The sequence below is a fragment of the Streptomyces sp. NPDC002476 genome (assembly GCF_042889785.1).
Taxonomy (GTDB): Bacteria; Actinomycetota; Actinomycetes; order Streptomycetales; family Streptomycetaceae; genus Streptomyces.
The window spans coordinates 1-40,710 of the sequence record NZ_JBIARH010000051.1; the positions used below are offsets into that span (position 1 = coordinate 1).

General features: G+C 72.4%; 3 protein-coding genes. All 3 read left to right on the top strand.

Annotated features, from left to right (window positions below):
* On the top strand, positions 1–13,683 hold a 13,683-nt coding region (locus ACFYXM_RS33190; RefSeq protein ID WP_389295070.1), incomplete at its 5' end, for an amino acid adenylation domain-containing protein.
* A 60-nt stretch (positions 13,684–13,743) separates the two neighbouring features.
* The gene (locus ACFYXM_RS33195; protein ID WP_389295072.1) at positions 13,744–26,559 is read left to right on the top strand and encodes an amino acid adenylation domain-containing protein; all 12,816 of its coding nucleotides are present in this window, start codon (positions 13,744–13,746) and stop codon (positions 26,557–26,559) included.
* A 208-nt stretch (positions 26,560–26,767) separates the two neighbouring features.
* Positions 26,768–40,710, top strand: a 13,943-nt coding sequence (locus ACFYXM_RS33200; RefSeq protein ID WP_389295074.1) for an amino acid adenylation domain-containing protein, incomplete at its 3' end; no start/stop codon positions are given.

Sequence of the window (40,710 nt, forward strand, 5' to 3'; positions counted from 1 at the left end):
GCGTATGTGATTTATACGTCGGGTTCGACGGGTCGTCCGAAGGGTGTGGTGGTTCCGCATGCGTCGGTGGCGGGGCTGGTGGAGTGGGCGGTGTCGTTGGGGGCTGGTCGGTTCTCGCGTGTGTTGTTCTCGACGTCGTTGAATTTTGATGTGTCGGTGTTCGAGTTGTTCGGGACGCTGGCTGCGGGTGGGACGTTGGAGGTGGTGCCGGATGTTCTGGTTCTGGCGGAGCGGGGGTCGTGGTCGGGTTCGTTGGTGTCGGCGGTGCCGTCGGCGTTCGCGGCGGTGCTGGAGCAGGACGCCCGGGTGGACGCGGGTCTGGTGGTTTTGGCGGGGGAGGCGTTTTCGTCGAGTCTGCGGGAGCGGATCGGTCGGGTGATGCCGGGTGCGGCGGTCGCGAATCTGTATGGTCCGACCGAGGCGACCGTCTATGCGACCGGCTGGTTTTCGGATCGGGACGAGGAGAGTGCCGGGTCGATGGTGCCGATCGGCAGGAATGTGGCGGGTAAGGGCACGTATGTGCTCGACGCCTTCCTTCGTCCGGTTCCGGTGGGTGTGTGGGGTGAGTTGTATCTTGCGGGTGGTCTGGCGCGGGGTTATCACGAGCGTCCGGGGCTGACGGCGGAGCGTTTTGTCGCTGATCCGTTCCGTGAGGGTGGTCGGCTGTATCGCTCGGGTGATGTGGTGCGTTGGCTTGTGGACGGGTCGCTTGAGTATGCGGGTCGTGGCGATGACCAGGTGAAGGTGCGTGGTTTCCGGATCGAGCTGGGTGAGATCGAGAGTGTTCTGGTTGCGCACGAGCAGGTGGGCCGGGCCGTTGTTGTCGCTCGTGAGGATCGGCCGGGGGTGAGGCGTCTGGCCGCGTATGTGGTGGCCGACGGTTCCGGGCTGGATATCGCCGGGGTGCGTGAGCACGTGGCAGTTGCGCTTCCCGAGTACATGGTGCCGTCGGCGTTCGTGGTGCTGGACGAGTTGCCGTTGAACGCGAACGGGAAGCTGGACCGCAAGGCTCTGCCCGCCCCGGAGTTCGCCGGGGACGAGGCCGGGTATGTCGCTCCTCGCACGGGGACGGAGCAGGTCCTGGCATCCGTCTGGGCCGAGGTTCTCGGGCTGGAGCAAGTCGGTGTCCACGACAACTTCTTCGACCTCGGCGGCGACTCGATCATCAGCCTCCAGGTCGTCTCAAGGGCCCGCCGCGCCGGTCTGTCACTCTCGTCCCGGGACGTCTTCCAGCACCCCACCATCTCCACCCTCGCCCCGCACGCCCGCCCCCTCGATGCCGATGCCACATTCCGTCCCCGGCTGACCGAGAGCGGTACGGTCATCGGCGTCGTGGCCCCGACCCCCGTACGGGAGTGGTTCTTCGAGACCCACCCCGTGGCCCCCGGCCACTTCAACATGGCTGCCGCCTTCACCCTCCCGGACGACATCGACCTCGGGGCCCTTCGCACCGCCGTCGCGGCCCTGGCGGCCCAGCACGACGCCCTGCGCTCCACGTTCGTCCAGAACGGGGAAGGCGTCTGGACCGGTCGGATCACTCCCGACATCGACCTCGACGCCGTTCTCACCTTCCATACGCTCCCCGAGGACAGCGACACCGACACCGGCGCCGAGGCAGAGGAACGCTGGCAGGCGCTCGTCCGCGACGCACAGGCCGGGCTCGACCTCGCCACCGGCCCCCTGTTGCGCGTGCTCGTCCGGACCGCGACGACCGGACCCGTGCACGTCGTCGCCGTGGCGCATCACCTGATCATGGATGGCGTTTCCTGGCGCATCCTGCTGGAGGACCTGAGCACCGCCTACGAGCAGACTTCCGCAGGCCGGGCGGTCGACCTCGGCCCGAAGGGCACCTCCGTGCGGCAGTGGGCCGACCGACTCGCCGCGTACACCGCCCGTGGCGGCTTCGATGCTCAGCTGGCGTACTGGCGCGACGCGACCGCAGCGGTCGTGTCTCGGATCCCTGTCGACCGCCCCGGCGGTGACAACACCGTGGGCTCCGAGCGCACGGTCTCGGTCTCCCTGTCCGCCGCGGAGACACGGGCCCTGCTGCTCGACGTCCCCGGGGCGTACCGCACGCGCCCCAACGACGTACTCCTCGCCGCCCTCACCCGCGCTGCCGGCCCCTGGGCGACGGGCGGAGCCGTTAGACCCGCAGAGGGCGGGGCCGCTCCCCGGTGGGCCGTGAACCTGGAGGCGCACGGCCGCGGGGAACTCTTCGACGACGTCGATCTCACCCGTACCGTCGGCTGGTTCACCGCCATCCATCCGCTCGCCCTGCCCGTTGCGTACGGCGACGACGACTGGGCCGACACCGTGAAGGCGGTCAAGGAGCTGCTGCGGGCCGTGCCCGACCAGGGCATCGGCTATGGCGCCCTGCGTCACCTCGGCGACGCCACCGGCCTGGGCGACGCTCCGGACATGGCGTTCAATTACCTCGGGCACTTCGACGAGGGGCCTTCCGGTCTGCACCGTTCCCTCGTCCTCAACCCCGGCGGCGAGCACCACCCGGGCGAACGGCGCACCCATCTGATCGAGGTGGTCGGCGCGGTCCAGGACGGCGTCCTCACCTTCATCTGGGCCTACTCCGAGAATCTTCACGACCTCACGACCGTCGAGAACCTCGCCCACCGGTACGCGGACGAGCTGCGCTCCCTGATCGCGCACTGCACCGCGCCCGAGGGCCCCTCCGGCTGCACGCCGTCGGACTTTCCCCTCGTCAGCCTCGCCCAGCACGAGGTGGACGCGATCGCCGCGCGCGTCGGCGACGCCCGCGCCATCGAGGACGTCCTCCCGCTGACCCCGCTCCAGTCGGGCATGCTCTTCCACACGCTCGACGCGGCCGGATCGCCCGAATCGCCCGCCTATCTGGAGCAGTTCACCTTCGTCATGGCGGGCGTGGGCGACATCGGGGCCGTGGCGCGCGCCTGGCGGGCCGTCGTCGACGCCTCGGACGCGTTGCGCGTCTCCGTCGTCTGGGAGGGAGTCGCCGAGCCCGTCCAGGTCGTCCATCGCGCCGGGACGCGGCCACTGCCGGTGACGTACGCAGACTGGACCGATCGCACCGCCGACGAACAGGAATCGCTGCTCGCGGACCTGCTCGCCGCGGACCGGTCCGTCCTCACCGGCCTCGACGCGCCGTTGATGCGGCTGACGCTCGTACGGGTCGAGGAGGACGCCGTCCGCGTTCTGTGGTCCTTCCACCACCTGCTCATGGACGGCTGGAGCAGCGCCGCCGTCCTCTCCGACGTGGCCGCCCTCTGTGCGGGCGAACCTCTGCCGCCCCGGGAGCCGTTCCGTGAGCACCTGCGATGGCTCGCCGCACAGGACCACGCCGCCGGGCATGCTTTCTGGACCGGCCGCCTCGCAGGCTTCGATGAGCCGACGCCGCTCCCGTACGACCGTTCGCCGCGCGGCTCCCGGCACGCACGCTCGGGGGAACGTGTCATCCTCGGCCTTCCCGACGCCACCGCGCACGCGGTCGCGGACTTCGCCCGGCGCAACCGCGTCACCGTCGGCACCGTCGTACAGGGCGCGTGGGCGCTGCTGCTCGGCCGGTACGCGGGAACGCACGACGTCCTGTTCGGCACGACCGTCTCCGGCCGTCCAGCGGAGTTGCCGGGTGCGGAGTCGACGGTCGGACTGTTCATCAACACCGTGCCCGTGCGCGTCGTCACGCCGCCGGACGAGCCGGTGGGCGGCTGGCTGCGCCGCCTCGGCGACGCCCAGGCAGCGGCCCGCCCGTACGAGTACGTCGCCCTGCACGAGATCGAAGTGCCCGGCCTGCCGTCCGGCACGCCCCTGTTCGACAGCCTCGTCGTCGTCGAGAACTACCCGGTCGACACCGCCGCCACCGCGCGCCACGGCATCACCCTTTCCGGGCTCGACGCCGCCGAGTCGACCAACTACCCGCTCACCCTGACCGCGCGCCCCACCGGGGAGTTCCTGCTCACCTTCGGCTACGACCCCGAACTCTTCGACGCCGCCACCATCCGGCTGCTCGCTGCCCGCTACGCCCACGTCCTGGAGGCCCTGGCGGACGCCGGCGACGCGGCCACCCTCGGCACCCTGCCGCTGACCGGTGCCGACGAGCTGACCCGCGTTCTGGACGGTGCCTGGACCGGCACGCTCGACGCGACCGCGGTGCCGGGGTCCTCACTGCCGGAACTCTTCGCACGACGGGTCGCCGACACTCCCGACACGGTCGCCGTGACCGGCGCGTCCGGCACGCTCACCTACCGGCAGCTCGACGAACGTGCGGACCGCCTGGCATGCGCGCTGCGGGCGCGCGGAGCCGGCCGGGGATCCCGGATCGGACTGCTGCTCGACCGCTCGGCGGACGTCGTCGTCGCCATGCTCGCCGTGCTCAGGACCGGGGCCGCCTACGTCCCGCTGCACTCCGGACACCCGGCGGACCGGATGCGCGCCATGCTCGACCGCAGCGGCGCCCTGCTGCTCCTCACCGACGGCGTCTTCCCGGCACCGGGCGGCATCCCGACCCTCGACGTCTCCGACATCCCCGGCGGCGACACCACGGCCCCGGCCGACGAGCCGCCGCATGTCGCCCCGGACGCCGATGCGTACATCATGTACACCTCCGGCTCGACCGGTGAGCCCAAGGGCGTCGCCGTCACCCACCGCGACATCGCCGCCCTCGCCGCCGACCGCCGCTGGACGCACGATGCGCAGCAGCGCGTCCTGTTCCACTCCTCACACTCCTTCGACGCCGCCACCTACGAGGTCTGGGCCCCGCTCCTCAACGGCGGCACGGTCGTCGTCGCCGAAGGCGACCTCACGGCGACCGCCGTACGCCACGCCGTCGCCGAAAACGGCGCCAGCGCCCTGTTCGTGACCACCGCCCTCTTCGGCGCCCTCGCCGACGAGGACCCGGCCTGCTTCTCCGGTCTCGGCGAGGTGTGGACGGGCGGCGAGGCCGCCTCCCGCCCGGCGATGCGACGCATGCTGGAGCACTGCCCCGACACCCGGCTCGTCCACGTCTACGGTCCCACCGAGGCCACCGCCTTCGCCGTCTGCGGCCCGCTCGACGCCGCCGACCTCGCCGACGGTGCGGCCGTACCGCTCGGCCTGCCCATGGACAACACGCTCGCCTACGTCCTCGACGCCGCGCTGCGCCCGGTCGGCACCGGCCAGCCCGGTGAGCTGTACCTCGGCGGCCCCGGGCTGGCCCGCGGCTACGACGGCCGTCCAGGTCTCACCGCCGAGCGGTTCGTCGCCGCCCCGTTCGGTCCCGCGGGTGGTCGGCTCTACCGAACCGGCGACATCGTCCGGCGACGCCACGACGGCCGCCTCGAATTCCTGGGCCGGGGCGACGGGCAGGTCAAGATCCGGGGCTTCCGCATCGAGCTCGCCGAGATCGAGGCCGCCCTCGCGCGCTGCGACGGCATCGGTCGGGTGAGCGTCCAGGCGGTCACCACCGACCGGCCGGGCGGCAGCGGCTCCAAGCGGCTGGTCGCCTACCTCGTCCCCGCGACGCAGGACGCCACGGCCGCCGGCCTCGACGTCCGCCGCGTACGGGAAGAGGCCGCGGTCCTGCTCCCCTCGTACATGGTCCCCTCCACGTACGTCGTCCTCGACGCCCTGCCCCTGAACTCCAGCGGCAAGGTCGACCGGCGCGCCCTGCCCGCCCCCGAGCACGCCACCGCCGCCATCCACGAGGCCCCGCACGCCGGGGCCGAGAAGCGGATCGCCGCAGTCTGGGCCGAACTGCTCGGCACCGAGCGAGTCGGCCGGCACGACGACTTCTTCGACCTCGGCGGCGACTCCATCACCAGCCTCAAGGCCGCCTCCCGGCTGCGCACCGCGCTGGGCGCCGACCTCTCGCCGCGCGCCCTGTTCGACCATCCCACGGTCGCCTCGCTGGCCGCCGCCTGCGCCGCCACGCCGGGCGCGACGACGGAAGCCGCGATCACCCCGGCGCCGCGCGGCGCGGGCCCGCTGCCGCTCTCCTACGCGCAGGAACGGCTCTGGTTCCTCGACGCCTTCACCCCCGGTGGCTGTGAGTACAACGTCGTCACCACCCTGCGTCTCACCGGTGTCGTCGACACCGCCGCCCTGCGCACCGCCGTCGCCGGGCTCGTCGCCCGCCACGAGGCACTGCGCACCACCTTCGACGCCGCAGACGGCCGGGGCGGCACCCAGCACGTCCACGAAACCCTCGACGTGCCCGTGCGCACGGTCCGGGCGGCGAGCGAGGACGCGCACGAACGCACCCTGAGGGCCGAGGCCGCCCAGCCGTTCGACCTGCGCACCGGACCGCTGTTCCGCGCGCTCCTCGTCGAGCGGGCAGGACGGGACGAGCCCACCCTCATGCTGACGATGCATCACATCGTCACTGACGGCTGGTCCATGGGCGTGATAACGCGCGAGCTGAGCGCCCTCTACGCAGCGGCGGTGGACGCGTCCCACGGTGACCCCGCGCTGCCCGAACCACCCCTTCAGTACCCGGACTTCGCGGTCTGGCAGCGTGCGCGACTCACCGAGGAAGCCCTCGCGCCCCACCTCGACCACTGGCGGGAGCGGCTGGACGGTCTCGAACCCCTGGAGCTGCCCACCGACCGACCCCGCCCCGCCGTGCGGACGGGGCGCGGCGCCCTGCACTCCTTCCGCGTACCACAGCGTCTCACCACGGCACTCGCCGACGCGGCACGCGCGCAGGACGCCACCCTGTCGATGGCCCTGACCGCGGTCACACAGCTGCTGCTCTCGCGCTACAGCGGCCAGGACGACATCGCCGTCGGAACGGCCGTCTCGGGGCGCGAGCGCACCGAGCTGGAACCGCTGGTCGGCTTCTTCGTCAACACGCTCGTGCTGCGCACCCGCATCGACGCCCATGCCGACTTCGGCATGCTGCTGGACGACGTACGAGAGACCACCCTGGCCGCCTTCGAGCACCAGGCGGCCCCGTTCAGCCGCCTCGTCGAGGCCCTCGCCCCGGAACGCGACCCCAGCAGGAGCCCGCTCGTGCAGGCCGCGGTCACCCTCCAGAACGCGCCGCGTGAGACGTTCGCACTGCCGGGGCTCTTGGTCGAGGAAGTCCTGCCGCCGGTCGAGACGAGCCCGTTCGACCTCAACATCGAGTTCGAACCCACCGACGGAGAGGGCCTGTTCGCCGTCGTCTCCTACAGCACGGATTTGTTCGATGCGGTGACGGTGGAGCGGATGGCGGGGCACTGGTTGGGTCTCGCGGAGGGGTTGGTGGCTGCTTCGGGTGTGGCGTTGGCGGAGGTGCCGATGCTGGGTGCGGGGGAGCGGGACCGGGTTATGGAGGCCGGTCGGGGTGCGGTGGTGGAGTTCGACGGTCGTGTGTCGGTGGTCGAGGCGTTTGCCCGCCGGGTCGCCGCGGCACCGGGTGCGGTGGCGGTGCGGTGTGGTGATGTCGCTTTGACGTATGCGGAGTTGGATGCGGCGTCGGATCGGTTGGCGCGGGTGCTGGTCGGGCGTGGTGTGTCGTGCGAGTGCAGGGTCGGGCTGTTGTTGGAGCGGTCGGTTGATGTGGTCGTGGCGATGTTGGGTGTGTTGAAGGCTGGTGGTGTGTATGTGCCGGTGCATGGTTCGTATCCGGAGGAGCGGGTGCGGCAGGTGCTGGCGCAGGCCGGTGCTGGGCTGGTGGTCACGGACCGGGGTGCGGATGAGGCCGGGGGTGTGCCGGCGGTCCCCGTCGGCGCGGTGCCGAGCCATGCGTTGGCGCTTCCTGTTCTGGTCTCGTCGGGGTCGTTGGCGTATGTGATGTTCACGTCGGGGTCGACGGGTGTGCCGAAGGGTGTGGCGGTCACGCATGGGGACATCGTTGCGTTGGCGGCGGACGGTCGTTGGGGTTCGGGTGGGCATGGGGCGGTGTTGTTCCATTCGCCGCATTCGTTCGATGCGGTGACGTATGAGGTGTGGGTGCCGTTGCTGAATGGCGGGACCGTGGTCGTGGCGGAGGCGGAGTTGAGTGCGCCGGTGGTGCGTGAGGCGGCCCGGTCCGGGGTGTCGTCGGTGTTCTTGACGAAGGCGTTGTTCGATGTGTTGGCGGGGGAGGATCCGGGGTGTTTCGCGGGTCTGCGTGAGGTGTGGACGGGTGGTGAGGCGGCGTCGGGTGTGGCGATGGCGCGGATGCTTGAGCACTGCCCGGACACGGAGCTGATCCATGTCTATGGTCCGACGGAGTCGACCGCGTTCGCGCTCTGTGGCCGACTCGGGGCCGAGGACACGAGCGGGTCCGCCGTCCCCCTGGGATCGGTCATGGACAACACTCGGGCGTATGTGCTGGATGCCGCGCTGCGGCCGGTGGGTGTGGGTGTGCCCGGCGAGTTGTATCTGGGCGGTTCGGGTCTGGCGCGTGGTTATGACGGCAGGTCCGATCTGACGTCGGAGCGGTTCGTCGCGGATCCTTTCGGTGTGGGCGGTCGGTTGTATCGCACGGGTGATGTGGTGCGGTGGCGGGCGGATGGCCGGCTGGAGTTCCTGGGCCGTGGTGACGGTCAGGTGAAGGTGCGTGGATTCCGTATCGAGTTGGCCGAGGTCGAGGCGGTGCTGTCCCGGCATGAATCGGTGGGGCGGGTGTCGGTGCAGGTCCGGGAGGACCGCCCGGGGATGAAACGCCTGGTGGCCTACGTGGTCGCGGCCTCTGGGCGCAGTGTGGACGTGGCCGTCGTGCGTGAGTACGCGGCGGTCGTACTCCCCGAGTACATGGTGCCGTCGGCGTTCGTCGTCCTGAACGCCCTGCCACTGACGGCGAACGGCAAGGTCGACCGCAGGGCACTTCCCGCTCCGGAGGCGGAGGCGGGGGAGGAGTACGTCGCCCCGCGCACCGATGCCGAGCGTATCCTCGCGGGTGTCTGGGCGGACGTGCTCGGTGTCGAACGGGTCGGCGTCCACGACAACTTCTTCAGCCTCGGCGGCGACTCCATCGCCAGCCTCCAAGTCGTCTCCCGCGCCCGTCGAGCCGGGATCACCCTGACTTCGCGGGACGTCTTCCAGCGGCAGAACGTCGCCGCCCTCGCCGCGGTCTGTTCCACGTCCTCCGCCGTCGACCCGTCCGACGCGGCGGCCGACGGGGGCCGGCCGGCGGTCTTCGGGCCGGTCGGGGCGACCCCGATCCGTGAGTGGTTCTTCGCACACCACCCGTCGGCCCCGCACCACTTCGCCATGTCGATGGCGTTCGAGTCGGCGGGCGAGGTCGACGTGCCCGCGCTACGGACCGCCGTGGCGGCGCTCGTCGCGCAGCACGACGGACTGCGTTCCACGTTCCACCGTGCACCCGGCGCCGACGCGTGGACCGCGGTCATCGCTCCCGTCGGCGACATCGTCGTGGACTCCGTCCTCACCGTCCACACCGGCGACATCGAGACCTGGCGTGTCCAGGTCGCCGCCGCGCAGGCGGGGATGGACCTCTCCTCGGGGCCGCTGTTCCGCGTCGTCGTGGGCGACCGGGGCCCGGACCGCCCCGCGCTCCTCGGGATCGTGGCCCACCACCTCCTTGTCGACGGCGTCTCCTGGCGCATCCTCCTGGAGGACCTGGGGGCGGCGTACGCCCAGGCCCGCGCCGGGGACGCGGTGCGCCTCGACGCACGGACCTCGTCCGTGCGGGAGTGGGCCGACCGGCTCGCCCGGCACATCGCGGACGGCGGGTTCGACGACCAGGTCGCCTACTGGCACGAGGCCGCCGCCCCGGACGCCGTCGCTCTTCCCGTCGACTTCCCCGACGGACGCAACACGATGGCCGTCCAGTCCACCGTGGAGGTGACCCTCGACCCGGAGACGACGGCGGCGCTGCTCCACCAGGTGCCGCCCGTCTACCGGACCAGGGTCGACGACGTCCTGCTGACCTGTCTGGCGCGTGTGCTGCGCACGTGGACGGGGCGGGAGCGGACGGCGGTGGACTACGAGGGTCACGGGCGGGAGGACCTGTTCGACGACATCGATCTGACGCGTACGGTCGGTTGGTTCACGACCATCCACCCCTTCGCGCCCTCCCTGCCCGAGGCGGGGGACGGCGACGACTTCGGGGCCGCGGTCAAGGCCGTCAAGGAACAACTGCGCGCGGTCCCCGATCGGGGCATCGGCTACGGCGCGCTGCGCCACCTCGCCCCCGACACCCCCTTCACCGACCACCCCGCACCCCGCATCAGCTTCAACTTCCACGGCCGGTTCGACGCCACGGCCGGGCCCGGCGGAGCCCCGTCCGCCGACGGTCTCCTCGGACGGGTGCTCCCGCCCGTCGGAGGCGACCACCACCCCGACGAGCGGCGCGCCCACGAACTGGACGTGATCGGTGTCGTCATGGACGAACGGCTGACGTTCACCTGGACGTACTCGACCGAGCGGCACCGCGCGGCCACCGTCGAACGTCTGGCACACGACCTCGTCGCCCAGATCAGCGGCTTCGTGCGGCACTGCGCCCGGCCCGAGGCAGGCGGGCGCTCGCCCTCCGACTTCCCGCTGGCCCGGCTGGACCAGGCCGCCGTGGACGCCGTCGTCGGGGCCGGGCGGCGGGCGCAGGACGTGGAGGACGTCTATCCCCTCACCCCGTTGCAGAGCGGCATGCTGTTCCACACACTCGCCGACCCGGCCGTCTACCTCGACCAGGTGTCGTTCGTGCTGGAGGGCGCCGGAGACCCGCAGTCCCTCGCCGAGGCATGGCAGCGGGTCGTCGACGCCACTCCCGCGCTGCGCACCCACCTCGTGTGGGAGGACGTGCCGCGGCCGCTCCAGGTCGTGCGCCGACGGGCCGCGCTCACCGTTCGCCACGAGCCGGCCGGTGCGGACCCCGTCGCCGTCGCGGCGGCCGAACTGGCCACCGGCATCGACCTCACCAGCGGGCCGCTGATGCGGATCACGCTCGTACCGGAACGGCCCGGTGTCGTCCGCGTCGTGTGGACGTTCCACCACGTCGTCCTCGACGGCTGGAGCACCTCCCGGATATTCGCGGACGTCTTCGCGCAGTACACGGCGCTGACGTGCGGCGAACGCGCCCCGGTCGCGGCCGGGCCGCCGTTCGCCGACTACGTCGCCTGGCTGGAGCGCCAGGACCCGCGGGCCGCCGAGGAGCACTGGCGGCGGGTCCTCGACGGGTTCCGCGCGCCGACACCGCTGCCGGTCGACCGGACACCGGCCCCCGGACACCGCGCACACGCCGCCGAGCGGGTACGGGCCGAACTCGCCCCCGCCGACGCGGCCGCCGTGTCGCGGATGGCGCGGGAGCACGGACTCACCCTCAACACGGTCGTCCAGGGCGCCTGGGCGCTGATGCTCGCCCGCTACGCCGGAGAGACCGACGTGTGCTTCGGTGCGACCGTGTCCGGACGACACGCCGACCTGCCGGGCATCGAATCGACCGTCGGCAACTTCCTCAACACCCTGCCGGTGCGCACCGATACCGGCGGGTCCGGCAGCGTCGTCGACTGGCTGCGCCGACTCCAGGCCGAGCAGGTGGAGGCCCACCGCTTCGAACACCTTTCGCTGCGCGGAATCCGCGAGTGCGCGACCGAACTCCCGCAAGGCAACGATCTGTTCGAGAGCATTGTCGTCTTCGAGAACTACCCGGGCAACGAGGAGGCCGCGGCCGCCCACGGGCTGCGCGTCACCGACGTCACCGCCGTCGACACCACCAGCTATCCGCTGGACCTGACCGCGTACGCCGACGCGGACCGGCTCGCCCTGCACCTCTCCTACGACCCTGCCCTGTTCGGCCGTGACCGGGTCACCCGTCTGTCCGCCCAACTCCGCGCGCTGCTGCGGGCCATGGCCGAGGGCCCGACCGTACGCCCGGCCGAACTGTCCATGCTGCCCGACGAGGAGCGCGCCCGGCTCGTCGAGCCCGGCGGCTGGAGCGGCGGGACCATCCCGTACGAGGACGGGACCTGCCTGCACGAACTGATCGCCGCGCAGGCCCGCCGAACCCCGGACGCCGACGCCGTGGTGTGCGGCGACGACATCCTGTCGTACGCCGAGCTCGACGCCCGCGCCAACCGGCTCGCGCACGAACTCGTCGCCCGCGGCGCCGGGCCCGGGGCTGTCGTCGCGATCTGCCTGGAGCGCGGCACCGAGATGGTCGTAGCCCTCCTCGCCGTCCTGAAGGCCGGCGGCGCCTACGTGCCACTCGACCCGGCCCACCCCGCCGAACGGCTCGCCTACGTGCTGGACGACAGCGACGCCCGGATGGTCCTCACCCGGTCCTCGCTCGCCCCGGCACTGCCGACGGCCGACGCGCCCGTCCTGGCGCTGGACGCCGAACCGCTGAGCCGCGCCGTGGCCCGCCACCCCGACACCGCCCCCCTCACACGGGTGCGGCCCCGGGACCTGGCGTACGTCATCTACACGTCCGGTTCCACCGGGCGGCCCAAGGGCGTCCAGATCGAGCACCGCAGCGTCAGCCACGGGGCCGCTTCGTGGGACGCCGCCTACGGGTTCACCGACGGGCGGCCGGTGCGTCAGCTCAACGTCGCCAGCATGTCGTTCGACGTGTTCGTCTCCGACCTCGTGCACGCCCTGTGCCACGGCGGCGCGCTCGTCCTCGCCCCCGCCGACGCCGTCACCGACCCGGGCCGCCTGCTCGACCTCGTGCGCTCCGCGGGCGTCACCCACCTCGACACGGTGCCGGCCCTCGCCACCGCGCTCGCCGACGAGGCCGCCCGGCGCGGCGAGGAACTGCCGCCGCTGAGGGTCCTCGCCGTCGGCGCGGACCTGTGGCGCACCGACGACTGCCGCCGCCTCCTGGACCGCGCCGACACGGCGACGACGACCGTCCTCAACACGTACGGAGTGACCGAGGCGACCGTCGAGTCGTGCCTGTACCCGGTGCACGCCGACACCCTGCCCGACACCCCGAGCGTCCCCATCGGCCGCCCCAACCCGGGCATCCGCATGTACGTCCTCGACGAGACGCTGCGGCCCGCGCCCGTCGGCGTCACCGGCGAGCTGTACCTCGGCGGGCCGAGCGTCGGTCGCGGCTACCTGGGCCGGCCCACGCTGACCGCCGAGCGGTTCGTCGCCGACCCGTACGGGGACCGGCCGGGCGACCGGCTCTACCGCACCGGTGACCGGGCCCGGCATCTGCCCGGCGGCGACATCGAGTTCGCCGGGCGCGCCGACGAACAGACGAAGATCCGCGGCTTCCGCATCGAACCCGGCGAGATCGAGGCGGCCCTGCGCAAGCACCCGGCCGTCTCCCGCGCCGTCGTCATGGCACGCCAGGACCACGGCGCCGCGCCCCAACTCGTCGCGTACACCGTCCTCCACGACGGCCACGCCTTCGGCCCGGCCGAACTGCGCGCCCACCTCAAGGCCCTGGTGCCGGCCTACATGGTCCCGGCCGCGTTCGTCGCCCTCGACGCGCTGCCGCTCAACGCCAACGGCAAGGTCGACCGGCGCGCCCTGCCGGCTCCCGACCCGGACGCGGTACGGACCGGGACCGAGTACGTCGCCCCCCGCACCCCCGGCGAGGAGACCGTCGCCGCCATCTGGCAGGAGGTGCTGGGCCTCGAACGGGTCGGCGCCGAGGACGACTTCTTCGCCCTGGGCGGCAACTCGATCCTCACCCTCCAGGTCACCGCCCGGATCCGGACCCGGTTCGGTGTGTCCCTCACCGTCCGGGCCGTCCACGACGCCCCGACCGTGGCCGCACTCGCGGACGCGGTGGAGGAACGCATCCTCCAGGAGCTCGAAGAGTCGATGCGGGGCTGAGCCGCGCCCGCCACCGACCCGCACGCACGCGCATTCACCAGCACGACCCGAGGGGGTTTCATGAACACGGCGTCCACGCCGAACTGGAAGTCCGACACGGTACCGGCGGCGGGCGCCACCGTCCTGGAGGCGGTCGCCCACTGGGCGACCCGCACCCCGGACGGCATCGCGGTCGAGCACGGCGACACCGCCCTGACCTACCGGGAGCTGAACGAGCGGGCGGGCCGGCTGGCGCACCTGCTGCGCCGGTCCGGGGCGCGGGCCGAGGACCGGGTCGCCGTCTGCCTGGACCGCTCCCCGGAACTGGTCGTCTCGCTGCTCGCCGTGCTGCGGGCCGGCGGCGTGTACGTGCCGGTCGACCCCGGCTACCCCGCCGACCGCATCGCGTACATGATCGAGGACGCCGCCCCGAGGCTGCTCGTCACCGGCGGCGGTCTCGGGGCCGAGGCCGTCGTCGCGGCGACCGAGGCCGGTTCCCGCGTGATCGACCTCGACCACGTCGGGGCCGAGCTGCGCACCGGTCCGGCCGCCGCCCTCACGGCCGGTCCCGGCGCCGCCTCCGGCGCCGCGTACATGATCTACACCTCCGGTTCCACCGGCCGCCCCAAAGGCGTCGTCGTCCCGCACGCCGGACTCCCCGGCCTCGCCGCCGCGCACACCGCCGCGCTCGACCTGCGGTCCGGCGACAAGGTCCTCCAGTTCGTCTCGCCCAGCTTCGACGTCGCCATGGCCGACATGGTGATGACCCTCACCGCCGGGGCCACCCTCGTCCTCGCCCCCGGCCGGCCGCTCGGTGACGAACTGCTCAGGCTCCTCGCCGACCGCCGCGTCACCCACGTCATGCTGCCGCCCGTCGTCCTGGGCACCCTGCCCGCCGCCGACCTGCCGGCGCTGCGCACCGTCGTCGTCGGCGGCGAGGCCTGCCCCGACGACACCGTCGCGCGCTGGGCCACCGGCGGACGCCGCGTCATCAACGCCTACGGCCCCACCGAGGCCACCGTCTGCACCACGCTCTCCGCCCCACTGCCCGGCGACCGTACCGGCCCGCACCCCATCGGCCTGCCCATCGACGGCGCCCGCGCCCACGTCCTCGACGCCCGGCTGCGCCCCGTCGCCGACGGCGAGTGGGGCGAGCTGTACCTCGGCGGCCCGCTCGCCCGCGGCTACCACCGGCGCACCGGCCTCACCGCAGGGCGGTTCGTCGCCGACCCGTACGCCGAGCGGCCCGGCGACCGGCTCTACCGCACCGGCGACATCGTGCGCCGACGGCCCGACGGCGACCTGGAGTACGGCGGACGCGCCGACGACCAGGTGAAGATCCACGGCCTGCGCATCGAACCCGGTGAGATCGAGGCCGTCCTCGCCGACCACCCGGCCGTGCGCAGCGCCGTCGTCGTCGCCCGCGAGGACCGGCCGGGCCTCAAGCGCCTCGTCGCCTACCTCGTCGGCCACGACGGCGACCGCCCGTCCATGGCGGACGTCCGCGCGCACGCCGCCGCCGAACTGCCCGAAGCGATGACCCCGTCCGCGTACGTCGTCCTCGACGCGCTGCCGCTCACCGCCAACGGCAAGCTCGACCGGCGCTCCCTGCCCGCGCCCGAGGAGGACGCCGACCGCCCCTACACCGCCCCCCGGACACCTGCCGAGACCGCCGTGTGCGCGATCTGGGCCGATGTCCTCGGCGTGACGCGGGTCGGGGCCGACGACGAATTCCTCGACCTCGGCGGCGACTCCGTGCTCGCCCTCCAGGTCGTCACCCGCATCCGCGCCGAGCTGGGCGCGGTGCTCACCTGGCGCGCGCTCTTCGACCACCCGACACCGGCCGCGCTCGCCGCGCTCGTCGAGAGCGACCCGGACGGGGCACACGGCGAACCGGACCGTATCCCCGCGCTGACCGACCGGACCGGGCCGCTGGCCCTCGCGCCCGCCCAGCAACGCCTGTGGTTCCTGCACGAGTTCGCACCCGACAGTGTCGAGTACAACACCGCCGCCGCCCTGCGGATCAGCGGGGGACTGGACCTCGACGCGCTGCGCGCCGCCGTCGGCGACCTCGTCGCACGGCACGAGACCCTCCGCACCGTCTTCGAGAACCACGACGGCCGGCCCGTCCAGGTCGTGCGGCCCGAACTCGCCGTCCCCGTGAGGACCGTGGACCTCACCACGGAAACCGACGCCGACGGGTCCCTCGACCGGGTCCTCCTCGCCGAACAGTCCGTCCCGTTCGACCTGCGCACCGGCCCGCTGCTGCGCGTGCTCGCCGTCGCGCTCCGGCCCGGCGAGCACGTCGTCCTGCTCACCCAGCACCACATCGTCACCGACGGCTGGTCCGTCGGCGTCCTCGTGCGCGACCTGGGCGCCCTGTACGCGGCCCGCCGCGACGGCACGGCCACCACCGTCCTGCCCGAACTCCCCGTCCAGTACGCCGACTACGCCGCCTGGCAGCGCGCCCGCACCGAGGGCGACGCCCTGGACGCCCAGCTCGCCCACTGGCGCACCCGCCTCGCCGACCTGCCCGCGCTCGACCTCCCCACCGACCGGCCGCGCCCCGCCGTGCGTACCGCGGCCGGAGCGCTGCACACCTTCCACGTGCCTGCCGACCTCACCGAGCGCCTGACCGCCCTCGCCCGTCAGCAGCGGGCCAGCCTCTTCATGGCGCTGACGGCCGTGACCCAGCTGCTGTTCGCCCGCCACGGCGGACGCAGCGACATCGCCCTCGGCACCGTCACCTCCGGCCGCGACCACCAGGACACCGCGGACCTCGTGGGGTTCTTCGTCAACACCCTCGTGCTGCGCGCCGACATCGACGAGACCGGCTCCTTCCGCCACCTGCTCGACCGCACCCGCGGCATGGTCCTGGACGCCTTCGCCCACCAGGATGTGCCGTTCGACCGGCTCGTCGAGGCGCTCGCGCCCGAGCGGGACCCCAGCCGCACCCCGCTCGTGCAGGCCGCGCTCGTCCTGCAGAACGCCTTCGGCGACGCCGACGGCCTCGACGACTTCGCCGGACTGCCCGCCGCTCGCGTCCCCGTGCCGCGCGCCTCCGCCCGCTTCGACCTCACCCTCGAATTCTCGGCGCACGACGGCGGACTCGATGTCGAACTCGAGTACAGCACCGACCTGTTCGACGGCGTCACGATGCGGCGCCTGGGGCGTCAATGGGTGGATCTCGCCCAGGAGCTCACCGCCCACCCCGAGCGCCCCACGGCCGCCATCGGCCACCTCACACACGACGAACGCAACCGCATCGTCGAGGAGTGGGGACGCTCCGCCGTCGGCGCCGGAACCACGTCGCTGACCCTGCCCGCCCTGTTCGCCGCCCGTACCGCCGCGGCCCCCGACGCGCCCGCCGTCGAGCACGGCGACACCACCCTCACGTACGCCGAGCTGGACGCCGCCTCCGCCCGGCTCGCCCACCTGCTGCGCACCCGGGGCGTGGGCCGCGAGACCCGCGTCGCCGTCCTCCAGCCCCGCTCGGTAGACTGGCTGGTCAGCCTCCTCGCCGTCGTCAGGGCGGGCGGCGTCTACGTCCCCGTCGACCCGGAGTGGCCCGCACAGCGCCTCGACCACGTCCTGCGGGACTGCGGCGCCCGGCTCGTGATCCGCGCCGGCCACCCGGCCGACGCGCAGCCACCGACCCCGGCCGTCCTCGGCCTGCCCGTCCTCGACCTGGACGACCCCGGGGTCCGGCGCGAGACCGCCGCCCGGTCGGCCACCACGCCCGACGTGAGCATCCCCCTGGACGCCGCCGCGTACGTGATCTACACCTCGGGCTCCACCGGCCGCCCGAAGGGCGTCGTCGTCACCCACCGCGGCATCGCCGGTTTCGCCGCCGCGGCCTCCGCACGCCTGCGCACCGACCCGACCGCCCGCGTCGTCCAGCTCGCCTCGGCCGGGTTCGACGCCTCCGTCATGGAACTCCTCATGGCTTTCGGAGGCGGCGGCACCCTGGTCGTCCCCGACGGCCACGGCCCCCTCGTCGGCGAGGCACTCCACCGCTTCTTCGCCGAGCGGCGCATCAGCCACACCCTGATCCCGCCGACCGTCCTCGGCACCATGCCGCCCGGCGGCCTCCCGGACCTGAAGGTCGTCTCCACCGGCGGCGAGGCCTGCGGCCCGGACCTCGTGGCCCGCTGGGCCCCCGGCCGGACCATGGTGAACGCGTACGGCCCGACCGAGGTGACCATCGCCGCCTCGATGAGCCGCGAACTGAACCCCGGCGCGGGTGCCCCGCCGATCGGCGAACCCGTCGCCGACGCGCGCGTCGCCGTCCTCGACCCCTGGCTCCGCCCCGTACCCGTCGGGGTCGTGGGAGAGCTGTACGTGTCCGGCCCGGGTCTCGCCCGCGGCTACCACGACCGGGCCGGTCTCACCGCGGAGCGCTTCGTCGCCGACCCGGCCGGAACGGGCGGCCGGCTCTACCGCACCGGCGACCTCGCCAGCTGGCACACCGACGGCCAACTCGCCTACCAGGGACGGGCCGACGACCAAGTCAAGCTCCGCGGTCTGCGCATCGAACTCGGCGAGATCGAGGCCGTTCTCGCCCGCCACCCGTCCGTCGCGCAGTCCGCCGCCGTGGTACGCGAGGACCGCCCAGGCCACCCGCGGATCGTCGCCTACGTGACCCCGGCCCGCCCCGGCGCCCGTCCGGACGCCGACATCCTGCGCGGGCACGCCGCCGCCGAACTCCCCGCGTACATGGTGCCGTCGGCCTTCGTCGCGCTCGACCGGATGCCGCTCAACTCCAGCGGCAAGACCGACCGCAAGGCCCTGCCCGCACCGGACACCGACGGCACGGCCGGGCACGTCACCCCGCGCACCGACACCGAACGGACGCTCTGCGAGATCTGGACCGATGTCCTCGACCTGGCGGACATCGGCGTGGAGGACAACTTCTTCGCCCTCGGCGGCGACTCCATCCTCAGCATCCAGGTCGTCACCCGCGCCCGCCAGGCCGGACTCGACCTGACCTCCCGCGACATCTTCGCCCACCAGACCGTCGCCGCCCTCGCCGCCCACGCCGACGCCGCGGACAGCCGCAGCACGCCGACCGTGCGCGCCGAACAGGGCACGCTGCGGGGCGAGTTCCCCACCACCCCCATCCGCGACTGGTTCTTCACCACGCATCCCGTGGCCCCGCACCACTTCAACATGGCGATGGAGCTGACCCCCGCGCGCGGCACCCGTCCGGACGCCCTGCGCGCCGCCGTCGCCGCGGTCCTCGACCAGCACGACGCCCTGCGGTCCGTCTTCCCCCTCGGCACGGACGGCGTCCGCCACGGCCGCATCGAGCCGACCGTCGACATCGACGCCGTCCACACCGTCCACCCGCTTCCCGAGGGGCCGGCCGGCGACACCGCGTGGGCCGACCTCACCCACCGCGCCCAGCGCGGAATCGACCTCGACCACGGACCCCTGGTACGGATCCTCGCCGCCGTACAAGGCGAAGGACCCGACCGCGAGGTCACCCGGATCCTCGTCGTCGTCCACCACCTCGTCATGGACGGCGTCTCCTGGCGCATCCTCCTCGACGACCTCGCCACCGCGCACACCCGGATCAGCGACGGACACCCCGCCGGCCTCGGCCCCAAGACCACCTCCGTACGCCAATGGGCCGACCGCCTCGCCGCACACACCCGCGACGGCGGCTTCGACGACCAGCGCCCCTACTGGGACCGCGTCCTCGACGGCGCCCACACCGGCCCACTGCCCGCGGACCTGCCCGACGGCGCCGACACCGTCGCCCACCAGCGGACCGTGACCGTCGCGCTCGACACCGACGAGACCGACGCCCTGCTGCACACCGTCCCGCCCGTCTACCGGACCAGGGTCGACGACGTCCTGCTGACCTGTCTGGCACGTGTGCTGCGCACGTGGACGGGGCGGGAGCGGACGGCGGTGGACTACGAGGGTCACGGGCGGGAGGACCTGTTCGACGACATCGATCTGACGCGTACGGTCGGCTGGTTCACCACCATCCACCCCTTCGCGCCCTCCCTGCCCGAGGCGGGGGACGGCGACGACTTCGGGGCCGCGGTCAAGGCCGTCAAGGAACAACTGCGCGCGGTCCCCGATCGGGGCATCGGCTACGGCGCGCTGCGCCACCTCGCCCCCGACACCCCCTTCACCGACCACCCCGCACCCCGCATCAGCTTCAACTACCTCGGCCGCATGGACGCCTCCACCGCCGACCACGACTGGATCCGGTCGACCACCCTGAACCCTGGCGGCGAATTCGCCCCCGACGAGGCCCGGCCCCACGAACTCGACGTCATCGGCGAAATCCGCGACGGCCGCCTCACCCTCACCTGGACGTACTCCGGCGCCCGCCACCACCGCACCACCGTCGAACGCCTCGCCCACGCACTGGCCGACGACCTGCGCGGCTACCTGAGCCACTGCGCCGACCCCGCGAACGGCGGGCGAACCCCGTCCGACCACCCCCTCGCCGGTCTCGACCAGACCGAGACCGACCGCATCGCCGGCAACGGCCGCACCGGCGTCGCCGACATCCTTCCCCTCACCTCCCTCCAGGCGGGCATGGTCTTCCACGCCCTCGCCGAACCCGGCTCACCGACCTACGTCGAACAGTTCTGCTTCCTCCTGGAGGACACCGAGGGCCGGACCATCGACACCGCCGCCCTCGTCGACGCCTGGCAGCACACCGTCGACCGGTCCGACGCCCTGCGCGCCGTCCCCGTCTGGGACGGACTGCGCCACCCCGTCCAGGTCGTCCACGACAACGTCACGCTGCCGGTCACCGTCCTCGACTGGACCGACACACCCGGCGAGGAACCGGCAGAGGCCGAGCGACGCCGCGAGGTCGCGCTGCGCGATCTGCTCGCCGCGGACCGCGCGCAGGGCATCGACCTCGCAACGGCACCGCTCATGCGGCTCGTCCTCATCCGCTGCGCTCCCCACCGGACACGGGTCGTGTGGACCTTCCACCACCTGCTCCTCGACGGCTGGAGCACCGCCGCACTGCTCGACGACGTCATCAGCCGCTACGCGACCGGCACCGCCGCCCCCAGGCCCCCCTTCCGCCGCCACCTCGCCCACCTCCACGAGCGGGCCGGGCAGCGCGCGGCGGGCCTCGACCACTGGCGCACCGCGCTCGCCGGCTTCACGGAGCCGACCGCACTGCCCCACGACCGCGCCCCGCAGGACACAACCGGGCACGGCCGCTCCACCGCGCACGTCGCCCGCACCGCGTCCGAAGCGCTCTCCGCCCAGGTCACCGCGTTCGCCCGGCGCCACCACCTGACGGTCAACGCCGTCGTCCAGGGCGCCTGGGCCCTGCTGCTCTCCCAGTACGCGGGCACCCGTGACATCGTCTTCGGGACGACCGTGTCCGGCCGGCCGGCCGACCTGCCCGGGGCGGAGGAGATCCTCGGCCTGTTCATCAACACCCAGCCGGTACGCGTCGGCATCGACCACGGCCGGTCGGTCACCGCGTGGCTCACCGCCCTCCAGGCCGCGCACGCCGAGGCCCGCCGTCACGAGCACATCGCACTCAGCGACATCCCGACCGAACTGCCCCCGGGAGCCCGGCTCTTCGAGAGCCTGCTGGTGTTCGAGAACTACCCCATCGACACCGACCGTGTGCAACGGTTCGGCCTGGCCCTGCGCGACATCCAGGTGACCGAGACCACCAACTACCCGCTCGTACTGACCGCCTACGCCGCCGGAGACCTCAGCTTCGACCTCGGATACGACCCCGGCCGCTTCGACGCGAGCACCGCGGAGCGTCTCGCCGCCCACCTGGAACACCTCCTCGACGCCCTCACCGGCTCGCACCCCGACACCCTGCTCGGAGACCTGTCGGTCCACTCCGACGACGAGCTGCGGCGCGTCCTCGACGAGTGGAGCGACGGCGGGGGCAGCGCCTCCCACGGCCGTTCGGTCGTCGCCGCCTTCGCGGAACGGGCCGCGTCCGGCCCGGGTGCGGTGGCGGTGCGATGCGGTGACGTCGCCCTGACCTACGCGGAGTTGGACACGTCCTCGGACCGGCTCGCGCGTGTGCTGGTCGAGCGGGGCGTGAGGGCCGAGACCAGGGTCGGCCTGCTGCTGGAACGGTCGGTGGACGTCGTCGTCGCGATGCTGGCCGTGCTCAAGTCCGGCGGCGTGTACGTGCCGTTGCACGCCTCGTACCCGGAGGAGCGACTGCGCCGCGTGCTGGGGCAGTGCGGCGCCCGGGTCGTCGTGACCGACACTGCGATGGCGTCGCGCGCCGCCGCGGCGGCCGTGCCCGTGGTGCGGGTGGACGAGGCGCCGCGCAACGAGAGTGTTCTGCCGGCGTCGACGGGTGACGCCTCTTTGGCGTATGTGATGTTCACGTCGGGGTCGACGGGTGTGCCGAAGGGTGTGGCGGTCACGCATGGGGACATCGTTGCGTTGGCGGCGGACGGTCGTTGGGGTTCGGGTGGGCATGGGGTGGTGTTGTTCCATTCGCCGCATTCGTTCGATGCGGCGACGTATGAGGTGTGGGTGCCGTTGCTGAACGGCGGGACCGTGGTCGTGGCGGAGGCGGAGTTGAGTGCGCCGGTGGTGCGTGAGGCGGCCCGGTCCGGGGTGTCGTCGGTGTTCTTGACGAAGGCGTTGTTCGATGTGTTGGCGGGGGAGGATCCGGGGTGTTTCGCGGGTCTGCGTGAGGTGTGGACGGGTGGTGAGGCGGCGTCGGGTGTGGCGATGGCGCGGATGCTGGAGTACTGCCCGGACACGGAGCTGATCCATGTCTACGGCCCGACGGAGTCGACCACGTTCGCGCTCTGTGGCCGGCTTGGGGCCGAGGACACGAGCGGGTCCGCCGTCCCCCTGGGATCGGTCATGGACAACACCCGGGCGTATGTGCTGGATGCCGCGCTGCGGCCGGTGGGTGTGGGTGTGCCGGGCGAGTTGTATCTGGGCGGTTCGGGTCTGGCGCGTGGTTATGACGGCAGGTCCGATCTGACGTCGGAGCGGTTCGTGGCGGACCCGTTCGGTGAGGGCGACAGGCTGTATCGCACGGGGGATGTGGTGCGGTGGCGGGCGGATGGCCGGCTGGAGTTCCTGGGCCGTGGTGACGGCCAGGTGAAGATTCGTGGTTTCCGTATCGAGGTCGCCGAGATCGAGGCGGTCCTTGCCCGGCATGCCTCGATCGGTGTGGTGTCGGTGCAGGTCCGGGAGGACCGGCCCGGCGTGAAGCGTCTGGTCGCCTATCTGGTCCCGACCGCGAGTCAGGTCCTGGACATGAACGAGATCCGGGAACACCTGGCCGATGTGCTGCCGGAGTACATGGTGCCGTCGGCGTTCGTCGTCCTGGACGAACTGCCGCTCACCGTCAACGGGAAGGTGGACCGCAGGGCGCTGCCCGCGCCGGAGGCGGGGGAGGCGTACGTCGCCCCGCGCACCGATACCGAGAGGATCCTCGCGGGTATCTGGGCGGAGGTCCTCGGTGTCGAACGCCTCGGCGTCCACGACGACTTCTTCGCGCTGGGCGGTGACTCGATCTCCAGCCTGAAGGTCGTCTCGCGTCTGCGCGGCGCCCTGGGCACGGGCATGTCACCACGCGCGCTGTTCGACCACCCGACCGTCGCGGCCCTGGCCGGACAGGTCGCCGGTGACGAGCCGGAGCAGCCGGGGATCCTCCCCGCGCCCCGGAACGGGCCGCTCCCGCTGTCCTTCGCCCAGGAACGCCTCTGGTTCCTGAGCGACTACGACCGGGACGGCGTCGAATACAACGTCGTCACCGCGCTCCGGCTCACGGGCGATCTGGACGTCATGGCGCTGCGGGCGGCCGTGGCCGGGCTCGTCGCCCGGCACGAGGCCCTGCGTACGACCTTCGACTCGGTCGACGGCCGGGGCGTCCAGACCGTCCACGCACCGGGCGACCTGGAAGTCCCGGTACGCGAGACCGGACTGGACGAGGCGTTCCACGAGGCCGTCTCGGTCCCGTTCGACCTGGTCGCGGGCCCCCTGCTCCGGGTCCTCCTCGCACGGCCCTCCGAGCGGGAGCACGTCCTCGTCCTCGCGATGCACCACATCGTGACCGACGGCTGGTCCATGGGCGTGATCACCCGCGAGCTGAGCGCGCTGTACACCGCCGCCGTACGCGGCGAGGACGCCGGCCTCCCGCAGTCCCCGGTCCAGTACCCGGACTTCGCCGTCTGGCAGCGCGAACGCCTGGACGTCGAAGGCGCGCTCGGTGACGAACTCGCCTACTGGAAGGAGAAGCTGGCGGACCTCGAACCGCTGGAGCTGCCCACCGACCGGCCGCGGCCCGCCGTGCGGGGAACGGGTGGCGCCCTGCACGCCTTCGACGTGCCGGCCGCGCTCACCGACCGGCTCACGGAGACCGGGCGCACCCGAGGTGCGAGCCTGTTCATGTCCCTGACCGCCGTCACCCAGCTGCTCCTGTCCCGGTTCGCCGGACGCCGGGACATCGCGCTCGGGACCGTCGTGTCCGGACGGGAACGGGCCGAACTGGAGAACCTCGTCGGCTTCTTCGTCAACACACTCGTCCTACGGACCACGATCGACGAGACGCGGAGCTTCGACGACCTGCTGACACGGGTGCGCGGAACCGTGCTGGACGCGTTCGCGCACCAGGACGTGCCGTTCAGCCGGCTCATCGAGGAACTGGCCCCTGAACGCGACACCTCCCGCACCCCGCTCGTCCAGGCCATGCTGGTCCTGCAGAACACCCCGCGGCCGGAGTTCGAGTTGCCGGGCGTGCGCGTGACGGAGTTCGTGCCGCCCCGTGACACGGCCCAGTTCGATCTGCACCTGGAGTTCCAGCCGGGCCGCGACGGCGGTCTGGAGGCCGTCATGGTGCACAGCGACCTGTTCGACGCGGCGACCGTGGACCGGCTCGCCCGGCACTGGCTTGCCCTGGCGGAGGCGCTGACGGCCGCGCCCGGGCTGCCGCTGCGCGCCCACGACCCCATGGACTCCGCCGAGCGGCGCCTGCTGCTCGACACCTGGAACGAGACCGGTGACCCGGGCGTCCCCGCCCTGTCCCCGCTCACGCTGTTCGAGGAGCGGGCACGGGCGGTGCCGCAGGCGCCGGCGGTCACCTTCGGGGACACCACGATCGACTACGGGGAGCTGAACGACCGGGCGGAGCGGCTGGCCGGGCGGCTCGCCGCCCAGGGCGTGGGCCCCGAGGCCCGTGTAGGACTGGTGCTGCCGCGCTCGATCGACCTGATCGTGGCCGTACTCGCGGTGCTGAAGGCGGGTGGTGCGTACGTGCCGGTGGACCCGGCGGCCCCGGCCGACCGGATCGGATACATCATGGAGGACAGCGCGGCACAGCTCGTCATCACGCATCCGGACGTACGGGACGTCCTGCCGCCCGACGCTGCGGCGGACCGGCCGCTGCTGGTGCTCGACGGCGATGCCCCCGGTGCCGGCGTCCCCGCCGCCGGCCGGGCCCGCACCGGGGGGCCGCTGTCCCCGGAGTCCGCCGCCTACGTCATCTACACCTCCGGCTCCACCGGCCGCCCCAAGGGCGTGGTCGTCACCCACGGCAACGTGGCCCGCCTTCTGGCCGCCGCCCGCGAGGACTTCTCCTTCGGCGCCGAAGACGTCTGGACGATGTTCCACTCCTACGCCTTCGACTTCACCGTCTGGGAGCTGTGGGGCGCGCTCGCGCACGGCGGCCGGCTCGTGGTGGTCGACAAGGACGTCGCCCGCTCGCCCGCGGACTTCGCCCGGCTGCTGGACCGCGAACGGGTGACGGTCCTCAACCAGACGCCCTCCGCCTTCTACCGCCTCGTCGAGGAGATCGACCGGATCGGCGGCGGACTGCGGGAACGGCTGGCGCTGGACACCGTCGTCTTCGGCGGCGAGGCGCTCGACTGGACCCGGATCGGCTCCTGGGTGGAGCGCTCCGGTGTCGACGGGCCCCGGCTGGTCAACATGTACGGCATCACCGAGACGACCGTGCACGTCACCAGCCGTCCCGCCGAGGCGGCCTTCGCCCGCGGGGGCTCCGGGAGCGTCATCGGCCGGGCCATGCCCCACCTGCGCGCCTACGTCCTGGACGACGCGCTGCGGCCCGTGCCCACCGGGGTGCGCGGCGAGCTGTACATCGCGGGCGGCGGCCTCGCCCGCGGCTACCTGGAGCGGCGCGGGCTCAGCGCGGTGCGGTTCGTCGCCGACCCGTACGGCGAGGCGCCCGGGCAGCGCATGTACCGGACCGGCGACACGGCCCGTTGGAACGCGGCCGGAATGCTGGAGTACCTGGGCCGCAGCGACGACCAGGTGAAGATCCGCGGCTTCCGCATCGAACTCGGCGAGATCGAGGCCCAGGTCGTCCGGCATCCGCTGGTCGCCCAGGGCGCAGTCGTCGTCCGCGAGGACCGGCCCGGCGACCGTCGGCTCGTGGCCTACGTCGTTCCGCGGGCCGACGGCGACCCGGCCGCGGTGGTCGCGTCGTTCGACGACCGGCCGCTGCGGGAGACCCTGGGGGCCGCTCTGCCCGACTACATGGTGCCCGCGGCCTTCGTCCCGCTCGAACGGCTCCCGCTCACGGTCAACGGCAAGCTCGACCGCAGGGCGTTGCCGGCCCCCGAATACGGCAGCCGGGCCGACCACGTCGCGCCGCGCACCCCCACGGAGGAGGCGCTCGCCGAGATCTGGTCGGAGGTGCTGGGGCTCGAACGAGTCGGTGTCGAGGACGACTTCTTCGGCCTGGGCGGAAACTCGGTTCTGAGTCTTCGCGTCGTTGCTAGGGTCCGAACCGTGTTCGACATCAACCCCTCGGCCCGTGTCATGTTCGACCATCCGACCATTGCGCTGCTCGCCCGGCAGGTCGAGGAGTTGATCATCGCGGAGATCGAGGAAGCGATGGCCGCGGAGGGAATGGACCTCGACCTCATGGACGGCGATCCGGAGTAGTCCGGCGCGGCACCGCACGACAAGGGCGTCGTCGCGCGCAGGCAAGGCGCGACGACGGACGACACACGACACGTACGACACGTGTGCGCGACCGACTGGGCGAGCGAGAAGCGAATCCGGTCGGTCGCGCACACGCGCCTTTCCCTGCCCCGCGGCCGGGATTCCGAACGACATTCGTTGATGCTTGATGTGAGTGAGGGAGCTTTCCATGGACGCCGCGTCGTCGCGTGAGGGCCGCATCGATTCGCTGCCGGAGCACGTGCGGGAGAAGCTGCGGCAGCGGCTCGCGGGACGCGCCGGCTCCGCCCGTCGCACGGGCATCGAACCTGTCGACCGTTCGCAGGACCGCCCGCTGCCGCTTTCCTTCGCGCAGCAACGGCTCTGGTTCCAGGGGGAGTACGAGCCCGAATCCACCGAGAACCACTCCGGCCTCGCCCTGCGGCTGACCGGCTCCCTCGACCCGGCCGCGCTGCGCGGAGCCGTGGACTCCCTGATCACCCGGCACGAGGCGCTGCGGACGGTGTTCGGGGCGGAGGACGGCGTCGCACGGCAGATCGTCCTCCCGGCCCGGGAAGCCGTCTCCCGCACACCCTTCCGCCACATCGACCTGACCGCCGACGCCGGGCCGGCCGACGGCTTCGAGACCGCCGACGCCGCGTCGCTCGGAGTCGAGGCCGCCGAGGTGGCGGCCCTCGGCGTGGAGGCCATCTGCGACCGGCTGTTCACCGCCGCCATGGACGAGCCCTACGACCTGCGCACCGGCCCCCTGCTGCGGGTCCTGCTGGTCCGCACGGGCGCCGACGAGCACCGGCTGCTCCTGGCGATGCACCACATCGTCACCGACGGCGCCTCCATGGAGATCGTGGTCCGCGAACTGCGCGTCTGCTACGCGGCCGTGCTGCGCGGCGAGTCCGCCGCGCTCCCGCCCCTCCCGGTCCAGTACGCCGACTACGCCGCCTGGCAGCGCGCCCGCCACGCCGACAAGTCCTTCGACCGGCACCTCGGGTACTGGCGCGACCGTCTCGCCGGCCTCGAACCGCTCGCGCTGCCCACCGACCGCCCTCGTCCGGCGGTCCGCCGCGGCATCGGCGCGGTTCACACCTTCACGCTGCCCGCCGACGTCGCCGCAGCCCTCCACGACCTCTCCCGCACCCGCTCCACCAGCCTCTTCGTCACGCTCACCGGCCTCGTGCAACTGCTGCTCGCCCGGTACAGCGGACAGGACGACATCGCGGTCGGCACGGCCGTCCCGGGACGCGAACGCGCCGAAGTCGAAAACCTCGTCGGGTTCTTCATCAACATCCTCGTCCTGCGCTCCGGAATCGACCGCGACGCCTCTTTCGCCACCTACCTCGACGGCGTCCGGGAAACCGTCCTGGAGGCGTTCGACCACCAGGACGTCCCCTTCGAGCGGCTCGTGGAGATCCTCGCACCGGAGCGCGACACCTCCCGCACCCCGCTCATCCAGTCCATGGTCGTCCTCCAGAACACCCCGGCGGAGTCCACGGAGTTCGAAGGACTCCGCGTCACCCGCGGAAACCTGGTCCGCCGCCAGGCCCCGTACGACATCAGCTGGGAATTCGAGGAGTTCGAGGACACCGACGCGCCCGAGGAGGGCGGGACCGGGCGCCCCGGCCTGCACTGCGCCGTCGAGTACGACGCCGACCTCTTCGAACCGGACACCGTCGAACGGCTCGGCCGCCACTTCGTCGCCCTCGTCCGCGCCGTCGCCGCCGCACCCGACGCCCCCCTCGCCGCGCACGACCTCCTCGACGCGGACGAACGCGCCGCCGTCACCGCCCTCGGCGCCGGCGACACCCGCCCCGAGGCCGCCCACGGTGTCATCCCCGCGCACTTCGCCGAGCAGGCCGCCCGGACCCCCGACGCCCCCGCGCTCACCAGCGGCGGTCACACGCTCGCCTACCGCGAACTCGACGAGCGCGCCAACCGACTGGCCCACCACCTGATCGCCTCCGGGGTACGCCCCGAGGAGCCCGTCGCCGTCTGCCTCACACGCCGCGCCGACCTCGTCGTCGCCGCCCTCGCCGTTCTCAAGGCAGGCGGCGCCTACCTGCCCGTCGACCCGGCGCTGCCCGTCGGCCGCGTCTCCTGGATGCTCGGCGAGAGCCGCGTACGGACCACCGTCACCGAACAGTCCCTCACCGCCCTCGTCACCGACGCGGCCACCGACGCGGACCGCCCCGTCACCACGGTCGTCGTGGACGAACCGGTCACGACCGAGCGCATCGCGGCCCTCCCCACCACGGCTCCCGGAGCCGTCGCCGCGCTGCGCCCCGACAACGTCGCGTACGTCATCTACACCTCCGGCTCCACCGGCCGCCCCAAGGGCGTCCAGGGCCTGCACGCCGGACTCCTCAGCCGCTGGGCCTGGTTCGCCGAGACCCACCCCCGATGGCGGGCCTCCGTCGTCTGCGCCAAGAGCTCCATCGGCTTCCTCGACAGCGCCACCGAGATCCTCGGCACCCTGCTCCACGGCGGCCACGTCGTCCTCGCCACCGACGAACAGGCCAAGGACCCCCTCGCCCTCGCCGCCCTCGTCGCCGAGCACGCCGTCGAACGCCTCACCCTCGTCCCCAGCCTGCTCTCCGTCCTCCTCGACGAGGCCGACCCTGCCGCCCTCGCCACCTGCCGCTGCTGGATCAGCAGTGGCGAACCCCTCAGCCGCGCCCTCGTCTCCCGCTTCGCCGAGCGACTGCCGCACGCCACCCTGCTCAACCTCTACGGCTCCTCCGAGATCAGCGCCGACAGCGTCGCCGAGACCGTCGCCGCCGAAGGCTCCACCGACCCGGCGGGCGTCCGCATCGGCGCCCCGCTGTGGAACAACGGCGCCCACGTCCTCGACGAGCGGCTGCGCCCCGTCCCGCAGGGCGTCGCGGGCGAGCTGTACATCTCAGGGGCCGGCCTCGCCCGCGGCTACGACGGCCGCCCCGCCCTCACCGCCGAACGCTTTGTCGCCGACCCGTCCGGCGACGGCGGACGGCTCTTCCGCACCGGCGACCTCGCCCGCTGGACCGCCGACGGCACCCTCGAACACCTCGGCCGCGCCGACGACCAGGTGAAGGTCCGCGGATTCCGCATCGAACCCGGCGAGATCACCGCCGCCCTGCGCAGCCACCCCGATGTCGCCGACGCCGCCGTTGTCGTCCGCGACGACCACAACGGCGTCGCGCGCCTCGCCGGGTACCTCGTCCCCGCACCCGGCCGGCCCGCCCCGGACCCCGCCGCCCTGCGCGACCTCGTCCGCCGCGGACTGCCCGACTACATGGTCCCGTCCGCCTTCGTCACCCTCGCAGGGCTGCCCACCACCTCCAGCGGAAAGCTCGACCGCCGCGCCCTGCCCACCCCGGAATGGGCCGAGACCGCCGCATACATCGCCCCCCGCAACGCCACGGAGGAATCCCTCGCCGACCTGTGGAGCGAGGTTCTCGGCGTCGAACGCGTCGGCGTCGACGACGACTTCTTCGCCCTCGGCGGCCACTCCCTGCTCGCCACCCGCGTCGTCAGCCGGGTCCGCGAACGCCTCGGCGTCCCCCTCGCCGTACGCGACCTGTTCGACACCCCGCGCCTCGCCGACCTCGCCGCCACCGTCGAGGCCGCCACGAGCGCGGCCGGGACCGACGACGCGGCCCCCGCCCGCCCCGAGCCGCGCATCGTCCCCGTCCCCAGGACCGGCCCGCTGCCGCTCTCGTACGCGCAGGAACGCCTCTGGTTCCTGGAGGACTTCGCCCCCGGATCCGTCGAATACAACGTCTCCGGCACCCTCCGCCTCACCGGCGACCTCGACCGGGCCGCCCTGCGCACCGCCGTGGACGGCCTCGTCGCCCGCCACGAATCGCTGCGCACCACCTTCGGATCGGCCGGCGGACGCGGCGTCCAGCACATCCACCCCGCCGAGGATGTCGTCGTCCCGCTCCGCACCGTGCGCGTCGGCACCCCCGAGGAACTCGACGCCGTCCTCGCAGCGGAGGCCGCCACCGCGTTCGACCTGCGGACCGGCCCACTGCTGCGCGTGCTGCTGACGCGGCTCTCCGAGCGGGAGCACGTCCTCGTCCTCTCGATGCACCACATCGTCACCGACGGCTGGTCCATGGGCGTCATCACCCGCGAACTCAGCGCCCTCTACACCGCCGCCGTCCACGGCACGAGTCCCGAACTTCCCGAACTCCCCGTCCAATACCCCGACTTCGCCGTCACTCAGCGCGAGCAGCTGGCCGGGGACGCCCTGGACGACCAGCTCCGCCACTGGCACGAACGGCTCGACGGCCTGGAGCCCCTGGAGCTGCCCACCGACCGGCCCCGCCCGGCCGTACGCACCTCCGCCGGCGCCCTGCACACCTTCGACGTCCCCGCCGACCTCGCCGCCCGACTCGCCCGCGCCGGCCAGAACCGCGGCGCGAGCCTGTTCATGGCCCTCACCGCCGTCACCCAGCTGCTGCTCGCCCGTCACAGCGGGCAGACGGACATCGCCCTCGGCACCGGAGTCTCCGGCCGGCAGTCGCCCCAGGTCGAAGACCTCGTCGGCTTCTTCGTCAACACCCTCGTCCTGCGCAATCGCATCGACGAGAGCGAGACCTTCGCCCAACTCCTCGACCGCACCCGCGACATGGTCCTCGATGCCTTCGCGCACCAGGACGTGCCGTTCAGCCGGCTCATCGAGGAACTGGCCCCCGAGCGCGACACCTCCCGCACGCCGCTCGTCCAGGCCATGATCGTCCTGCAGAACACCCCGCGCTCCTCCTTCGACCTCCCCGGCCTGCACGCCGAAGCCGTCGAATCGGTGCGCAACTCCGCGCAGTTCGACCTCACCTTCTCCTTCGCCGAGCAGGACGGTCGCCTGCTGGCGGGCGCCGAGTACAGCACCGACCTGTTCGACGCCGCCACGGTGGAGCAACTCTGCCGCCAGTGGCTCGACCTGGCCCGCCTCGTCTGCGGCGCCCCGGACCGCGCCCTGGCGACCGTGAACCACCTCGCCGACGACGAACTGCGCCGCATCACCGACGTCTGGGGCGTCTCGACCGTCGGCTCCGGAACGACCCCGCTCACGCTCCCCGAGCTGCTCACCGCGCGCGCCGCCGAGGCCCCGACCGCCGTCGCCGTCGAACACGGCGACACCACCCTCACCTACGCCGAGCTCGACGCCGCCTCCGCCCGCGTCGCGAGGCTGCTGACCGCACGCGGCGTACGCGCCGAGGCGCGCGTCGCCGTCGCCGTGCCCCGCTCCGCCGACTGGCTCGTCAGCCTGCTCGGTGTCATGCGCGCAGGTGGCGTGTACGTGCCCGTGGACCTTTCGTGGCCGGCCCAGCGACTGGAATTCGTCCTCCAGGACTGCGACGCCCGCCTGGTGCTGTGCGCCGCCGAGGAGGCGGAAGCGGGAGCCGGTGCGGGGGCCGCGGCCGGTGCCGTGGCGAGTGAGGACGGACGGACGGTCAGGGACGTCCTCCGGCAGAGCGGCGCGCCGGTCGTCCACCTGGACGGGACGACGGTGCCGGGGGCGTCGGAGCCGGGCCGGGAAGTCATCGGCGACGGTGCCGGCGTGGACGTCGACGGCCTGCCAGTCCGCGTCGACGCGGCGGCGTACATGATCTACACCTCGGGCTCCACCGGCCGCCCCAAGGGCGTCGTCGTCACCCACCGCGGCATCGCCGGCTTCGCCGCCGCCGTGGTGGACCGGCTGCGGGTCGGGCGCGACGCACGGGTGGTCCAGCTCGCGTCCGCGGGCTTCGACGCCTCCGTCATGGAACTGCTCATGGCCCTCGGCGGCGGCGCCGCCCTCGTCGTCCCGGACGTCCCGGGCCCCGTCGTGGGCGACGCGCTGTTCGGGGTCTTCCGCGACCGGTGCATCAGCCACACCCTGATCCCGCCGACCGTCCTCGGCACCATGCCCTCCGGCGATCTCCCGGACCTCAGGGTCGTCGCCACCGGCGGCGAGGCGTGCGGTCCGGAGCTGGTCGCCCGCTGGGCGCCCGGCCGGACCATGGTGAACGCGTACGGCCCCACCGAGGTGACCATCGCCGCCTCGATGAGCGGCGCCCTCGCACCGGGCACGGGCGCCCCGCCGATCGGCGAACCCGTCGCCGACGCGCACGTCGCCGTCCTCGACCCCTGGCTCCGCCCCGTGGGAGTGGGCGTCGCCGGTGAACTGTACGTCTCGGGCCCGGGCCTCGCCCGCGGCTACCACGGCAGGGCCGGGCTGACCGCCGAGCGTTTCGTCGCCGACCCGTCCGGCACCGGCGGCCGGCTCTACCGCACCGGTGACGTGGCCCGCTGGCGGGCCGACGGACAGCTGGAGTACGTGGGCCGCGCCGACGACCAGGTCAAGCTGCGGGGCCTGCGCATCGAACTGGGCGAGATCGAAACCGTCGTCGCCCGCCATCCGCAGATCGGCCAGGCGGCCGTCATGGTCCGCGAGGACCGTCCGGGAACCCAGCGGATCGTGGCGTACGTGACAACCGACGCGGCGACGGAGCCGGTCGGCACGGAGGCGCTGCGCGCGCACGCCGCAACCGAACTCCCCGCGTACATGGTGCCGTCCGTGTTCGTCCTGCTCGACTCCCTCCCGGTGAACTCCAGCGGCAAGGTCGACCGCCGTGCCCTGCCCGCCCCGGAGGCCGAGAGCGACGGCGGACACGTCGCCCCGCGCACCGACACCGAGCGCGCGCTGTGCGCGATCTGGGCCGACGTGCTCCGGGTCGAACGGGTCGGAGTGGAGGACAACTTCTTCGCCCTCGGCGGCGACTCCATCCTCAGCATCCAGGTCGTCACCCGCGCCCGCCAGGCCGGACTCGACCTGACCTCCCGCGACATCTTCGCCCGCCAGACCGTGGCAGCCCTCGCCGCCGTCGCGGGCACGCCCGGAGCGGGCAGCGCCGACGGCGGGACCGCCGAACAGGGCCCCGTCTCCGGCGAGGTCGGCACCACCCCGGTGCGCGAGTGGTTCTTCGAGACCCACACCGTCGCCCCCGGCCACTTCAACATGGCCATGGACCTCGAACTCCCCGCCGCGACGGACCCGGCGGCGCTCCGCGAGGCCGTACGGGCGGTGCTGTCCCAGCACGACGCGCTGCGCTCGACGTTCACCCGGCCGGCCGACGGCTCCTCCCGCTGGACCGGCACGATCACGGAGACCGCCGAAGCGGACCGGCACGTCACCGAGCACGACCTGACCGCCGCGCCCGACCAGGACATCGCCTGGTCCCAACTGGCCGCCGAGGCCCAGTCGAGCCTGGACCTGGAGCACGGTCCCCTCGTCCGCTTCCTCGTGGGCCGACGAGGCGGGGAGCGGCACACCCGGCTCCTGATCGTGGCCCACCACCTGGTGGTGGACGGCGTGACCTGGCGCATCCTCCTCGACGACCTGCGCTCGGCGTACGAGCAGGCCGCCGCGGGCCGCACGCCCGACCTGGGCCGGAAGACCACCTCCGTGCGTCAGTGGGCCGACACCCTCGCCGCGCACACCCGCGACGGCGGTTTCGACGACCAGCGTCCCTACTGGACCTCCGTTCTGGACGGTGCGGACCCCGATCTGCCGCGCGACTTCCCCCCGGCGACCGGCGACGCGTGCGACGCACGCTCCGCCGTCGAGAACACGGTCGGTTCGCTCCGCTCCGTGTCGGGCTCGCTGTCGGTGGAGGAGACGGAGGCGTTGGTTCAGCGGGTGCCGGCGGTGTATCGGACGCAGGCGAATGATGTGTTGTTGACGGCGTTGGCGCGGGTGTTGCGTGGGTGGACGGGGCATGACCGGGTTCCGGTGTCGTTGGAGGGGCACGGTCGTGAGGAGCTGTTCGCGGGTGTGGATCTGACGCGCACGGTGGGGTGGTTCACGTCGGTGTATCCGGTGGCCCTGGGGTTGTCGGACGACGACGTGGACGGTGACGACGCGTGGGGTCGTGACCTGAAGTCGGTGAAGCAGCAGCTGCGGGCCGTTCCGGACCGTGGCGTCGGTTACGGCGCGCTGCGCCACCTCGGCGGTGGCCTGGAGGGCCTGGCCGAGGGCGACCCGCAGATCACCTTCAACTACCTCGGCCGCCTGGACATGGCGAACACCGACGGCGCCGCCGAGGCGGGGGAGCCCGGCTGGTACCGCTCCGCCGCCCTCAACCCCGGCGGCGAGCACAACCCCGATGAGCGCCGCACCAGCCTGATCGACGTCACCGCCGGTCTGGCGGACGGCCGACTCGTCTTCTCCTGGGCCTATTCGGCCGATGTGCATCGTGAGGAGACGGTCCGGGGGTTGGCGGAGGCGTTCGCCGCGGAGTTGGTGGCGTGCGTGGCGCATTGCGAGGGCGAGGGTGCGGGTGGGTGCACTCCGTCGGACTTTCCGCTGGTGAGGTTGAGCCAGGCGGAGGTGGATCGTGTCGTCGGCGACGGTCGTGGGGCGGAGGACATCTATCCGCTGACGCCGTTGCAGGCGGGGATGCTGTTCCACGCGTTGGCGGAGCCCGGCTCGCCGGCGTATCTGGAGCAGTTCGTGTTCCGGGTCGACGGTGTGACGGACGTCGAGCGGTTCGCACGGGCGTGGCAGACGGTCGCGGGGCGTTCGGACGCGCTGCGGGTGTCGCTGGCGTGGGAGGGCCTGCCGGAACCGGTACAGGTCGTCCACCGCGACGTGACGGTTCCGATCACCCTCCTCGACTGGACGGATGCCGACGACGCCGGGCAGGAGACCCGGCTGCGCGAGTTCCTGGACACCGACCGGGCCCAGGGGATCGACCTCGCTTCCGGGCCCTTGATGCGGGTGACATTGGCGCGGGTGTCGGCTGACGCGGTGCGGGTCGTGTGGACGTTCCATCACGTGCTCCTGGACGGGTGGAGCACGGCCGCGCTGGTCCCGGACGTGCTGGCCGCCCATGCGGACGAGGCCGGCACCGCGGCGAAGGTGTCGCGGGGTTCGTTCGGCGAGTACGTGCGCTGGCTGGCAGGTCAGGACGTGGTGGCGGGTCGGGCGTTCTGGCGTGATCGGCTGGCGGGCGTGACGGAGCCGGCGGCGCTGCCGTATGACCGTCTGCCCGGCGAAGTGGAGCGGGGCCGGTCGAGCGGTCGGGTGCCGGTGGTGCTGGATGCCGCGGTGGCGGATGGTGTCGGCGCGTTCGCGCGGCGGCATCGTCTGACGGTGAACGCGGTGGTGCAGGGCGCGTGGGCGCTGCTGCTGTCGCAGTGCGCGGGTGTGTCCGCTGCGTCGGCTGACGTGGTGTTCGGGACGACGGTGTCGGGGCGTCCGGCGGATCTGCCGGGCGTGGAGGACATCCTCGGCCTGTTCATCAACACGGTGCCCGTGCGGGTGCGGGTGGATCCGTCGGCGTCGGTGGTGTCGTGGCTGGAGGGCGTCCAGTCGGACCTGGTGGAGTCGCGGCAGTACGAGTACGTGGCGTTGTCGGACATCGAGACGGATCTGCCCACGGGTGTGTCGCTGTTCGACAGCCTGGTGGTGTTCGAGAACTACCCGGTGGACGCGGCCGCCGCCGAGGGGCATGGCCTGTCGGTCAGCGGCGTCCAGGCGGTCGAGTCGACGAACTACGCGCTGACGCTGATCGCCGCGGCGGTGGGCGAACGGCTCGACATGACCCTCGCCTACGATGCCGCGCTTCTCGAGACGAAGACGGCCGAGCTGATGGCGGAGCGGCTGGCGCACGTCATCACGACGCTGCTGGAGAACGCCGAGACCGGCCTCGGCCGCCTGGAACTGCTCACCTCGCGAGAGCGCACGCAGGTCCTGGACCGGTGGTCCGACGGCGGTGGTCCGGCCGCCGCCGATGCCTCGGTCGTGGCCGCCTTCGCGGAGCGGGTGGCTTCGGATCCGGGTGCGGTGGCGGTGCGGTGCGGTGATGTCGCGCTGACGTATGCGGAGTTGGACGGGGCGTCGGATCGGCTGGCCGGTGTGCTGGTCGAGCGGGGTGTGGTCGCCGAGGCGCGGATCGGGCTGCTGCTGGAGCGGTCGGTGGACGTGGTGGTGGCGATGCTGGCCGTGCTGAAGGCCGGCTGTGTGTACGTACCGTTGCACGCCTCGTACCCCCAGGACCGGCTCCGCCAGGTGCTCGCCCAGTCCGGCAGCTGTGTGGTGGTGACGGATCGGGACGTTGCCGAGGTCGGCGGGGTGCCCGCGGTTCCTGTGGGTGCGGCGCCGGTTGGTTCGGTCGTGGTTTCGGCGCGAGTCTCGTCGCAGTCTCTGGCGTACGTGATGTTCACGTCGGGGTCGACAGGTGTGCCGAAGGGCGTGGCGGTCACCCATGGCGACATCGTGGCGCTGACGGCGGACAGCCGTTGGGGTTCGGGTGGGCATGGGACGGTGCTGTTCCATTCACCGCATTCGTTCGACGCGGCGACGTACGAGGTGTGGGTGCCGTTGCTGAACGGCGGCACGGTCGTGGTGGCCGAGGCGGAACTGAGCGCGCGGGCCGTCCGGGACGCCGTGGCGTCGGGTGTGACGGGGCTGTGGGTGACCGCGGCTCTGTTCGGCGTGCTCGTGGAGGAGGACCCTGCGTGCTTCGCGGGTCTTCGGGAGCTCTGGACAGGTGGCGACGCGGTTCCCGCTGCCGCTGCCCAAAGCCTGCTGGAATCCTGCCCCGAGCTGGTTCTCGTCAACGGCTACGGTCCGACGGAATCCACGACCTTCGCGGTGTCCGGCCCCCTGGCGCCGGAGGACGTGTCCGGTGGTTCGGTGCCGTTGGGCCGGGCCATGAACAACACCCGGGCCTACGTGCTGGATGCGTCCCTGCGGCCGGTCGGTGTGGGCATCGCCGGCGAGCTCTATCTCGGGGGTGCCGGTCTTGCCCGGGGCTACGACGGGCGTGCGGATCTGACGTCGGAGAGGTTCGTCGCGGATCCGTTCGGCGACGGTGGCCGGCTGTATCGCACGGGTGACGTGGTGCGCTGGCGTGAGGACGGCCGCCTCGACTTCCTCGGCCGTGGCGACGGGCAGGTCAAGATCCGTGGCTTCCGGATCGAGGTCGCCGAGATCGAAACCGTACTCGCGCGTCATTCTTCAGTGGGAGTGGTGTCGGTCCAGGTCCGGGAGGACCGGCCGGGCGTGAAGCGCCTGGTCGCCTACCTCGTCCCGGCCGTCGCGGGAGACATGGACATCGTGGCGGTGCGCGAGCACGCCGCGTCCGTTCTGCCGGAGTACATGGTGCCGTCCGCCTTCGTCGTTCTGGACGAGTTGCCGCTGACGGTCAACGGCAAGGTGGACCGAAAGGCCCTGCCCGCGCCCGAGTACGAAACGGCGGAGGAGCACGTCGCGCCGCGCACCGATGCCGAGCGCGCTCTGGCCGCCATTTGGGCGGACGTCCTCGGGGTCGAACAGGTCGGCGTTCACGACGACTTCTTCGCCCTGGGCGGCGACTCCATCTCCAGCCTGAAGGTGGTCTCCCGGCTTCGGGGCGTCCTGGGCACGGGCCTGTCCCCGCGCGCACTCTTCGATCACCCCACCGTCGCGGCTCTCGCCGGGCAGATCGCCCTGGACGAGCCGGCCGACGAGGCCGGCGTGCTCCCAGTGCCGCGCACCGGCCCGCTTCCGCTGTCCTTTGCCCAGGAACGCCTCTGGTTCCTGCACGACTTCGACCGTGAGGGCGTCGAGTACAACATCACCGGCGCCCTGCGCCTGACGGGCGACCTGGACGTTGCGGCGCTGCGTGCGGCCGTGGCCGGGCTCGTCGCCCGGCACGAGGCCCTGCGTACGACCTTCGACTCCGTCGACGGCCGCGGCGTCCAGACCGTCCACGCACCCGAAGACATCGACGTTCCGGTGCGGACCGTGGCGCTCAGCGCTCCGGAAGACCTGGACGCGGCGCTCGCGGCCGAGGCGGCGAAACCCTTCGATCTGCGCACGGGCCCGCTGGTCCGGGTGCTGCTGGTCCGTCTCTCCGAGCGTGAGCACGTGCTGGTGCTCGCGATGCACCACATCGTGACCGACGGCTGGTCCATGGGCGTGGTCACCCGTGAGCTGAGCGCGCTGTACGCCGCAGCCGTGCGTGGCGAGGAAGCGGCTCTGCCGGAGCCGCGCGTTCAGTACCCGGACTTCGCGGTCTGGCAGCGCGAGCATCTGGCAGGAGACGCGCTCGATGGTCAACTCGACCACTGGCGTGGGAAGCTGGCCGGTCTGGAGCCGTTGGAGTTGCCGACGGACCGGCCGCGTCCGGCCGTGCGTACCTCGGCCGGCGCCCTGCACACGTTCGAGGTTCCGGTGAGCCTCGTCGACCGGCTCAGGGCGGCGGGACAGGAGCGCGGCGCGAGCCTGTTCATGGGGCTGACGGCGGTGACGCAGTTGCTGCTTTCGCGTTACAGCGGCCAGCGGGACATCGCGGTCGGCACAGCCGTCTCGGGTCGTGAGCGCACAGAGCTGGAGAACCTCGTAGGGTTCTTCGTCAACACCCTTGTCCTGCGTACCCGGATCGACGACGCGCGGACCTTCGGCGAGTACCTGGACGACGTGCGGTCCACGGTGCTGGACGCGTTCGCTCATCAGGACGTGCCGTTCAGCCGGCTCATCGAGGAACTGGCCCCCGAACGCGACACCTCCCGCACCCCGCTCGTCCAGGCCTTCGTGTCCCTGCAGAACACCCCGCCCGGCGAATTCCGCCTTCCTGGTCTTCAGGCGACGGAGCACGCGGTGCCCCGTGAGGCGGCTCAGTTCGAGCTGGGCCTGCACTTCCAGGAGACCGACGGCGGCGGCCTCGTCGCAGTCGTCGAGTTCAGCACCGATCTGTTCGACCGGACCACGGTCGAGCGGCTGTGCCGCCACTGGCTGACGCTTGCCGAACAGCTTCTCGCGGATCCCCGGCTCACGCTCTCGCGCGTCGGCATGCTGGAGGCGGACGAGCTGGAGCAGGTGCTGCTCGGCTGGGCGGGTCCTGGTGTGGGTGTGGGTGGTCGTTCGGTGGTGGAGTTGGTTGCGGGGCGTGTGGGGGCTGTTCCTGGGGCGGTTGCGGTGGTGTGTGGTGGGGAGTCGTTGACGTATGAGGTGTTGTGGCGTCGGGTGGAGGTGCTGGCTGGGCATTTGGTGGGGTTGGGTGTGGGTGTGGAGTCGCGGGTGGGGGTGTCGTTGCCGCGGTCGGTGGATTTGGTGGTGGCGGTGTTGGCGGTGTTGCGGGCGGGTGGTGCGTATGTGCCGTTGGATCCGGAGTATCCGTCGGACCGGTTGGAGTTCATGCGTGCGGACAGTGATGTGCGTGTGGTGATCGATGCGGCTTTGATGGGTGGGGAGATGCTGTCGGCGGAGCTGCCGGCGGTGGGGTCGGTGTCGATGGTGTCGGCGGCGTATGTGATTTATACGTCGGGTTCGACGGGTCGTCCGAAGGGTGTGGTGGTTCCGCATGCGTCGGTGGCGGGGCTGGTGGAGTGGGCGGTGTCTCTCGGGAGCGGTCGGTTCTCGCGTGTGCTGTTCTCGACGTCGTTGAATTTTGATGTGTCGGTGTTCGAGTTGTTCGGGACGCTGGCTGCGGGTGGGACGTTGGAGGTGGTGCCGGACGTTCTGGCTCTGGCGGAGCGGGGGTCGTGGTCGGGTTCGTTGGTGTCGGCGGTGCCGTCGGCGTTCGCGGCGGTGCTGGAGCAGGACGCCCGGGTGGACGCGGGTCTGGTGGTTTTGGCGGGGGAGGCGTTTCCGTCGAGTCTGCGGGAGCGGATCGGTCGGGTGATGCCGGGTGCGGCGGTCGCGAATCTGTATGGTCCGACCGAGGCGACCGTCTATGCGACCGGCTGGTTCTCGGAGCGGGACGAGGAGAGTGCCGGATCGATGGTGCCGATCGGCAGGAATGTGGCGGGTAAGGGCACGTATGTGCTCGACGCCTTCCTTCGTCCGGTTCCGGTGGGTGTGTGGGGTGAGTTGTATCTTGCGGGTGGTCTGGCGCGGGGTTATCACGAGCGTCCGGGGCTGACGGCGGAGCGTTTTGTCGCTGATCCGTTCCGTGAGGGTGGTCGGCTGTATCGCACGGGTGATGTGGTGCGTTGGCTTGTGGACGGGTCGCTTGAGTATGCGGGTCGTGGCGATGACCAGGTGAAGGTGCGTGGTTTCCGGATCGAGCTGGGTGAGATCGAGAGTGTTCTTGTTGCGCACGAGCAGGTGGGCCGGGCCGTTGTTGTCGCTCGTGAGGATCGGCCGGGGGTGAGGCGTCTGGCCGCGTATGTGGTGGCCGACGGTTC

Bases quoted from the DNA above. Each gene is read 5' to 3' on its own strand.
- ACFYXM_RS33195 (WP_389295072.1), top strand. From the start codon at position 13,744: ATGAACACGGCGTCCACGCCGAACTGGAAGTCCGACACGGTACCGGCG.